General features: G+C 62.6%; 56 protein-coding genes and 1 tRNA gene (1 of these 57 running past the window's edge). 19 read left to right on the top strand and 38 right to left on the bottom strand.

The genetic code is table 11. From position 1 onward, the window contains the following. From AC0V2Y_RS12385 to glnA, 4 genes are all read right to left on the bottom strand, one after another. Positions 1–539: response regulator (locus tag AC0V2Y_RS12385; RefSeq protein WP_475418342.1), on the bottom strand; the 539-nt coding region annotated here is incomplete at its 3' end. 48 nt (positions 540–587) lie between these two features. Beyond that, the gene (gene glnL / locus AC0V2Y_RS12390; RefSeq protein ID WP_099410287.1) at positions 588–1,676 is read right to left on the bottom strand and encodes a nitrogen regulation protein NR(II); all 1,089 of its coding nucleotides are present in this window, start codon (positions 1,674–1,676) and stop codon (positions 588–590) included. Between the two features lie 5 nt (positions 1,677–1,681). Continuing rightward, the gene (locus AC0V2Y_RS12395; RefSeq protein ID WP_128140903.1) at positions 1,682–2,164 is read right to left on the bottom strand and encodes a DUF4124 domain-containing protein; all 483 of its coding nucleotides are present in this window, start codon (positions 2,162–2,164) and stop codon (positions 1,682–1,684) included. Positions 2,165–2,335: 171 nt separating this feature from the next. Next, complete coding sequence (gene glnA / locus AC0V2Y_RS12400) at positions 2,336–3,751, bottom strand: type I glutamate--ammonia ligase (RefSeq protein WP_070219258.1); 1,416 nt, start codon at positions 3,749–3,751, stop codon at positions 2,336–2,338. A 385-nt stretch (positions 3,752–4,136) separates the two neighbouring features. Between glnA and AC0V2Y_RS12405 the strand changes: the two genes are divergently transcribed. The 3 genes from AC0V2Y_RS12405 to AC0V2Y_RS12415 all read left to right on the top strand — a co-directional run bounded on the left by AC0V2Y_RS12405 (position 4,137) and on the right by AC0V2Y_RS12415 (position 5,387). Continuing rightward, on the top strand, positions 4,137–4,598 hold the full coding sequence (locus AC0V2Y_RS12405; RefSeq protein ID WP_099410353.1) for a rhodanese-like domain-containing protein: 462 nt from the start codon (positions 4,137–4,139) through the stop codon (positions 4,596–4,598). A gap of 157 nt (positions 4,599–4,755) precedes the next feature. Next, a complete protein-coding gene (locus AC0V2Y_RS12410) occupies positions 4,756–5,106 on the top strand; it encodes a type II toxin-antitoxin system RelE/ParE family toxin (protein WP_475414383.1) in 351 nt (116 codons plus the stop codon). Continuing rightward, positions 5,103–5,387, top strand: a complete 285-nt coding sequence (locus tag AC0V2Y_RS12415; protein ID WP_475414384.1) for a helix-turn-helix domain-containing protein — start codon at positions 5,103–5,105, stop codon at positions 5,385–5,387. Before AC0V2Y_RS12410 ends, AC0V2Y_RS12415 begins: the two co-directional genes overlap by 4 nt. Before the next feature lie 13 nt (positions 5,388–5,400). Here AC0V2Y_RS12415 and AC0V2Y_RS12420 read toward each other — a convergent pair whose 3' ends face one another. Next, positions 5,401–6,747, bottom strand: coding sequence for a TAXI family TRAP transporter solute-binding subunit (locus AC0V2Y_RS12420; protein WP_475414385.1), 1,347 nt, complete (start codon positions 6,745–6,747; stop codon positions 5,401–5,403). 131 nt (positions 6,748–6,878) lie between these two features. Between AC0V2Y_RS12420 and AC0V2Y_RS12425 the strand changes: the two genes are divergently transcribed. Next, positions 6,879–7,484, top strand: coding sequence for a glutathione S-transferase family protein (locus AC0V2Y_RS12425; protein ID WP_475414386.1), 606 nt, complete (start codon positions 6,879–6,881; stop codon positions 7,482–7,484). Here the strand turns inward: AC0V2Y_RS12425 and AC0V2Y_RS12430 are convergent. The 7 genes from AC0V2Y_RS12430 to AC0V2Y_RS12460 all read right to left on the bottom strand — a co-directional run bounded on the left by AC0V2Y_RS12430 (position 7,481) and on the right by AC0V2Y_RS12460 (position 15,923). Beyond that, positions 7,481–7,861 (bottom strand): hypothetical protein, encoded by a 381-nt coding sequence (locus tag AC0V2Y_RS12430; RefSeq protein WP_475414387.1) that lies wholly within the window; start codon positions 7,859–7,861, stop codon positions 7,481–7,483. The genes AC0V2Y_RS12425 and AC0V2Y_RS12430 overlap by 4 nt on opposite strands. A gap of 63 nt (positions 7,862–7,924) precedes the next feature. Further along, positions 7,925–11,053: a transglycosylase domain-containing protein gene (locus AC0V2Y_RS12435; protein ID WP_475414388.1), complete on the bottom strand. Its 3,129-nt coding sequence runs from the start codon at positions 11,051–11,053 to the stop codon at positions 7,925–7,927. Between the two features lie 363 nt (positions 11,054–11,416). Then, the gene (locus tag AC0V2Y_RS12440; RefSeq protein WP_475414389.1) at positions 11,417–12,202 is read right to left on the bottom strand and encodes a competence/damage-inducible protein A; all 786 of its coding nucleotides are present in this window, start codon (positions 12,200–12,202) and stop codon (positions 11,417–11,419) included. A 31-nt stretch (positions 12,203–12,233) separates the two neighbouring features. Continuing rightward, entirely contained in the window at positions 12,234–13,061 is an 828-nt protein-coding gene (locus tag AC0V2Y_RS12445) for an EI24 domain-containing protein (RefSeq protein WP_475414390.1), read from the bottom strand. Then, complete coding sequence (locus tag AC0V2Y_RS12450; RefSeq protein ID WP_475414391.1) at positions 13,061–14,101, bottom strand: sterol desaturase family protein; 1,041 nt, start codon at positions 14,099–14,101, stop codon at positions 13,061–13,063. Before AC0V2Y_RS12450 ends, AC0V2Y_RS12445 begins: the two co-directional genes overlap by 1 nt. Then, positions 14,098–14,940, bottom strand: a complete 843-nt coding sequence (locus tag AC0V2Y_RS12455) for a polysaccharide deacetylase family protein (RefSeq protein ID WP_475414392.1) — start codon at positions 14,938–14,940, stop codon at positions 14,098–14,100. The genes AC0V2Y_RS12450 and AC0V2Y_RS12455 overlap by 4 nt, the downstream gene beginning before the upstream one ends. An 11-nt stretch (positions 14,941–14,951) precedes the next feature. Then, positions 14,952–15,923, bottom strand: a complete 972-nt coding sequence (locus AC0V2Y_RS12460) for a YVTN family beta-propeller repeat protein (protein ID WP_475414393.1) — start codon at positions 15,921–15,923, stop codon at positions 14,952–14,954. Positions 15,924–16,120: 197 nt separating this feature from the next. Here AC0V2Y_RS12460 and AC0V2Y_RS12465 point away from each other — a divergent pair, with 197 nt between their 5' ends. The 3 genes from AC0V2Y_RS12465 (at position 16,121) to AC0V2Y_RS12475 (ending at position 17,442) form a co-directional block, all read left to right on the top strand. Further along, positions 16,121–16,477 carry an FKBP-type peptidyl-prolyl cis-trans isomerase gene (locus AC0V2Y_RS12465; protein WP_475414394.1) on the top strand — a complete coding sequence of 119 codons (357 nt, stop codon included), beginning with the start codon at positions 16,121–16,123 and terminating at the stop codon, positions 16,475–16,477. A 201-nt stretch (positions 16,478–16,678) separates the two neighbouring features. Then, positions 16,679–16,933 carry an acyl-CoA-binding protein gene (locus tag AC0V2Y_RS12470; protein WP_071325159.1) on the top strand — a complete coding sequence of 85 codons (255 nt, stop codon included), beginning with the start codon at positions 16,679–16,681 and terminating at the stop codon, positions 16,931–16,933. Positions 16,934–16,980: 47 nt separating this feature from the next. Next, positions 16,981–17,442 carry a GNAT family N-acetyltransferase gene (locus tag AC0V2Y_RS12475; protein ID WP_475414395.1) on the top strand — a complete coding sequence of 154 codons (462 nt, stop codon included), beginning with the start codon at positions 16,981–16,983 and terminating at the stop codon, positions 17,440–17,442. 91 nt (positions 17,443–17,533) lie between these two features. On the opposite strand, the gene proX is transcribed toward AC0V2Y_RS12475, so the two are convergent. Genes proX through proV form a run of 3 tightly spaced genes read right to left on the bottom strand, consistent with a single transcriptional unit; the run spans position 17,534 to position 20,931 of the window. After that, a complete protein-coding gene (gene proX / locus AC0V2Y_RS12480; RefSeq protein ID WP_475414396.1) occupies positions 17,534–18,586 on the bottom strand; it encodes a glycine betaine/L-proline ABC transporter substrate-binding protein ProX in 1,053 nt (350 codons plus the stop codon). 12 nt (positions 18,587–18,598) lie between these two features. Then, complete coding sequence (proW, locus tag AC0V2Y_RS12485) at positions 18,599–19,702, bottom strand: glycine betaine/L-proline ABC transporter permease ProW (RefSeq protein ID WP_475414397.1); 1,104 nt, start codon at positions 19,700–19,702, stop codon at positions 18,599–18,601. Continuing rightward, positions 19,699–20,931, bottom strand: a complete 1,233-nt coding sequence (gene proV, locus AC0V2Y_RS12490) for a glycine betaine/L-proline ABC transporter ATP-binding protein ProV (RefSeq protein WP_070219346.1) — start codon at positions 20,929–20,931, stop codon at positions 19,699–19,701. The genes proW and proV overlap by 4 nt, the downstream gene beginning before the upstream one ends. A gap of 244 nt (positions 20,932–21,175) precedes the next feature. On the opposite strand from proV, the gene AC0V2Y_RS12495 reads away from it, so the two are divergent. After that, positions 21,176–21,337, top strand: a complete 162-nt coding sequence (locus AC0V2Y_RS12495; RefSeq protein WP_162995550.1) for a hypothetical protein — start codon at positions 21,176–21,178, stop codon at positions 21,335–21,337. 178 nt (positions 21,338–21,515) lie between these two features. On the opposite strand, the gene AC0V2Y_RS12500 is transcribed toward AC0V2Y_RS12495, so the two are convergent. Continuing rightward, the gene (locus AC0V2Y_RS12500) at positions 21,516–21,800 is read right to left on the bottom strand and encodes a polyhydroxyalkanoic acid system family protein (protein ID WP_475414398.1); all 285 of its coding nucleotides are present in this window, start codon (positions 21,798–21,800) and stop codon (positions 21,516–21,518) included. A 200-nt stretch (positions 21,801–22,000) separates the two neighbouring features. Between AC0V2Y_RS12500 and AC0V2Y_RS12505 the strand changes: the two genes are divergently transcribed. The 4 genes from AC0V2Y_RS12505 to AC0V2Y_RS12520 all read left to right on the top strand — a co-directional run bounded on the left by AC0V2Y_RS12505 (position 22,001) and on the right by AC0V2Y_RS12520 (position 25,944). Continuing rightward, positions 22,001–23,398 carry a gluzincin family metallopeptidase gene (locus AC0V2Y_RS12505; protein WP_099410296.1) on the top strand — a complete coding sequence of 466 codons (1,398 nt, stop codon included), beginning with the start codon at positions 22,001–22,003 and terminating at the stop codon, positions 23,396–23,398. Between the two features lie 103 nt (positions 23,399–23,501). After that, positions 23,502–23,789 carry a protealysin inhibitor emfourin gene (locus tag AC0V2Y_RS12510; RefSeq protein WP_475414399.1) on the top strand — a complete coding sequence of 96 codons (288 nt, stop codon included), beginning with the start codon at positions 23,502–23,504 and terminating at the stop codon, positions 23,787–23,789. Positions 23,790–24,121: 332 nt separating this feature from the next. Then, positions 24,122–24,445, top strand: coding sequence for a ferredoxin FdxA (gene fdxA, locus AC0V2Y_RS12515; RefSeq protein ID WP_010395176.1), 324 nt, complete (start codon positions 24,122–24,124; stop codon positions 24,443–24,445). Positions 24,446–24,723: 278 nt separating this feature from the next. Continuing rightward, positions 24,724–25,944, top strand: coding sequence for a polyhydroxyalkanoate depolymerase (locus AC0V2Y_RS12520; RefSeq protein ID WP_152256545.1), 1,221 nt, complete (start codon positions 24,724–24,726; stop codon positions 25,942–25,944). Between the two features lie 65 nt (positions 25,945–26,009). Here the strand turns inward: AC0V2Y_RS12520 and AC0V2Y_RS12525 are convergent, their stop codons facing one another. The 3 genes from AC0V2Y_RS12525 to AC0V2Y_RS12535 all read right to left on the bottom strand — a co-directional run bounded on the left by AC0V2Y_RS12525 (position 26,010) and on the right by AC0V2Y_RS12535 (position 30,161). After that, positions 26,010–26,687, bottom strand: coding sequence for a DOPA 4,5-dioxygenase family protein (locus tag AC0V2Y_RS12525; protein WP_475414400.1), 678 nt, complete (start codon positions 26,685–26,687; stop codon positions 26,010–26,012). A 42-nt stretch (positions 26,688–26,729) separates the two neighbouring features. Beyond that, on the bottom strand, positions 26,730–29,294 hold the full coding sequence (locus AC0V2Y_RS12530; protein ID WP_475414401.1) for a TonB-dependent receptor plug domain-containing protein: 2,565 nt from the start codon (positions 29,292–29,294) through the stop codon (positions 26,730–26,732). Between the two features lie 126 nt (positions 29,295–29,420). Continuing rightward, positions 29,421–30,161, bottom strand: a complete 741-nt coding sequence (locus tag AC0V2Y_RS12535) for a substrate-binding periplasmic protein (RefSeq protein ID WP_475414402.1) — start codon at positions 30,159–30,161, stop codon at positions 29,421–29,423. A 363-nt stretch (positions 30,162–30,524) separates the two neighbouring features. Here AC0V2Y_RS12535 and rsxB point away from each other — a divergent pair, with 363 nt between their 5' ends. Both rsxB and nth read left to right on the top strand, forming a co-directional pair. Beyond that, positions 30,525–31,253, top strand: coding sequence for an electron transport complex subunit RsxB (rsxB, locus tag AC0V2Y_RS12540; protein ID WP_475414403.1), 729 nt, complete (start codon positions 30,525–30,527; stop codon positions 31,251–31,253). Next, a complete protein-coding gene (gene nth / locus AC0V2Y_RS12545) occupies positions 31,250–31,897 on the top strand; it encodes an endonuclease III (RefSeq protein ID WP_219133028.1) in 648 nt (215 codons plus the stop codon). Before rsxB ends, nth begins: the two co-directional genes overlap by 4 nt. A gap of 65 nt (positions 31,898–31,962) precedes the next feature. Here nth and proB read toward each other — a convergent pair whose 3' ends face one another. The 5 genes from proB to rplU all read right to left on the bottom strand — a co-directional run bounded on the left by proB (position 31,963) and on the right by rplU (position 35,393). After that, complete coding sequence (gene proB / locus AC0V2Y_RS12550; protein WP_475414404.1) at positions 31,963–33,081, bottom strand: glutamate 5-kinase; 1,119 nt, start codon at positions 33,079–33,081, stop codon at positions 31,963–31,965. Between the two features lie 27 nt (positions 33,082–33,108). Continuing rightward, complete coding sequence (locus AC0V2Y_RS12555) at positions 33,109–33,519, bottom strand: hypothetical protein (protein WP_475414405.1); 411 nt, start codon at positions 33,517–33,519, stop codon at positions 33,109–33,111. 13 nt (positions 33,520–33,532) lie between these two features. Further along, the gene (gene obgE / locus AC0V2Y_RS12560) at positions 33,533–34,642 is read right to left on the bottom strand and encodes a GTPase ObgE (RefSeq protein WP_071325171.1); all 1,110 of its coding nucleotides are present in this window, start codon (positions 34,640–34,642) and stop codon (positions 33,533–33,535) included. Positions 34,643–34,755: 113 nt separating this feature from the next. Beyond that, on the bottom strand, positions 34,756–35,028 hold the full coding sequence (gene rpmA / locus AC0V2Y_RS12565) for a 50S ribosomal protein L27 (protein ID WP_070219281.1): 273 nt from the start codon (positions 35,026–35,028) through the stop codon (positions 34,756–34,758). A gap of 53 nt (positions 35,029–35,081) precedes the next feature. Next, positions 35,082–35,393, bottom strand: a complete 312-nt coding sequence (gene rplU / locus AC0V2Y_RS12570) for a 50S ribosomal protein L21 (protein ID WP_034754730.1) — start codon at positions 35,391–35,393, stop codon at positions 35,082–35,084. Between the two features lie 304 nt (positions 35,394–35,697). On the opposite strand from rplU, the gene ispB reads away from it, so the two are divergent. Then, a complete protein-coding gene (gene ispB, locus AC0V2Y_RS12575) occupies positions 35,698–36,687 on the top strand; it encodes an octaprenyl diphosphate synthase (protein WP_475414406.1) in 990 nt (329 codons plus the stop codon). A 61-nt stretch (positions 36,688–36,748) separates the two neighbouring features. On the opposite strand, the gene arsC is transcribed toward ispB, so the two are convergent. Next, on the bottom strand, positions 36,749–37,171 hold the full coding sequence (gene arsC, locus AC0V2Y_RS12580) for an arsenate reductase (glutaredoxin) (RefSeq protein WP_475414407.1): 423 nt from the start codon (positions 37,169–37,171) through the stop codon (positions 36,749–36,751). Continuing rightward, positions 37,168–37,536 carry an ArsR/SmtB family transcription factor gene (locus tag AC0V2Y_RS12585; RefSeq protein ID WP_475414408.1) on the bottom strand — a complete coding sequence of 123 codons (369 nt, stop codon included), beginning with the start codon at positions 37,534–37,536 and terminating at the stop codon, positions 37,168–37,170. The genes arsC and AC0V2Y_RS12585 overlap by 4 nt, the downstream gene beginning before the upstream one ends. A gap of 119 nt (positions 37,537–37,655) precedes the next feature. Here AC0V2Y_RS12585 and AC0V2Y_RS12590 point away from each other — a divergent pair, with 119 nt between their 5' ends. The 3 genes from AC0V2Y_RS12590 (at position 37,656) to AC0V2Y_RS12600 (ending at position 41,403) form a co-directional block, all read left to right on the top strand. Next, entirely contained in the window at positions 37,656–39,749 is a 2,094-nt protein-coding gene (locus tag AC0V2Y_RS12590) for an AsmA family protein (RefSeq protein WP_475414409.1), read from the top strand. A 54-nt stretch (positions 39,750–39,803) separates the two neighbouring features. After that, positions 39,804–39,880: transfer RNA gene (locus AC0V2Y_RS12595), tRNA-Pro, on the top strand. 128 nt (positions 39,881–40,008) lie between these two features. Beyond that, positions 40,009–41,403: a GntP family permease gene (locus AC0V2Y_RS12600; protein ID WP_475414410.1), complete on the top strand. Its 1,395-nt coding sequence runs from the start codon at positions 40,009–40,011 to the stop codon at positions 41,401–41,403. A 1-nt stretch (position 41,404) separates the two neighbouring features. Here AC0V2Y_RS12600 and AC0V2Y_RS12605 read toward each other — a convergent pair whose 3' ends face one another. The 4 genes from AC0V2Y_RS12605 to AC0V2Y_RS12620 form a co-directional block, all read right to left on the bottom strand. Further along, positions 41,405–42,799: a sodium:solute symporter family protein gene (locus AC0V2Y_RS12605; protein ID WP_475414411.1), complete on the bottom strand. Its 1,395-nt coding sequence runs from the start codon at positions 42,797–42,799 to the stop codon at positions 41,405–41,407. 131 nt (positions 42,800–42,930) lie between these two features. Next, the gene (gene pcaD, locus AC0V2Y_RS12610; protein WP_475414412.1) at positions 42,931–43,734 is read right to left on the bottom strand and encodes a 3-oxoadipate enol-lactonase; all 804 of its coding nucleotides are present in this window, start codon (positions 43,732–43,734) and stop codon (positions 42,931–42,933) included. Between the two features lie 11 nt (positions 43,735–43,745). Continuing rightward, positions 43,746–44,036 (bottom strand): muconolactone Delta-isomerase, encoded by a 291-nt coding sequence (gene catC / locus AC0V2Y_RS12615; protein ID WP_475414413.1) that lies wholly within the window; start codon positions 44,034–44,036, stop codon positions 43,746–43,748. A gap of 9 nt (positions 44,037–44,045) precedes the next feature. Further along, positions 44,046–45,155, bottom strand: coding sequence for a muconate/chloromuconate family cycloisomerase (locus tag AC0V2Y_RS12620; protein WP_475414414.1), 1,110 nt, complete (start codon positions 45,153–45,155; stop codon positions 44,046–44,048). Positions 45,156–45,257: 102 nt separating this feature from the next. On the opposite strand from AC0V2Y_RS12620, the gene AC0V2Y_RS12625 reads away from it, so the two are divergent. After that, entirely contained in the window at positions 45,258–46,184 is a 927-nt protein-coding gene (locus AC0V2Y_RS12625; RefSeq protein ID WP_475414415.1) for a LysR family transcriptional regulator, read from the top strand. Here AC0V2Y_RS12625 and AC0V2Y_RS12630 read toward each other — a convergent pair. From AC0V2Y_RS12630 to AC0V2Y_RS12665, 8 genes are all read right to left on the bottom strand, one after another. Further along, complete coding sequence (locus tag AC0V2Y_RS12630) at positions 46,176–46,568, bottom strand: hypothetical protein (RefSeq protein ID WP_475414416.1); 393 nt, start codon at positions 46,566–46,568, stop codon at positions 46,176–46,178. The two genes, AC0V2Y_RS12625 and AC0V2Y_RS12630, sit on opposite strands and share 9 nt — an antisense overlap. Before the next feature lie 56 nt (positions 46,569–46,624). After that, positions 46,625–47,971, bottom strand: coding sequence for a PepSY-associated TM helix domain-containing protein (locus tag AC0V2Y_RS12635; protein WP_475414417.1), 1,347 nt, complete (start codon positions 47,969–47,971; stop codon positions 46,625–46,627). Between the two features lie 2 nt (positions 47,972–47,973). Further along, complete coding sequence (locus AC0V2Y_RS12640) at positions 47,974–50,085, bottom strand: TonB-dependent receptor family protein (protein WP_475414418.1); 2,112 nt, start codon at positions 50,083–50,085, stop codon at positions 47,974–47,976. Between the two features lie 77 nt (positions 50,086–50,162). Next, positions 50,163–50,570, bottom strand: coding sequence for a DUF2946 family protein (locus tag AC0V2Y_RS12645; RefSeq protein ID WP_474294926.1), 408 nt, complete (start codon positions 50,568–50,570; stop codon positions 50,163–50,165). Positions 50,571–50,617: 47 nt separating this feature from the next. Then, entirely contained in the window at positions 50,618–51,214 is a 597-nt protein-coding gene (locus AC0V2Y_RS12650; protein WP_475414419.1) for a PqiC family protein, read from the bottom strand. Beyond that, positions 51,211–52,851, bottom strand: a complete 1,641-nt coding sequence (locus tag AC0V2Y_RS12655) for a PqiB family protein (RefSeq protein ID WP_475414420.1) — start codon at positions 52,849–52,851, stop codon at positions 51,211–51,213. The genes AC0V2Y_RS12650 and AC0V2Y_RS12655 overlap by 4 nt, the downstream gene beginning before the upstream one ends. Beyond that, entirely contained in the window at positions 52,844–54,136 is a 1,293-nt protein-coding gene (locus AC0V2Y_RS12660) for a paraquat-inducible protein A (RefSeq protein ID WP_475414421.1), read from the bottom strand. The genes AC0V2Y_RS12655 and AC0V2Y_RS12660 overlap by 8 nt, the downstream gene beginning before the upstream one ends. 129 nt (positions 54,137–54,265) lie before the next feature. Continuing rightward, on the bottom strand, positions 54,266–55,097 hold the 3' portion of the coding sequence (locus AC0V2Y_RS12665; protein ID WP_475414422.1) for an amidase. The gene runs 530 nt beyond the window's last position; only the last 832 of its 1,362 coding nucleotides appear in the window; its start codon lies beyond the right edge, outside the window; the stop codon is at positions 54,266–54,268.

Genomic DNA, 55,097 nt, shown 5'->3' on the forward strand with positions numbered 1-55,097 from the left:
TGCTTGTGCAGCGCGCGCGCCACGAGTTCCTTGCCGGAACCGGATTCGCCCGTGATGAGCACCGTCACATTCGATTGCGACAAACGGCCGATGGCGCGGAAGACTTCCTGCATGGCCGGCGCCTGGCCGAGGATTTCCGGCGTTTCCGACGGGCCCGATTCGACGCTGGTCTCGCGCAGGCTTTCTTCCAGCGCGCGGCGGATCAGCTCGACGGCCTTGTCGATGTCGAAGGGCTTGGCCAGGTATTCGAAAGCGCCGCCCTGGAAGGCCGCGACGGCCGAATCGAGGTCGGAAAAGGCGGTAATAATAATGACCGGCAAGCCGGGAAAGCGCGACTTGACCGTCTGCAGCAATTCCAGGCCGGACGCGCCCGGCATGCGGATGTCGGACACGAGCACTTGCGGCGTGTCAAATTCCAGCGCGGCGATGGCGTCGCGCGCATTGGCAAAACTCTTGGTGGCGAGATTTTCCCGCGCCAGGGCTTTTTCCAGCACCCAGCGGATTGATTCGTCGTCGTCAACTATCCAGATTGGCTTCATTAGTGTGTGCGTCCCGCAATGGATTTCATGGGTGGGATACTGCCTCGCTTATGGCAAGGGGAGAACGATCCTGAAATCGGTGTATCCAGGCCGGCTTTCGCACTCGATCACGCCCAGGTGCTGTTGCACGAAGGTTTGCGCCAAGGTCAGTCCCAACCCGCTGCCGCCTTCCCTGCCCGACACCAGCGGGTAGAAAATCCGGTCGCGGATCTGGGGTGCGATGCCCGGTCCATTGTCAATGATATGCAAGTCTAATGCCAGGTTGTAGCGCACCTTGGCCAGGGTCACCTGGCGCGCCACGCGCGTCTTGAAAATCAGCTCCGCGTCACCCGCCTCGATGCGCTCGGCCAGCGCCTGCGCCGCGTTATGCGCGATGTTGAGCACGGTCTGTATCAGCTGCTCCTTGTCGCCGCGAAACTCGGGGATCGAGGCGTCGTAATCGCGCGAAATGGTCAGTCCGCTGGGAAACTCGGCCAGGATCAGGCTGCGCACCCTTTCGCACACTTCATGGATATTCACGTCGCCCACGATGTGCGGGCGGCGGTGCGGCGCCAGCAGGCGGTCGACCAGCGTCTGCAGGCGGTCCGCCTCCTTGATGATGACTTGCGTGTATTCGCGCAGCTCGCTCAGATGCAGGGCCGGCAGTTCCAGCTCCAGCAGCTGGGCCGCGCCGCGGATGCCGCCCAGCGGATTCTTGATTTCATGCGCCAGGTTGCGGATCAGCTCCTTGTTGACCTGGCTCTGGTCGAGGATGCGCTCCTCGCGGTCGAGCTTCAGCTGCTGCACGTTTTCGCGCAGCTCGATCAGCACGCCGTCGCTAGGCGCGTCGAGGGCGCTGACGATGCTGTGTACGCGCAGCGGCTCGCGCCCCAGCCGTTCCAGGCTCAGATCCTGGCGCAAATCGGAAAATTTATGTTCGAGCGCCTGCGCGCAGATGCCGGCCAGCTCCTCGGGGTTGAGGAACAGCGCCGTCAGTTTTTGCCGCGACAGCGCCTTTAATGAGCTTTCCAGCAGGTTTTCCGCCGCCGCGTTGGCATAGCTGATGCGGCCGTCGCCGTCGAGCAGGATCACGGCTGAAGCGAGCAGATCAAGGCCTGCCAGGTGGGCGGGACGGCTGGAATGGTTGTCTAGTGTCATGTGCTTTACCGAATATTCGCGATCTCGCGTTTCAGGGCCTCGACGTTCTGCTGTGTCCGGCTGATGTTGTCCTTCAGCTGCGCCACCCGTTCCTGGTATTTCGCATAGTTACGCTCGTTGCCCTGGCGCTCGGGTTGTCCGCCGTTAAATTCCAGGCGCTGCGCCGCCAGTTTCTGCTCTTCGCTGCGCAATTCGTCCTGCAGGATCTGGCGCCGGTCCAGGTCGCGCGCGCGCTGCTCGGCGCCATCGACCTTGGGAAACGCGCCGGCGGCCGGCGCCGCCGTGGCCGCCGCCTGTGTGGCGGGCCGGGCAGGCGCGCCGGCCAGGGGCGCCGTCTTGCGGGGCGGCTCCGTCATGGCGCCCGGTAAATCGAGCAGCTGGCAATGCGCGCCGGCCCGCTTGTCCGTGTACGTCTTGTGTCCCTGCGCATCGGCGCACACATACAACTGCCCGTGCGCCTGTGCCGCCGCGCCCAGCAATCCTGCCATCAGCGCCATTCTGTAATGCTTGGTCAATCTTCACTCCTGTCGGCACATGCCGCATCGTTCCTGGGCCGACTATACAACAAGGCACTGTGGCGCCATAACAAAAACGCGGGCAAGACCATCGCCTCACCCGCGTTTTTTATTCACTACCGGCACGTTGCCGGCGTGGCGCCATTACAGCGAGTAGTACATGTCGAACTCGGCAGGATGCGTGGTCATGCGCATGCGCTGCACGTCCTGCATTTTCAGTTCCAGGTACGCGTCGATCATCGAATCGCTGAACACGCCGCCGCGGGTCAGGAACTCGCGGTCCTTGTCCAGGGCTTCCAGTGCTTCTTCCAACGAAGCGCACACGGTAGGGATCAGTGCGTCTTCTTCCGGCGGCAGATGGTACAGATCTTTCGAGGCGGCTTCGCCCGGATGGATCTTGTTGGCAACGCCGTCCAGGCCGGCCATCAGCAGTGCGGCGAAGCACAGGTACGGGTTCGCCAGTGGATCCGGGAAGCGCGCTTCGACGCGGCGGCCTTTTGGATTGGCCACGTGCGGGATACGGATCGAGGCGGAACGGTTTTTCGCCGAGTACGCCAGTTTCACCGGCGCTTCGTAGCCTGGTACCAGCCGCTTGTACGAGTTGGTGCCCGGGTTGGTGATCGCGTTCAGCGCCTTGGCGTGCTTGATGATGCCGCCGATGTAGTACAGGGCGAAATCGGACAGACCGGCATAGCCGTCGCCAGCGAACAGGTTTTTGCCATCTTTCCATACGGATTGATGCACGTGCATGCCCGAACCGTTGTCGCCAACGATAGGTTTCGGCATGAAGGTGGCGGTCTTGCCATAGCTGTGCGCCACGTTCCACACCACGTATTTCAGGTTTTGCGTCCAGTCGGCGCGCTCGACCAGGGTCGAGAACTTGGTGCCGATTTCATTCTGGCCGGCGCCGGCCACTTCGTGATGATGTACCTCAACCGGGATGCCCAGCGATTCCAGGATCAGGCACATTTCCGAACGCATGTCCTGGAAGCTGTCCACTGGTGGCACGGGGAAATAGCCGCCCTTGACGGTAGGACGGTGGCCGCTGTTGCCGCCTTCGATATCCTTGCCGGTCGACCACGAACCCTCGTCCGAACCGATCTTGACGAAGCAGCCCGACATGTCGATCTTCCAGCGCACGCTGTCGAAGATGAAGAATTCCGGCTCAGGGCCGAAGTAGGCGGTGTCGCCCATGCCCGACGATTTCAGATAGGCTTCGGCGCGTTTCGCGATCGAGCGCGGGTCGCGGTCGTAGCCCTTGCCGTCCGACGGTTCGATCACGTCGCACTGCATGAACAAGGTCGTTTCTTCCATGAACGGGTCGATATTGGCCGTGTTTGGATCCGGCAGCAAGATCATGTCGGACGCTTCGATACCTTTCCAGCCAGCGATCGAAGAACCGTCAAAGGCGTGGCCCGACTCGAATTTGTCCATGTCGAAGTGCGACACGGGAACCGTCACGTGCTGCTCTTTACCACGGGTATCAGCAAAGCGGAAATCAACGAATTTGACTTCGTTTTCTTCTACCATCTTCAAGACTTCTGCGGCTGTCATTGCCATGCGTATCTCCTAAATGAATGTGGGGTGAGCCGACCTTAGTGCGTCTGGGCTGATGAAGCGAAGCAAACATTGCGTGCCACCAAAACTCATAAGGATCATAGCAGATTCCATGCCAGCTCCCGGAGCCGCCTGGCGCCTGCGGCAAAATGGCTGCCATCCCTGTGAAAGTTTTCATGCCCGCGATTTTCCTGCTGAGTTTGCGTCAAATCAAGAATGCACTATGCAAGTGCAAAAAACAAATAACGCACCATTATCGTGCATTTTGTGCGCATTCTTGAAAAATGCCTCGTTGTGGTGCATGCGCCGGGCACCGTGGTTTCCCGTTTGCGGTGCGCGAAGGGCGCACTATAATCGTACACACCATCCCACTTTCATCGAGGACGCCATGACTACCGCCGCCGACATCCTGACCACCGCCCGCAGCCGGGCCAATGAAGGTACGCCGTATGCCGGCGCCGTGACGCCGCAGGAAGCGTACGAGCTGCTGCAGCTGGACGCAGCCGCCAAGCTCATCGACGTGCGCACGAATGCCGAGCGCGACTGGGTCGGCCGGGTCGACATCGCCGATACCCAGCATGGTGCGGTGCAGTGGGCCACCTACCCGGGCGGCGTGCCGAATCCCGATTTCCTCGCGCAACTGGCGGCCCAGGCCGGCAAGGACGAGGTGCTGCTGTTCCTGTGCCGCTCGGGCGTGCGCTCGCGCCATGCCGCCAAGCTGGCCACCGAGCACGGCTATATCAACTGCTTCGATATCCTTGAAGGGTTTGAAGGCGACAAGGATGCGGACGGCCACCGCAAACAGATCGGCGGCTGGTGCAAGGCCGGGCTGCCGTGGCTGGGCGCCTGACGCTGGCCGCCTGACTATCTGAACAGTGTTTGATCTGGCGGGCCACGCGATGGCCCGTCATCGGCTACAACCATCCATGCGCGCCCGTTTTCCTCCATTGCGGCGCAAATTCTCCTTGCGAATATGTACCTTATATAGTACAACGTAGAGGTGCGTCATGGATGCTTCCGGCCTGCGGCAGATTACCCTGCTGTTCTACGCGAACGGCAATGGCGGCGAACCCGTGCGCAACTGGCTCAAGTCGCTCCCCATCGAGGAACGCCATGTGATCGGGCAAGACTTGATGCATGCGCAATGGCGCTGGCCCGTGGGCATGCCCCTGTGCCGGCATCTCGGGCACGGCCTGTCGGAAGTGCGCAGCAGCTTGCCCGGCAACCGCATCGCGCGCGTGCTGATCTGCCATCACGGCGATTGCCTGGTGGCGCTGCACGGCTTTATCAAGAAAACCCGGACGACGCCGGAAGACGATCTGGCGCTGGCCCGCAAACGCCACAAGGAACTGACATGAACGCCACCGCTCCCCATCTCGGCAGCAGCCTCGACGACTTTTTAAAAGAGGAAGGCATCTTCGAGCAAACGCAAACCCGCGCCATCAAGGAAGTGATCGCCTGGCAACTGACGCAGGCGATGCAGGCGCAATCGCTGTCGAAAACGCGCATGGCGGCCCTGCTGCAGACGAGCCGCTCGCAGCTCGACCGCCTGCTCGACCCCGGCAGCGACGTGACGCTCTCCACCCTGGAGCGGGCCGCCGCGCTGCTTGGGCGCAAGCTGTCGGTCACCCTCGTTTAAGCGAGTTAAGCGTTCAGGCCGCTTCGCCTGCCTCTGGATGCTCGCCCATCAGGGTCAAGATGCGCTTGCGCACGAAATTGATATGGCTGCGCAAGCCATACAGGCCATCGGCAAACGACAGGGGAATCGAGATCTGGTTGACCATGTCCTCGATCTGGTCCAGCCGCTTCAATTGCTCCGCATACACTTGCGCGCGCTGCTCCTGCGGCACGTCTTCCAGCGCCTGCTCCACCGTGCGCAACTGGCCATACCAGCGGTACACGCGCGAGCGGATGCGCCACACGTACAGGGGCGGCACCACGCGCGACAGGGGCAATATCAAGGCGCCGAGCGCCACCACCAGCACCCACATGCGGTCGAAGAAATTAGCCAGCCAGAAACTCATATAGCGCTGCAGCACGGGCGCGCCATCCTTGTAGAATTTCAGCGCTTCGGGCGCGACGGGAATTTCCGTGTAGCGCGCGGACGGGAATTGCCCCTGCTGCTGGAACCAGCCCGTGCCGCCATGGATGCCGGCCGCCGCCTGCACGAACAGATCTACCAGGGCCGGATGCAAGTCTTCGCGCGCGACCAGGGTGGCGGTCGGCGCGATCAAATGATAATCCTGCGCGGGAATGTTCTGCCCCAGGTCGACGATACCGCGCGGCAAGACGACATGCGTGAGGAAAGGCAATCGCCGCGTGTACGCCTCCGCTTGCGAAAAATCAAACAGCTTGATGCCCGGCGTTTGCAGCAGCATCTGGATCAGCGGCGCTTCCGGCGCCGAGCTGAACACCAGGCCGTCGATGCGCCCTTCCAGCAGCTCCACCGTGGCGGGCGTATTTTGCAAGTCGCTCACCGTCAGCTCCTTCGCTTCCACGCCATTCACGGACAGCAACTGCCGGAACAGGCTGGGCACGCCCGTGCCTTCCGGCCCCAGGTTGATCTTCATGCCCTTCAATTGCGTCAGTTCCGTCACCGCCTTGTCTTCGCGCAAGAACAGCCAGACGGGTTCCGTAAACAGGCTGCCCAGGGAGATGAGACCATGCCGTTCGGCATCGGCGTGCTCGGTCGAGCCGCTTTGCACGAAGGCGATATCGGTCTTGCCCGCGTTCAGGCGCTGCAGGTTATCCTGCGAACCCAGCGACGGCTGCAAGGTCACCTTGATGCCGTGCTTGGCCAGGGTGGCCGCGTATTTCTTGCCGAACTCTTCGTACGCGCTATTGTCCTGTCCCGTCGACAAACTCACCTGGCGCGGCGGCGCCGGGTCGACCAGCCAGTAGGCAAGCGCGCAGAATGCGCCGACGAGCAGCAAGGTGGGACCGGCGGTGGCGAGGAAATCGCGCACGGAAAAGCGGCTGAACGCGAGGATTTTGGACATGTGGTGGCGCATAGGTTTCATGGGTGGCTACGATGCCAAGAAAAGCCCAACTATGCAAGGCACTTTCACATGCGCGGCGTGGCCATTTCCGCTACAGTGGCAGATCGATCACCTGCCCTGTGGAGCCCCGCATGCTAAAAATTCTTGGAAAAGCCGCTTCGATCAATGTCCGCAAAGTCCTGTGGACGTGCGAGGAACTCGACCTGCCCTACGAACGCGAAGACTGGGGCAGCGGCTTTCGCAGTACCGACGACCCGGCCTTCCTGGCACTGAACCCGAACGCCATGGTGCCCGTGCTGCTCGATGGCGACCTGGTGCTGTGGGAATCGAACACGATCTGCCGCTACCTGTGCGCCCAGGCGGGCCGCGACGACTTGCTTCCAAGCACGCCACGCGCCCGCGCGGAAGTGGAAAAATGGATGGATTGGCAAATGGGCGATTTGAACAACAGCTGGCGCTACGCCTTCATGTCGCTGGTGCGCCACAGCCCCGCGCACCAGGATGCGGCGCAGCTGGCGGCCGGTATTGCCGGGTGGAACAAAATGATGGGCGTGCTGGAGCAGCAGCTGCAGCGCACGGGCGCCTTCGTCTGCGGCGAACAGTTCACCCTAGCGGATATCGTGCTGGGCCTGTCCGTCAAGCGCTGGCTGATGGCGCCCATGCAGCGCCCAACATATCCGGCCATTGCCGCGTATCACGCGCGCCTGGAAGATAAAACGGCCGTGTTTGCCGGCTAATCGAGTTCGATGGCCTCGACCGTGCCGCCGATGACATAACAGTCGCCATCGCGGCGCACCTCGTCCAGGGTCGCCGGATCGTCGCGCGTATAGGTGCCGTCGACGTCGACGCACCAGGCGTCGCCGAAACGCAGCAGCTTCACGCCGCAGCAGATGCGGTTGATGAAGTTGCCCGGCGTCCTGAGCAGCACTTCCCGTACCTCGCCCACCGTGATGGCGACGTTGCGCCAGACATTGCCATCGAGCGCATGATTTCTTGCGTACAAGACGATGCGCACGGCCTGCACGCCCCCGGGCTGATACCGCTGTTCGATGGACACGAGCGCGCCATCGTCAAAGCGGTGATATTGCTGAAAAATCTGCTGCGTCTTGTCCAATTGCACTCCCTCAAAAAAAAACCGGCCCGTGAAGGCCGGCTTTCAGCTAGCTGCAAAAAGACCTTAATTCGTGCACTGCTTCGCCACGCCCTCGGCCGGCGCGGGCGGCTCGATCAGCGGCATCAAGCTCGGGGCCAGCGACACCAGCAGTTGCACGGGCAAGGCGCTGGTGAAATCATAGTTTTTCGATTCCGGTCCGCGCACATACGCCGTCATGCTGCCGTAGAAGCGCTCGCCGATATTGAACACGAACGTGGCCGAGCGGTTCACATAGCGCGACTCGATCAGGCGGCCGCCGGCGCCATACACGTCGAAGCGCTGGTCGCCCGTGCCCGTCTTGCCGCCCATCGGGATCGGCACGCCGTCGGCGCCGACAAACGCCGTCTTCGCCCGCTTTGCCGTACCGTCGGACACGACTTCGCGGATGGCCTTGGCGACGGCCTTGGCCACGTCCGGCGACAACACTTGCTCCGCCTCCACCTTGCTGCCCCGCTTGACCATGGTGTCATACGGCGTGTTGGCGGCGAAATGCATGGAATCGATGCGCACGCTCGGTTTGCGCACGCCATCGTTGATGATGATGCCCATCAACTCGGCCAGCGCGGCGGGACGGTCGGCGGACGCGCCCAGGGTGGTCGCATACGACGGCACCAGCGAATCGAAGGGGTAGCCCATCTTCTTCCACTGGCGGTGGATTTCCAGGAAGCCTTCCACTTCCAGCAAGTTGGCGATGCGGCGGTCCTGCGCATGCTTGCGGTGCGTGTTGAACAGCCATTTATACACTTCCTGGCGTTCCTTTTCGCTGGCCGCCACCATCTGCGTCAGGGTGGAACCTTCATGCTGGCGCAGATACGCCACCATCCACAGTTCCAGCGGATGCACATTGGCCAGATAACCGCGGTCGGCCAAGGACCAGTTTTCCATCGCGTACTGCTGGTACATCTTGGCGACCCGCTCGGGCGGCACTTCGTTTTGCGACGGCAGGTTGGCGTTGAGGAAATCGCCGAATTCCGCCACCGTGCCCTTCGGATTGACGGTGCGGAAGATATTCGCCAGGCGTACGGGCGTCGGACGGATGCTGGCCAATAAAATCTTTTCCTGCTCGTCAACGCTCTTGCCGCGGTACTTCTGATAGAAACGGTGCAGGAATTCGCGCCCTTCCTTGTCGGCAAAGCGGCTCAGGTACTGCGCACGGCGCGGATCGTCCGCGTCCGCCAGCAGCGAGGCCGAAGAATCGGGGCGCGAGAACATGTAGTAGCGGGCCACGTCGCGCATCAGGCGCACGAAGACCAGGTTGGTCGACTGGCGCAGCGCCTGCTGCACCGTCATGATGCGGCTGTCGTCGAGCTTGGAGAAGTTGCCGAAATGGTGCAAGCCGCCGCCCGTGAAGAAGCCTTCGCCGGGATTCCCCGAATATTTGCGTTCCATGGCGGCCGCCAGCATGGCCGGCAAGTTGCGCGCCTCGCCGAGCGGCAATGGTTTCAGATAGGCAATCGCCCACTGCGACAGCATGTCCTTCGGATCGACGGCGATCTTGCCCAGCTCGGCGGCGCCCATTCCGCTGTAGCGCTGGTGCAGCTGGTCGATGATGTCCAGATACGTCACCAGGGTGCGCAGCTTGGCCGTGGAACCGAGATCCAGCTTGGCGCCTTCATTGATGTCGAGCGGCTGGTCAAAGTTATCCGTTTGCACGCGCAGCAAGTTGGCCTGCTCTCCCTTTTGCAGCAAGGTAAAACTGTAGACCACGTTGGCGGGGTCGCCATTGCCCAGCATGCCCTTGCCCGTCAGGCCGGCCGCTTTCGCCACTTCCGGGTCGCGCAGCTCGCGCAAGACCTTGGTGACGGCGTTTTGCGCCTGCGCGTCGAGCGTGCTGACCACTTTCAGGTCGAGGCGGTCGAGGTTGTACAAGCGCGGATCGCCCAGCATGCTGGCCAGGTGGTTGCGCACGGCATTCGACGCCTTGCGCGTAACGAACGAGGTCGACGCTTCCGATTGCACGCCGGACGCCGTCGACGGACGCAGCTTCTCGGCGATGGCCGTATCGCGCAGCTGCGGCGAAATCACGCCCGCCTGCGCCAGCAGGCGCAGATGGCTGTTGGTCAATTCTTCCAGGTCGGCGCCGCCGGCCACCAGATAATGCGAAGGACGGCGCTGCGCGATCAGCAGGCTCAGCGCCTGCTTGTAGGCCAGCGCGCTGCCCGGCTGGTCCATTTTTCCGCTAAGCAATGTCTTCACTTCGGCAAACGGACGGCCATACCAGACCCACATGCCGTCGCCGATGCCGTTGACTTCGCCAAAGCCGCTCTTTGCCGACAGCGGCACGGTATTGAGGTAGTTGACGACGATCTTGCGCCGCGCCTCCATGGTGTTTTCGCCATCCTGGTACGAGCGCAGGCTGGCCGAAATCATCTGCAGCAGCTTGTCCTGCATGGAACTGGTGCGCCCGTCTTCCGAATGGCGGTATTTCTCGATCTGCGTAGCCAGGGTGCTGCCGCCGCCGCCGCGGTGGCCGCCGAACAGGTTCAGCGCCTTGTCGAGGATGGCCTTGCTCAGGCGGTCCCATTCCACGGCGGGATTGCGCTCGGGCGTGCCCGGGTCGAGCAATTCGCGGTTTTCGATGAACAGCAGGCTTTGCACGAGCGCGGGCGGCGCTTCGGCAAAGCCGTCGAACATGCGCTCGGGATAGCTGGCCGCGAACAGCGGCGCGGCGCGGCAATCGAGGATTGTCAGCCCCGCGCGGTTTTTCTCGTGATACGTGGCAAAGATGCCCCGGTCGACCAGTTGCACCATTTTCGGCGACATGCGCGCCTGCGCCGTGACGGCATAGTCGCGCGCATTCAGCTTGGTGATGAAGTCGGGCAGGCTGGCATAGCCGAGCCGCTCGTCATACGGGCCGTGCTGCGGATAGCGGATGGCGCCCGCCGGTGCCGGGCCTGGCTCGACCTTGAACGCCAGCTGGCGGTCCAGGCGTGTGAAAAACTCGGCCTGCAGGGCCGAGGTGCGCACTTCGCGCATGACGAACCACGCCACGCCGGCGATCAGCGCCAGCACGATGATGGCAAAGATCGGCCAGATGCGCGAACGGCGCCTCTTCGGCGGGCTCGCCGGCGGCGGCGCCTCGGCGCCCGTGTCGGAGAGTGGATCAGAGGGGGGCCGCTCTTGCGCGGCCAGGTTGACGCCTGTGTCTTTCATGGGATGCTGGGGTAAGGTTGGGTTTGGACGGCGCGGAAAAGGCGGCAGCGATACCGCTCCGCGCAGGATAAGACGAGGGCCGGCAAGAGCCGGTCACAACAAAGCTTGCTTAACATGATGTCCATACCAGTGAATCAAAAAACGCGCTACTGCACAGGCAGGCGGCCCCGCGTTCGACACGCAAGGCCCCTGTTCACCATTCCACCACATCGGCATGAGAACGACTGACGAGCGCGCACAAAAATCTTGCTTCATTGAAGATTTTCGCAAAAAAACAACGTCTTGGAATGTACGCTTGCGTACATAGATGCAAGGCGGGCTGGACGCCAGCGAAAAAGCCGCCGGCGCCGGGCTGGCGGCATGTCAGATGCTGGTGTATTCCGCCTGCAAGGTATCGAGCGCGGCGCGCATCTCGGCAAAGGCGGCCGCCGCCTGCGCGGGCTCGCCCTTGACGCCCAGTTCGATATGCCGGCGCGTCTGCGCATCGCCCACGCTGGGCAGGCTGAATACCTTGATCAGCGGAAACTCCGCTTCCAGACGCACCATCAGCGGCGTCAGCAGGGATTCGGCCGTTTCGTACACGAGCAAGGCATGTTCCGCATGCGGGACCTGGTTGAACAAATGGCTGTAATGCGTGTCGAGCACCCATTCGATCATGGGCCAGGACATGACAGGAAAGCCCGGCACGAAATAATGTTCGCGCACGGCAAAGCCGGCAATCTTGTTGTACGGATTCGGAATCAGCTCGGCGCCTTCGACAAATTCCGCCATTTTCAGGCGGTGCAGGTTTTCCGGCGAGTTCAAATCGGCCGGCACGCCCGCCTCCTCGCCCATTTCCGTGATCCGTTGCTGGATATTGAGCTTGCCCTGCGGATGCAGCACCAGCGGCAAGCCCAGCGCATCGGCGGCCGCCTGGCGCGTATGGTCGTCCGGCGTGGCGCCGATGCCGCCAAAGCTGAAGACGATGTCGCCGCTGGCAAAGCTGCGCTGGAGCAAGGCGACCAGACGGGCCGGTTCGTCGCCCACGTATTCCGCCCAGCTCAGTTGCAAGCCGCGTGCCTTGAGCATGCTCACGACTTTCGGGAAATGCTGGTCCGTGCGCTTGCCCGACAGGATTTCGTCGCCGATGATGATCAATCCGATAGCCATGAAGCTTCCTCGTAGAATGCAATAAAAATGGTCAGGCGTCCGCCGGCGCCACGTCGGTCATGCCGCGTACGCCCCGCAAACGCGCCAATGCTTCCAGGCAGTAATACTGGAACCACAGACCCGTGAAGATAAAGATCAGCACATACAGCCAGATGGCGAACGCCGCCAGGAAGGGGAAGAACACCACCGACATCACGCCGCCCATCCACAGCATGCCCGGCACGGCGCCGGCCGCGCCGGACGCCATGCCGATGGCCAGCAGGGGCCAGCGCTGCGTGCGCATGATGGCGTGGCGCTCTTCCGCGCTGGCGTAATCGGCCATGGCGTCATACGCCATCACGCGGTAGGTCAGCCAGCCCCACAGCACGGCTTGCCCGACCAAAGCGGCGGGCGGAAACGCGTACAGGGGCAGCATGAGCACCCAGACGATGATGAACAGCAAGAACGTGACCAGCGAAGTGGCGACGCTGCCCAGCAGACTGCCGCCATGCTTCTTTTCCAGTTGCGGAAAATGCCGCCCGCCGATGTGGCGGCCGATGGCCGGCATGGCGAACAGGCCCATGAAGATCAGCGCCGTCAAGATCATCAGCGGCAGCAGCATGAACATGGCGATCAGGGGCACGATCACCGCTTTCAGCATGCCCAGGCCGAAGGCGGCCAGCACCTGGCCGCTGGTGCGGAAGAAGTCATACTGCGTGAACAGCGCATGCAGGCTGTCGATCAGCGGCTGCAGCCCCACATACAGCAGGGCGCCCCACAGGATCAGTGACAGGATGAACGGTGCTATGCTCAACAGCAATATCCTGCCGTGCAATTGCGACAGGAAGGCACGGCCATACGAATTCAGCACATTACGCATCAACGGCGTCCTTTTCGTTTCAATCTTGCAAATTCGACCATGCGGCGCAAGCCCAGCCATTGCTGCTGCCAGAAGCCGCAGCCATAGTTGCGCCCCGGCCGGCCCACGCCCTGGCTGTCGATGCGGGCCAGCTGGTCGCGCACGCCCGTGCGCGCATAGCCCGCCGAGAAATTCGCGGTGCCCAGCAGCATATCCCAAATCGGCAAGACCACGCCGAAGTTGCAACCACCCAGGCTGCCCTTGCCTTTCGACTCGTGCCCCACGCCAATGGCGTGGTGCGTGCGGTGGAAACGGGGCGAGATCAGCAGCCGCTCGCCGATGCGGCCGAAGTGTATCCTCACATTCGCATGCTGCAAGCTTTGCAAAATACGCGAAATCGAGACCAGCAGCACGTACTGGCCCGGCGGCACGCCGATACCGAGCGCCACCAGCGCCATCACCACGTCGCGCAAAAAGTCGTCGAGCAGGTGGTTGCGGTCATCGCTCCACAAGTTCATGTTTTGCTGGCTGTGATGCAGGCTGTGCAAGCCCCACCACCAGCCGAAATGATGCGAGGCCCGATGGTAGCAATAGTCGACGAAGTCCAGTATCACAAAATAAATGATAAAACTGAGTAAGGGACTGATGTCGGGCAACAGCGATTCCAGGTTCAATGGATGGATATTGTCGAAACGCAAGGCGCCCGCCAAGGCATCCATCAACGGATCGAGCGTGAAGAAGACCAGCACGGAAAACAGGCCGATGCGGTGCAGCACCGTGTAAATGAAGTCGTTCCAGCGGGCGCGCGGGTCCGTGATCTTTTGCGCGGGAATCAGGGCTTCGAGCGGGCGCAGCACGAGAAACAGCAGCACCAGTTCGCACAGGCCGATCAGCAGCCATTCCGTGCCCTCGAACGCCTCTTCCGTGAATTCGCCAAAGCCCAGGTGATACACAAGGGGATTCACCACAGTCTGGAACAGCCAGCCTTGCGCTACGCCAAACGCATCGACCACGGCGTCGATCGCCGGGGTGACGAAACTGAGGATGTCGGCGGCCATCATGGCTGGCCCTTCTTCTGCGCGTAGGCAGGATGCTCGCGCAGGGTGGCGAAACAGAAACCCTTGTCTTGCAGGCCGGAAATCAAGGCATCGAGGTTGGCGGGCGCCCACGGCTCCTTGCGCGACCAGATGCCCATGTGCGCAATGAAGATGTCGCCGCTGCGCAAGTTCGCCAGCGCCTTTTTCAGCAGCATGGCGTTTGGATACTTGTCGCTGGGCAGTTCATCGCCGGAATACCCCGCCGGCGCCCAGCCCGCATGCTGGTAGCCGCAGGCGCTGCCGGCCGCCAGGGTGCGCGGCGACGTATAGCCGCCCGGCGCACGCCAGAACGGGTCGAGCTTGTGTCCCGTCAGTTCCTGGAAGCGCGTATCGACGCGGCGCAATTCCTCGCAGAACTGCTGATCCGTCACCGACGCCAGCTTGCCGCCATCCTTGCCGAACTGGGGCTTGACCTGGATCAAGCCGTTGGCCAGATCCTTCTTCCAGTACACATGGTCGAACGTATGCGTGCCGAACGCATGGCCTTCGGCGACCCGGGCTTTCCAGTACGGCGCCCACGAGGGATCGAGCGAATAGTCGCCGCGCGTGGTCTTTTCATTGGCCAGGAAGAACGTGGCTTTGATATGGCGCTTGTTCAGCACGTCGGCGATCAGTTGCGCTTGCGACTGGCTGCCCGTGTCGAACGTCATGTAGATCGTGCCCTTGCAGGCGGCAGGGGCCGAAGATGCGGCTGGGACCGGTGCGGCTGGGGCCGGTACGGCGGCATGCGCGGACGTCAGCATGGCGTCGGCGCACAGCAGCATGGCAGGCACATGGCCCGCGGAAATCAGGCGTTTCATCATCACACCCGTCATCACATGCGCGGCGAGTGCGTGGCGAAATACACGCCATGGGGCGAGCGGCCCACGGGGATCGTCTTGATCACCTTGCGCGTGGTCAAATCGATCACGGCCACTTTCTTGATCCAGCGCAATGTCACCCACATGGTCTTGCCATCGGGCGTGATTTCCATGCAGTCCGGGCCACCGGGCACGTTGATGGTGCCCACGTTTTCCAGGGTTTGCTGGTCGATGATGTTGATCGTGTTCGACACGCGGTTCGACACGAACGTCATGCGATTGTCACCCAGCGCGCGGAAATTATGCGTGCCGGCGCCCGCCTTGATGCGCTTGACGGTCTTTTGCGTGCGCCAGTCGATCACTTCCACGTAATCGCTGCCCATGATGCCGACCAGTAAATGCTTGCCGTCCGGCGTCATCGTGATGCCGGCCGGCGCCGGGCCGACGGGCATGGTCCATTTCACCGTCTGCGTGGCCAGGTCGATGGCGCTGACCTGGTTGCTGCCTTGCTGCGTAATGAACGCCATGCTGCTGTCGGCCGTGAAGGCCATGTGACTGGGCAGCTTCGGCAGCGGGATGCGCTTGGCCAGGGTCAGGTTCTTGCCGTCGTAGCGGTACAGGTCGATGCGGTCCAGGCGCAGCGAGTTCGAGATGAACCACTTCTGATCCGGCGAAAAGCCGATCTGGTAGGGGTCGAGGATGTTGCTGATGCGGCGCTGGATCTGGCCCGACACGGGGTCGAGGAAGATCAGCTCGTTGCCGACGGAACTGGCGACGATCAGCGACTTGCCGTCCGGCGTCTCCATCAGATGGTGCGGTTCCTTGCCGACGGCAAAGGTGGACAGGGGGGCGTAGGTTTTCTGGTCCAGCAGTTGCACCGTAGCATCACGGGAATTGAGCACCACCACCACTTCGGCTTGCGCCGTCGATATTGCGGAAACCAGGCACAGCGAGGAAAAAACAAGGCGGCGTAGACTGCGGAACATGGAAGAAATCACTGTTAAATACAAAACATGCATTTTACGTGGAACACTGTATTTATTGTGTGAATTCCCCCCTTAAATGCAAGCGGCAGCCACACTCGCCGTCATTTCCCCATTTTCCCCTGCGCCGGGCTTGGAATGGCGCTTTGCAACTCATTGCTCTACAATCTGTAGCTTTCATCGCCTACACAAGGATTATCATGACCACCACCACTACCGCTTCCGGCCTGCAATACACCGATACCGTCGTCGGCGAAGGCGCTGAAGCGCAAGCCGGCAACAATGTTGTCGTGCATTACACGGGCTGGCTGCAAAACGACGACGGCAGCGCCGGTTCGAAATTTGACTCGAGCAAGGACCGCAACGACCCATTCGAATTCCCGCTGGGCGCAGGCCGCGTCATCCAGGGCTGGGACGAAGGCGTGCAAGGCATGAAAGTGGGCGGCAAGCGCCAGCTGATCATCCCTGCGGCACTGGGCTATGGCGCACGCGGCGCCGGCGGCGTGATTCCACCGAACGCCACCCTGATTTTCGACGTCGAACTGCTGGGCGTATAAGAACCGAGCAGGCCGCGATCCATCGATTGCGCTTGGCGCCGCCCCTGTTCACGCAGCGGCGGCGCTTTTTGTTTTGAGTGTGTCCTCTAATGCACGGCGCGCTTTTTTCACTATGATGTCAGGCACTGCAGCACGCACGGTGGCCACTCCGCCGCACCTGCCGCACTTTTCCAGCGATTCCATCAGCACACAGGAGCCATCATGAGTTTACAAGAGCAATTCGACCAAGCGCAGCTCGATTCCAAGACCCTGTCCGAGCGTCCGGACAATATGACCTTGCTGAAAATCTATGCCTTGTTCAAGCAAGCATCGAGCGGCGACGCCACGGGCGAACGTCCCGGCATGACCGACTTCGTCAACCGCGCCAAGTTCGACGCCTGGGCGGCCCTGGCCGGCACCTCGAAGGAAGAGGCGCAACAGCAATACATCGACCTGATCGAAGATTTGAAGGACTGATCATCCCCCTGCCCCGGCACAGCCCGGGGCAATGTTATTATTTCCGCATGACACCATCACCGATTTCCCTGGCCCATGCCGCCGACCTGCCCCGTTTGTTCGACGTCTGGCACCTGTCCGTACGCGCCACCCACGATTTCCTCGCCGACAGCGATATCGCTTTCCTCATGCCCTATGTTCGCGATGAGCTGGCCAGAGTGACGGCGGACCATCTGCTTCACGTGCTACGCGATGCCAACAGTGTCCCGTACGCCTTCCTGTGCGTCGAGCACGCCAAGATCGAGATGCTGTTCGTACATCCCGATCAACGCGGCAGCGGCGCCGGCCGCACGCTGGTCCGGTACGCCATCACGGCCTTGGGCGCCACGGCCGTCGACGTCAACGAGCACAACACGCAAGCGCACGGCTTTTACCACCACCTGGGTTTTATCGGGGAAAGCCGCTCGGAATGCGACCCCTTTGGCAAGCCTTTCCCCATTTTGCACCTGAAACTGGCCGAAAACGGCTAAAAACTCACCAAAAACCACCAAAACAGGCCGTTAACGCAAAAGTGGCTACCAAACCGGTAGCCACTTTTTTTACGCCTGTATCGGCCGTAATTTACTTTTTTGCCGCCGCCAGCGCTTGCGCGATCCAGCCGTCAAACTTTTGCTGGTGATACTTGATCCAGCCGGCCGTATGGCGGGCGATATCGGCCTGCGTGTTTTCGCCGCGGCGCATGCGCTCGTTCTGCGCATTGATGTCCGCCACGGGCAATTGCATCACTTCGAACAGCTTGGCCGCGGCCGGATTCTTCTCCGCCCAGGCCTTGTTCGATACGATGCGCGCCGTGTTGACGGCAAAACCGTAATCGCTGCCATCGTCGAGGCGGGTGTTCACCTTGTCCGGATTGGCCGAGAACGGCACTTTCAGCCAGACCACGTCCTTGCCCGGCACCAGCACGCCGCTGACCCAGTACGGCGTCCACGTGTAGTACAGGATCGGTTCGCCACGCTTGTAGCGGCCCAGGGTGTCGGCGATCAGGGCCGCATAGCTGCCCTGCACGTGCGTCACCGTCTCGCGCAGTTTGTACGCATCCATGTGGTTCTCGATCAGCGCTTCGCAGCCCCAGCCCGGGTTGCAACCCGTCAAGTCGGCCTTGCCGTCGCCATCGTGGTCGAACAGCTTGGCCAGGGTGGGATCGCGCAACTGGTCGATATTCGTGATGTTGTACTTTTCCGCCGTTGCCTTATCGATCAGATAACCTTGCGCGGCAGGCCCCGCATACTGGCCCGTGCGCAACAGCTTGGCGTCGCCGCCCGCATTGTTATAGAAATCCTTGTGCATCGGGTCCCAGTGCACGGCCATGAAGGTGGCGTCGCCGTTGGCGATGGCGATATGCGCGGTCGGATATTCCACTTCCTTGATCGGCTGCACTTCGTAGCCCAGCTTTTCCAGGGCCTTGTCGACCAGCATGGTCTGGAAGGTTTCTTCCGCGATCGAGCTTTGCAGCGGCTGCACCTTGACGCCCTTGCCGGGCAGCGCATCGGCGGCCGGCGCCTGCGCCATGGCCAGGCTGGTGGTCAGGGCCATGGCGGCGATCGCCAGGGCGGAAAACAGCTGGAACTTGCGCTGCGATTTTTGCGTCTCTTTAAAATGTGCGATTTGATGCATGTAAATCCTTTCTTATTGTGCGTTGGCCAGCGTTGCTTGCTGTTCAACATTATTTTTCTCCGTATTGCCGCGCACCAGGCGCAGCACGAAACCGGCGGGACCCGTCTGGTACCAGTGACGCACGCCGCGGCGTGGCTGGCCCATCGCTTGCGTCAAGCGGTCCAGGGTGATGGCCAGCAGCACGATGCCCAGGCCGCCCACGGTTGCCAGGCCCATGTCCAGGCGGCCGATGCCGCGCAATACCATCTGGCCCAAGCCACCCACGGCGATCATCGAGGCGATCACGACCATCGACAGCGACAGCATCAGCGACTGGTTGATACCGGCCATGATGGACGGCATGGCCAGCGGGAATTGCACGCGGGTCAGCAGCTGCCACGGCGAGGCGCCATACGCGCGGGCCGCTTCGATCAGGTCCGGACGCACCTGGCGGATGCCGAGGTTGGTCAGGCGCACCAGCGGCGGCAGGGCAAAGATGATCGTCACGATCACGCCCGGCGCATTACCGATACCAAACAGCATCACCACCGGCACCAGGTAGACGAAGGCGGGCGTCGTCTGCATGGCGTCGAGCAAGGGGCGCAGGATATTCTGCGCGCGATCGCTGCTGGCAAGGAAAATACCGAGCGGCAAACCGATGGCCAGGCAGAAGGCCAGCGACGTCAACACCAGCGACAGGGTGGTCATGGCTTCCGGCCAGATGCCCAGCATCGACACGAGCAGCAGCGCCAGCACGGTGCCGATGGCCAGGGTGCGGCTCGTGAATTGCCACGCCAGCAAGCCGATGATGGCGATCACCGTCAGCGACGGAGCGGCCAGCAGCACACCTTCCACGCCGGACAGCACGCTGTCGATCGGCGCGCGCACGGCCTGGAAGAAGGGGCGGAAATGCGCCACGACCCAGCCCAGGCCCTGGTTGATCCAGCTTTCCAGCGGCAGCGAGCCGTCGAAAATCTGCGTCAGGTGAAAGCCGGTCGCGTGTTCCGGCTGCACGGCAGGCGCGGCGGCGTCCAGCCAGGCGGTGCTGGCGTCGGTGGGCGGCGTCAGCGCCCAGGGATTGATCTGGACGGCCTGTTCAACAACAGGTTCTACTGTGGAAACGGTACTTGGGTTCATGCTTGTCCTTTCTGTTGTTGTTCGGCAATGGCTGGCGTGTCGCGGTCGAGGAACTTCAGCAAGGTCGTCTTGCTGATGGCGCCGCGGAAGCTGCCGTCATTGGCCACCACAGGGACGGCGTAAGGCAGTTGCGCCACCTGGCCGAACAGGCCGGCGACGGGCTCGTCTGCATCGATGGTCTGCACGTCGGGCAGATAGGCATGGGCCAGGCCCAGCGGACCCACATGGCCGTCGAGCGCACTGCGCAGCGAATCGGCCGAGACGACGCCGAGGAACTTGCGCTGCGGATTGACGACATACGCAAACGCGCGATCCTGCTCTTCCAGCATCGACAGCGCGGCGCGCGAACCGCGGCTCGGCGACTCGGACACGACGATCTGGCTCTTGCGGGCGATGTCGCTGGCCTTGAAGACGGCCGCCGCATCGACGCCGCGCACGAAGTTGCGCACGTAATCGTTGGCCGGCTTGCGCAGGATTTCTTCCGGCGTACCCACCTGCACCACGTGACCATCTTTCATGATGGCGACGCGGTCGCCGATGCGCATGGCTTCGTCGAGGTCATGCGAAATGAAGACGATGGTGCGGCGCTTGATTTGCTGCAAACGCAGCAGTTCCGATTGCATTTCCGTACGGATAATCGGATCGAGCGCGGAAAATGCTTCATCCATCAGCAGAATCGATGGATCGCACGCCAGCGCACGGGCCAGGCCCACGCGCTGCTGCATGCCGCCCGACAATTCGTCGGGATAGCTGGCGCCGTAGCCGTCCAGGCCCACCTGCTCCAGCGCTTGCTGGGCCAGCGCATGGCGCTCGGCTTTCGGCATGCCGGCCAGTTCCATGCCGAAGGCAGTGTTGTCGAGCACAGTAATTTGCGGCAGCAGCGCGAACGACTGGAACACCATGCTGATGTCCTTGCGGCGCAGGGCCCGCAGCTGGGCGTCCGGCAGGGTGTTGATGTCGTTGCCGTCGATCAGGATGCGGCCGGCGGTGGGCTCGATCAGGCGGTTCAGCATGCGCACCAGGGTCGACTTGCCCGAACCGGACAGGCCCATGATGACGAAGATCTCGCCCGCTTCAATGGTAAAGGTGGCGTCGAAGACGCCGATGGTGCAGTCGGTCTTGGCCAGGATGTCCTGCTTGCTGGCGCCCTGACGGACGAGTTCAAGTGCTTCTTCTGGCTTGTCGCCGAACACTTTGAACACATGGTCGATAATGATTTGTTTTGCCACGATGTGGTTCTCCCTCGATTTGACGAATGGATTGAAACCCAGCAAGCTGCCAGCTTGCGGCGGGAATCAGCAAACCCTGTTGCGTCGGCTACGCCACGGCGCGCAATGCGCACGGGAGCGACAGGAAACAGGGGGTGACACGCGTGTGACCAGCGGATGGCCAAAGCCGGTGCCGGGGTGCCGTGTGCGTGCTAAAAGAGGCTGTGGTTCAGGACTTTTAACAACGCTAGCGCCATGCAAATACATGGCACCAAATGTATTTGACCGAAAAAAAATCGACCAAGCTACTTTTAAACTGGATGCGGGTGTAAAACCCGAAGAATTATTCACCACTCAGCGAGCGGAGAGTACTGCGAAGCAGAAGGTGAAACGCGGTGTAGCTGTTGTAAATATGACTCAAGTATAACGCAAAAAGCCATCAAAGTCCAATGGCTTTCCAAATAGAAATGTGCTAGCAATGTTCGCCAGCGTACAGTCAGACGTAAAAAAGGCGAAAAGAGACGTGTTGTCATCGTCTTTTCGCCCATCGCCGCGACACGCTCCCTAGCATCAAACAGGGCGCCAGACAAGCGGGTGAAACGCCGTCAAGCTGACTCGGTAAACACCTTGCGCATCTTCTCGGCGATCTTGCCTTCAATCGTGGAGGCGAAGGCGCTGAGCATGAAGCCCAGCTTGATTTGCAGTTGCGCCTGCTCTTTTTCCAGGGTCAGCGAACCATCGACGCCACTGCGCTCGAAGCGCAGCACATCACCATCCCAGGCGCACGCCAGGTCATATTCCTGGGCCAGCTTGTCGGCCACTTGCTGCGCCGCTTCGCGCGCCTTTGCTGCTGTCAGCTTATGTTGCTGAACTATATTTATATCCGCCATCAAACGATCCTTTTATTATAAAAACGGGGGCAATACGGCCAGCATCATACCAGCCGCCATGCGGCGGGCACGACCGCAGCCGGCGCCGGGCGGCTAAAAAAGCCCGTCCTTCCCGCATGTCGTTTGCGCGCGATCAAACCGGACGCGCCGAAGCGGGATGACTATTCCAATTCCAGTTGCGCGTGTCTTGGAGAGCTACCATGGACCAGAAAGTCATCGTGCCGGTCGAAGCCGTACTGACCAAATGCGTGTCCCTGCCCGTCGGCTATGTCCCTACCCCCTCGGCGCCCTACCGCCAGCACCGCAAGAATGCGCAACTGACCCTGCAGCCGGGCCCGCCACGCCTGACGGAGGCAACGGTGCGCAACCTGGCCGCCGTGCCCGTCGGTTCACGCGTGCTGATCTGGAAGCAAGATCCGTCCGTCAGCGACCTGGGCACCCGTAAAGCCTTTTTGCCCGGTCTGATCCTGCAAGGCCCGCGCGACGCGCGCATCACGTTTGGCGAACCGGGCATCGCGCAGGTCAGCCCGAATGCCTTCGGCGACTTCATCGTCTCCCCCAACACCGACCAGTTCGACGCCGTGCACACGTTTGCCATCGTGCGCATGACGCTCACCATGTACCAGCGCGCGCTGGCCAGCAACGACACGGCGCCGCCCCTGCCCTGGCAATGGAACAGCGCCAGCAATACGGCACCGCTGCGCGTGTTCCCGCATGGCTTGCCCAACGTCATGAATGCGTATTACAGCCGCAGCGACAAGGCGCTCAAGTTCGGCGACTTCATCCCCAGCGGCGCCACCGAGCGCGTCTACACCTGCCGCTCGCTCGACATCGTCTCGCATGAAACGGGGCACGCCGTGCTCGATGGGCTCAAGCCGAATTGGCTGCTCAGCAACAATCCGCCGCAAACGGGCGGCTTGCACGAATCGTTCGGCGACCTGACGGCCATCTTCCTGGCCCTGTCGCAGCTGGACCAGGTGGAAGCGGTGATCGCGCAAACGAAATCCGACCTGCACGACAAGACCTTCCTGGCCGACCTGGCGGAACAGTTCGGTCTGGCGCTGGGCCGGCCGAACGGCTTGCGCAATGCCGACAATGACATCAAATTGTCCGAAGCGGGCACGGAAGTGCACGCCATCTCGCAAGTATTTACGGGCGCCATCTACGACATCCTGGCCGACATCTTTGCCCACGAACGCCAGCCCCAGCTGGAAGACGACGCGGCCGTGCTGCACCGCTGCGGCGATTACCTGCGCAGCCTGGTCCTGCGCGCCCTGGTGGCATCGCCCGACCAGGCCGCCACCTATGCCGATGTGGCCGGCCACATGCTGACGATCGCCCAGGCCGATGGCAATGGCGCCTACCTCGATTTCATCCGCAACAGCTTTACCGTGCGCGAAGTGCTCAAGGCCAATGCCATGACGGAGGATGGGCAAATGACGTTTGCCCCCGATATCGTCGACGAAGACGGCGCCGTGCAAGACCGGCGCGCCTGCTGCGGTACCATGAACCATGCGGAATACAGCGAATCGGACCAGTTGCTCGAAGCGGAACGCGAAGCGCTGGCGGCCTGGTGCCGCAGTTACGGTCCCCGGTAAACAGCCCCATATAAGGCAGCGCACCGGCGCGTCCGCTTCAGGCCAGCCGCACCAGCGGCAGGCCATGGCGCGGCCCACACCACCCACAACAGCAAGGAGCAGCATGAAAATTTCAGCCCGCAGCAGCGGCGGCTTTGCCGGCCTGAGCGAACAGTACGAGATCGATACGCAAGCCCATCCGGCTGGCCCCCACCTGGAAGCGGCGCTGGCCAGCAGCGGCTTTTTCACGCATCCGCAGGCCACGGATGAACAGGTGGGCGCCGATATTCCCCACTGGCAGATCACCGTCGATGCGCCCACCGCGCGCCGCACCATCACATTTGCCGAGGATGGCAGTGCTGAAAATGCACGGTGGCAGCAATTGCTGACGCAAATACGCGCCAGCGCCTGATTGTTGCGGCACTTATTTGTGCCGATCTTGACTTGAGTAAAACAAAAACACCACACGGCAAGCCAGCACGTCACCCGCCCTGCCCTCTGCAGTATCGGGCGACTGTCGCGTTCTTGCCGCGTTCTTCATGGCAACGTCACGGATAGTCGCTGAACTGCCCGCTCTGCGCGGCAATGCGACTACCAAAAAATGAATTTGCTTATATGTATTGTATATAAGCGGGATTTGTGAGAAATAGCGAATTGCCTTAAAATACAATGCTTTGCTTTAGTATGCGCCGCCGAGGTTCCTGCAGGCGCTACAGCACCTCCCCCCAAATTGATAGGACTGTTATGACCCACGTTGTCACCGAATCCTGCATCGCCTGTCGCTATACCGACTGCGTCGATGTCTGCCCGGTAGATTGTTTCCGGGAAGGCCCGAACTTCCTGGCAATCGATCCGGACGAATGTATTGACTGCGCCGTCTGCGTGGCAGAGTGCCCGGTGAACGCGATTTTCGCGGAAGAGGACGTGCCGGGCGACCAGCAAGCCTTCATCAAGATCAACGTCGATCTGGCCCGTAACTGGCCTTCGATCACCAAGACGAAGGCTGCCTTGCCGGAAGCCGAGCAATACAAGGACGTCAAGGACAAGCTCGACATGCTGGTGCGCTAAACGCACGGCAGCTGCGGCGGCAATTCCGGCGGGGATGGATACTCTTCCCCGCAGGGGCGTGGCGACAAAGAACAGACAAAAAGCAGCGGAAACGCTGCTTTTTTTGCTTTTAAAGCATCGTTGCAGGTCTATCCACGTTACTGTGGCGCGCTGTCACAAGTATGCGCAAACTGTGGACCTATGCGCGGTAAAGCACATTTTGTCCTCAACAAATATCGTAAAATTGGATTATGATATTTGAGCCGATATTGGCGCTTGGAATCAAACAAGGACTCTATATGCTTTACCAACTGCACGAACTGCAACGCTCTTTCCTCACTCCGGTGATGCAATGGGCAGACATGTCCTCCAAGTTATTTACCAACCCGGTTTCTCCACTGGCCCACACCCCGTTTTCGCAACGCATCGCAGCCGGCTACGAGCTGATGTACCGCCTTGGCAAAGACTACGAAAAACCACAATTCGATATCAAATCCGTTCTCGTCAAAGGCGAGAGCGTCGACATCCGCGAACACGTTGTCGTGACAAAACCGTTTTGCCGCCTGATTCACTTCAAAAAAGAAGCCACTGGCTTGCAACAGCCCAAAGTTTTGCTGGTTGCCCCCCTGTCCGGTCACCACTCGACCCTGCTGCGCGACACCGTGCGCGGCTTGCTGGCCGAGCACGATGTCTACATCACCGACTGGACGGACGCGCGCATGGTACCGCTGACGGAAGGCCCGTTCCACCTCGATGACTACATTTATTATGTGCAGGAATTCATCCGCCTGCTCGCGCCTGATTTGCACGTGATTTCCGTCTGTCAACCGACCGTGCCCGTGCTGGCGGCCATCTCGCTGATGGCGACGGCAAAAGATCCGCACATGCCGAAAACCATGACGATGATGGGCGGCCCGATCGACCCGCGCCGCTCGCCTACGCAAGTGAACAACCTGGCGACGGAAAAGAAATTCTCGTGGTTTGAAAACACCGTGATCTACGCGGTGCCGCCGAACTACCCGGGCTTTGGCCGCAAGGTGTATCCGGGCTTCCTGCAGCACGCCGGCTTCATCGCCATGAACCCGGGCCGCCACGCGCAAAGCCACCGCGAGTTCTACATGCACCTGGTGACGGGCGATGACGAGCCGGCGGAAGGCCACCGCCAGTTCTACAACGAGTACAACGCCGTCCTGGACATGCCGGCCGAGTACTACCTGGAAACCATTAAAACGGTTTTCCAGGAATTCAGCCTGCCGAAGGGTACGTGGAAAGTGGGCGGCCAGCTGGTGCGTCCGCAAGACATCACGAACGTGGCGCTGTTCACCGTGGAAGGCGAGCTGGACGATATTTCCGGCGCCGGCCAGACGCAGGCGGCGCATGATCTGTGTTCCGGCATCCCTGCCGACATGCAGCAAGATTTCGTGGCGCCAAAATGTGGCCATTACGGCATCTTCTCGGGCCGCCGCTGGCGCGAGATCATTTGCCCGAAGATCGGTGAATTCATCCAGAAGCATTCCTGATCCGGAGTGTTTCCAGCAAAACGCCACGCCAGCTTCAACTGGCGTGGCGTTTTTTTATGTCCCGCTCACGCGCGCTCGATTTTCACCGTCGGGCGCGTATTGACAAAGATTTGCTCGACCCTTGGCTCGCCCGGCCCCGGCTTCTTCATCGCATAGCCATTCACGGGCTGCGAACGGTTCACCCACAGCGCGTAATACAGGTGGTCGGCGCGCGGATCTTCCGTATTCGGGTGGATCAATATCGTCAGTCCCAGGCTGTTGAGCTGCAGCCATGGCACGATCACCGATATCAGGTCATTGCTAAAGCCAAAGTAAAACGACGGCGTCACGTGCGGGCCGCGCGGCTCCAGGTTCCAGTCGCCCAGCTCGATCCGAAAGCGCTCGGCCGCCCACTTGCGTATCAGCGCCGCCTTCTGGTAATTGTCTTCGTCAAAATAGATATGCGCGTGATAGCTCTCGATATCCGTATAGGCACGTGGTGCCGACGGCAAGGTTTCCTCGCCGGGCCGCACGCTGACGGGACGCGGCGTGGGCGCCGTATCCGTATGCTCGCCCCATGGACTTTTGCCGGGCGCCGGTTTCGCGCGCTTGACGGCGCCCTCCTGTGCCAGGGACGTCCCCGCCAGGCCGGAGGCGGCCAGCGCCGCCACCAGACCGCCGCCGCGTAAGACCGTGCGGCGTTGCGGAGAAAGGAGATTCGCCCATTCCAGATCGATGGCGGCGTGTTGTTTTTTGTCAGACATAGGATTTCCTGTTCTTGATGATCGGTAGAGGGATGCGGTAAATCAGAACGAGACGGTGGCGCGGGCGTAGTAATAGCCGCCCAGCACACCCAGCGGTCCCGAGTTGTCATACGCGCCCGTGTACTGCGCCAGATTCGCGGCGCTGCGCGCCTCGCGTGGCACCTGGCTCGGTTTCTGGTCGAAGACATTGTTGGCGCCCACCGTCACGTTGATGCGCTTGCTGACGTCGTAGCCGACGCTGACATCCGTCACGAAGGCCGCCTTCAGCTGGTAATCGCCGCCCATGATGGCGTTCAGGCGCTTGAGCTTGCCGTAGCGCGTTTCGCGTACATTGAATGTCCAGCCGGCTTTTTCATACGCCAGCGTGAGGATTTCCTTGTCGCGCGGGGCCCGGTACAGCAAGTCGTACTCGGCCGACTTGCTCAGGGTGCCGATGTTCGGCAAGCCTTGCAGCACGGCGGGAAGTTCCGCCTTGCCCACCAGGCTCGTATGGTTGAAATTCGCGGCCGCCGTCCAGCGCAGCTTGCCATCGGCCACGCGCAAGACATCCTCGGCCGTCAAGTCGACGCCGCGCGTGCGCGTGTCGCCCACGTTGGCAAAATAATGCGCGACGAGGCCATTGCCCACCGTCAGTCCCGCCGAACGCAGCAGGTTTTCAATGACGCCCGCTTGCGCCGCGGTCAGCGGCCGGCCGCTGCCATCGAGCGCCACGCCCGAGCTGCGATCGATGCCGATGTTCGACGATACGCCCAGGCGGTCGCTGACCCTGATTTGATACGCGTCAACGGCCAGGCGCAGGGTCGGCGTGGGATTGAAGGTCAGCCCGGCCGACAGATTCGTCGATTTTTCCGGTTTTAATGCTTGCGCACCCAGGGCCCGCGCGGCAGCGGAATTGGGCTGCGCCAGGGTGTAGGGCACGCCAGCATGGTCGGACGTGTTCGAATACGATTGCGTCACCAGGCTAGGCGCATGGAAACCGTTGCTGACGGTGCCGCGCACGGCGACCGTGGGCGTGAGGTCATAGCGGGCCGATAAACGACCCGTCGTCTTGTTGCCGAAATCGGAATACTTTTCGGCACGCAAGGCCGTGTCGAGCAGCCATTGCGGCGTCAGTTTGGCGCCCAGGCCGATATACGCCGCATAGCTGTGGCGCGCCGTGTCGGACGCATCGACGGGCAGGTAGCCTGCCAGCGCCGACGAACCGCTGCCCTGCCAGGAAGCGGGTTCACCCGGGCTGCGCTGCTGCGTTTCATGCGAGTACTCGAGACCGACGCTGAGGTCGGCCGGTTCGCTTAAGCCCAGCTGCACGGGGCGGCGCGCGTCCGCATTCGTCGTCGAGCGGCTGTAGCGCTGATTGCCGATGTCAAAATCCGTCTTGCCGCCCGGATAAGTCAGCGAGTAGTTGGCCGAGTGCTCCACGCCCACGTCGATATCGTCGCGTCCGTAGGTGCTGCTGATATCCCAGCTCCAGCCGGCCGTCTCGCCTTTGATGCCGCCCGTCAAGGAAAAGTCGTTTTCGCTCGTCGTTTCATATGGCGTGAAGCCGTCGGGATACACGGCCAGCAAGCCTTTGTTGTTATTGAAAATAGTATTGGGCAAGCGGAAATTCTGCGCCGAGCGGGCATTGCGGTGCGCGTAGGTGCCGAAACCGTACAGTTGCACCTCGTTCGACAGGTCATAGCCGAGATTGGCGCTGAGCGAGGCGGTCGTACTTTGCGGCACACCCGTATTGCGCCACGGATTGCTGTTGCGCGTCGCGTCGGCCGGGTTCGGCGACGCGCCGGCCGGCAAGCTGTTGTTCGGCCCCAGTTTGACCAGCTGGCCATCGCTGTTGCGCACGGCCGGATACGACAGATAGGCGGGATTCAAGCCGAAATTGCGCACGGCGATACCCTGGCGCTGGACTTCGGCGTCGAAGTGGGCAAAGCCGTGTTCGCCCAGGCGCGTGCCGCCATCGATGCGCGCGGAACCGTTCGTGCCGTCGCCCGCGTAGGTCGAGCCGAGTTGCGTGCTCAAGCTGCCCTTGTCATCCGCTTTCAGGATGATGTTGATGACGCCGGCGATGGCGTCGGAACCGTAGATGGCCGAGGCGCCGTCGCGCAGGATTTCCACGCGGGCGATGGCGCCTGTGGGGATCAGGGCCAGGTCGGTGGCGACGGAACCGGGAAAGCCATCTTCATTGACGATGGCCGTCGTATGCCGGCGCTTGCCGTTGACCAGCACCAAGGTATGCGACGGGTCGAGGTTGCGCAGCTGGCCGGCGCGCACGATGCTGCCCAGGTCGGGCTGCACGCGGGCAGGCAAGTTAAACGATGGCAAGGCCGTATCGAGCGCGTCGAGCAAGTTCAGTTTACCGGTCGCCTGCAATTGCTGCGCGCTGATCACGTCGATCGGCGCGGCACTGTTGGCTACCGTGCGGCCCGTGCCGCGCGCGCCCGTGACGATGACGGCATCCAGCGGCCCGCCAGCCAGCGCGCCAGCGCCGTCCGGCGTGGCTTGCGCACGGGCCGCGCCAGGCGCAGCCAGCACGAGCACGGCCAGCGAGACGGCGTGCGCCAATTGCCGCAAACGGGGGACGGGTTCTTGCTTGTGAATCAATTCCGGCATACGAAAACATCCTTTCAAAGTCGTCAACACAGTGGCTGCAGACTAAAGGATGGACAAACAAACAAGAACGAATGGTTTCGTATTTAGATATTTCGTTTTGGCAACTAACAACAGTGCCGCGGCGCGTCAGGGGGAGGATGGGGCCGTCGCCAGGCTCTGGTCGAGCCGCTTCCAGTAATCGCGTTCGAGGCGGGCCGTATCGATATCGCGCGCCGCCTCGTTGAAGCGCTTTTGCCGCGCCGCCCCCTCGGCATCACGCTGGAAGCACACGTGCACAGGGCGCTCCTTGAAGACGGTATCGATGACGGCGATGCGTTCCCGTTCGGCCTTGCTGAAATTGCGTCCCATCAGCAAGTGCTGCAGGACATGGCGTTCGATGACGATCACGCGGTAGCGCTTGATCAACAGTTTCTTCAGGTTCGTCGCATCGTTCAAACCCTCTTCCGTCTTCAGCTCGCCGCGCGCCACCATGCCATCGAATTGCTCCCCATTCGAATAGCCGGCCACGGTACCGATGCGCAGCTGGCCCAGATCGGCCAGAGTGGCACCGGGCACGCCATCCTCCTTCAGGTAGGCCAGCACACCTTGCGTGTTGCCAACCGGAACAGAAAAATGGCAGAGTTTTTCCCGTTCGGGCGTGCGCCAGACGGCCAGGAAACCGGCGTAGCGGGGACTGGCCAGGCCAAACTGCATGGCGCGCTTCCATGGAAAATACTCATATTTGACGACGTAGCCCATGCGTTCGAAGATGGCGCTGACCATGGCGCCCGACATGCCGTCGGCAGGCAGGCTACGGGAAATGAAGGGCGGCCAGTCTTCCGCCGCGAAACGGACGATGCGCGAGCCGGCAGAGCCCGGCACCGCCATGGGGGAACCAGCCTGCCCGTGTGCAAGGGCAAGTGTAGAGGACATGAAGAAACAGAAGGGCAAACCAACTGTCCGGAGGAAACGCATGTTTTGCTCCTATGGCCTGGCGCGCATTGCAATGCAGGCGCGGCAACAGGACTGGCGGTCGGCTTTTTTTGATCACTACCTTGATAAAAATCATGCTCCCACAAAAAAAAGAAATTGCAAAGTTGTTTATTTGCACTTTGACATTCCCAGGGGAAATAAAATACGATTGCGGCGCGCCTGCAACAGCCGGCCCTGGCACCCGCTATCCCCTCCTACAAAACAGGTTTTTACTTGTGCGCGCGCCGGATGGCCGATAATGGCGTTTTACCGTGGAAGATGACCGTGCCGCACCCTGCCCCTCCCTCACTTGCCGACCAGATCGAAGACTTGCTGCCGCAAACGCAATGCACCAAATGCGGCTACAACGGCTGCCGCCCGTATGCGGAAGCGATTGCCGCAGGCAATGCCGACATCAACCAGTGCCCGCCGGGCGGCGCGCAGGGCATCGTGCGCCTGGCCGGCTTGCTGGGCAAAAAAGTCATTCCGCTCAATCCCGTCAACGGCCTCGAACGTCCGCGATCTGTCGCCTATATCGACGAATCGCTGTGTATCGGCTGTACCCTGTGCATCCAGGCCTGTCCCGTGGACGCCATCGTCGGCGCCGCCAAGCAGATGCATACGGTGGTCACCAGCCTGTGCACGGGCTGCGACCTGTGCGTGGCACCGTGCCCCGTCGACTGCATCGTCATGTACCCCGTCAGCGGCGACGCCACGGGCTGGGATGCCTGGAGCCAGATGGATGCCGACGACGCGCGCGCGCGCCACGATTTCCGCACGCAGCGGCTGCGCCGCGAAGCCGAGGCCAACGACGCGCGCCTGGCCGCCAAGGCCGTCGCCAAGATGCAGGAAGTGACGCAGGAAGTGCCCGTCACGCCAGATGAACTGGCGGAGAAGGAGCGCAAGCGCGCCATCATCGCCGCCGCCATGGAGCGCGCGCGCGCCAAGGCCGCCGCCAGCACGGACACCGCCCCGCCCGCCCCCACGACACCGAAAAAAGACGCATGAACGCCGCCAAACGCCTGGAAATCTTTACGCGCTTCCGCGCCGCCAACCCTTCCCCGAAAACGGAACTCGAATACACGACGCCGTTCGAGCTGCTGATCGCCGTGCTGCTGTCGGCGCAGGCAACCGACGTGTCCGTCAACAAGGCCACGCGCCTGCTGTATCCGGTCGCCAATACGCCGGCCAAGATACTGGCGCTGGGCGTCGACGAGCTGGCCAGCTACATCCGCACCATCGGCCTGTTCCGCACCAAGGCGAAGAACGTCATCGCCACCTGCCAGATCCTGCTGGAACAGCACGGCGGCGAAGTGCCGCGCGACCGCGCTTCGCTGGAAGCCTTGCCCGGCGTGGGCCGCAAGACGGCCAACGTGGTCATGAACACGGCGTTTGGCGAACCGACCATGGCCGTCGACACGCATATCTTCCGCGTCTCGAACCGCACGGGCATTGCACCGGGCAAGAATGTCGATATCGTCGAACAGAAACTGCTGAAATTCATACCCAAGGAATTCCTGCACGACGCCCACCACTGGCTCATCCTGCACGGCCGCTACACCTGCACGGCGCGCAAGCCGCAATGCTGGAACTGCATGATCGCCGACCTGTGCGATTACAAGGACAAGTCGCCGATGCCGGCCGTGGTGTAAAGCAATGGCCCGAATAGGGCCGATGGAGTGGTGGCGTCGGATTACGCGCGACGCGCTAATCCGACCTACAGCAAGACCATATTGTCGCGGTGGATCAGCTCATGGCCTTCCATGTAGCCGAGGATGGACTCGATCTCGGTGGACGGCTTGCGCATGATGCGGCGCGCTTCGCCGCTCGTGTAGTTCGACAGGCCGCGCGCCACGGGCACGCCATCCGCATCGACGCAGGTGATGACGGCGCCGCGGCCAAATTCGCCGTTCACGCCCGTCACGCCGATCGGCAGCAAGGATTTGCCTTCCTGGCGCAGCTTTTGCACGGCGCCCGCGTCCAGCACGACGGCGCCGGCCGTATGCAGATGATCGGCCATCCACTGCTTACGTGCCGTCAATTGGCCCGTTTGTGCACGCAACTCCGTGCCGATCGCTTCACCCTGGGCGAGGCGGCTGAGCACGTCGCTGTCGCGCCCCCAGGCGATGATGGTGTGGGCGCCGGACTTCGCGGCGCGCTTGGCGGCGAGGATTTTCGTCAGCATGCCGCCGCGCCCCAGGCTGGAGCCCGCGCCGCCCGCCATCGCTTCCAGGGCCGGATCGCCGGCGATGCCTTGCGTGATCAGGTAGGCACTCGGGTCCTTGCGCGGGTCGGCCGAGAACAGGCCGTGCTGGTCCGTCAGGATGACAAGCGCATCGGCCTCGATCAGGTTGGCCACCAGGGCGCCCAGGGTATCGTTGTCACCGAACTTGATTTCATCGGTGACGACCGTGTCGTTTTCATTGATGATGGGCACGACGCCCAGGCGCAGCAGGGTCGTCAGAGTCGAGCGGGCGTTCAGGTAGCGTTCGCGGTCGGCCAGGTCGGCATGCGTGAGCAGCACTTGCGCCGTGCCGAGGCTGTGGGCGCGGAAGCTGCTTTCATAGATTTGCGCCAGGCCCATCTGGCCCACGGCGGCGCAAGCCTGCAATTCGTGGATATCGGTGGGGCGCTGCTCGAAACCGAGGCGCAGCATGCCTTCGGCGATGGCGCCGGAACTCACCAGCACGACTTCCTTGCCGAGGGCGCGCAAGCCGGAAATCTGCGCGGCCCAGCGGGCGATGGCGGCATGGTCGAGTCCGCGGCCATCGTTGGTGACCAGCGAGGAGCCGACTTTGATGATGATGCGGGTAGCTTTTTGAATCACGGAATCCATGGGGCGGCGCTCTTCACTTAATAGACGTCAGCGCGCAGGACGCAGCAGCAGCAAGGCCAGCCCCGCCGTCAGCTCCATTGCGCACATGAACAACACAAAACCCTGGGGCAAGCCGAAGCTGATGGCCGCAAACAAACGGCCGGCGGGCTGCGCCAGGACCAACATTGCAGTGATATCGCCGAGGACAGGCGGTTCGCCCTGCCGTGCCGCGAACAGCGCCAGGAGCGCGGTAGCGCCCCAGACACCGACATGGGAAGCGTAGAACTGGCTGTAGCCATCGACGCCATTGAGGAAGATGCCCATGCCGGCCGCCATTTCATCGGCGAACAACAGACAGGCGACCGCGCTCAGCCCGTAAGCATACGCGATCAGATGCAATACCCGGCGCTGCCACGCTTGCTTGCGTGCGGACGCGGCAGCGACCGTCTGTACCGACATCAGGGTAAGGCGCTTAGTCGAGGATCTTGAAACGCGGATCATCCGGGTCGATCGACGAGATACCGCGTGCTTCTTCGGTCATCTGCGTTTCTTCGGCACGGCTTTCGCTGTGTTTCTTCTCTTCCAGATGCTGGTAGATGGCATTGACCAGTTCCGGGCAACCCTGATGGTTCAGCGCGGAAATCTCGAAGACGGGACCTTTCCAGGCGAAACGCTTGAGGAAGTCCTTGACGATCTTCTTGCGCTCTTCTTCCGGCACCATGTCAAGCTTGTTCAACACCAGCCAGCGCGGCTTGTCGACCAGCGACTCGTCGTACTTTTTCAGCTCCTTGACCAGCGCCTTGGCTTCCTTGACAGGATCGACGTTGGTTTCGAACGGCGCCAGGTCGACGATGTGCAACAGCAGACCCGTGCGCTGCAAGTGGCGCAGGAATTGATGGCCCAGGCCCGCACCTTCGGAAGCGCCTTCGATCAAGCCGGGAATATCGGCGATCACAAAGCTCTTCTCGTGCGACACGCGCACCACGCCCAAGTTCGGGTGCAGGGTGGTAAACGGATAATCGGCGATCTTCGGACGCGCGTTCGAGACGGCCGAAATGAAGGTCGACTTGCCGGCGTTCGGCATGCCCAGCAGGCCCACGTCAGCCAGCACCTTCAGTTCCAGGCGCAGTTCGCGGCGTTCGCCTTCCTTGCCCTCGCCTTTTTGGCGCGGTGCGCGGTTGGTCGAGGACTTGAAGTGGATATTGCCCCAGCCGCCTTCGCCGCCCTTGGCCAGCAGTTCGATCTGGCCGTGTTCGGTCAAATCGGCCAGGATTTCGCCGCTCGCGTTGTCGATGATCAAGGTGCCGACCGGCATGCGCAGGTGGATGTCATCGGCGCCCTTGCCATAGCAATCCGCGCCACGGCCAGGCTCGCCATTGCGAGCCTTGTGCATTTTGGAGAAACGGAAATCGACGAGCGTGTTGATATTGCGGTCGGCAACGGCCCAGATGGACCCGCCCTTGCCGCCATCGCCGCCATCGGGACCGCCGAAAGGCCGGAATTTTTCACGGCAGAAAGATGCGCAGCCGTTGCCGCCATCGCCCGCGATGACTTCGATTTTTGCTTCGTCGATAAACTTCATAATTTTGCCGCCATAAAACTAAAAAGGCTCTACCTTGGGCAGAGCCTTTCGATTGAAGGCTTGCGCCTTACATCATGCGATCATTGCGGAGCGAACTGGCGCTCCGCGATGAATTACGCTGGTACTGCTTCGTTTGGTACAACGGTCACGAATTGCTTCGAGCCGGCACCTTTGACAACGAACTTCACTTTGCCCGCGATCAGCGCGAACAACGTGTGGTCCTTGCCCATGCCTACGCCTTCGCCGGCGCGCACTGGGGTGCCGCGTTGACGAATGATGATGCCGCCAGCATTGATAGCTTGGCCGCCGTAGACTTTAACGCCCAGACGTTTTGATTCTGAATCACGGCCGTTTCGCGTTGTGCCGCCGCCTTTTTTATGTGCCATTTAAGACTCCTTGATAGCTGATTATGTAGACAAACTGCGTCAAACAGCGGCGATTAGCCGTTGATCGAAACGATTTGGATTTCGGTAAAATTCTGGCGATGGCCTTGATGCTTTTGGTAGTGCTTACGACGACGCATCTTGAAAATTTTGACCTTATCATGGCGACCATGCGCCACAACCGTAACCAGTACCGTTGCACCTTCGACCAATGGAGCACCAAACTTGATGCTGTCGCCCGCGCCTACTGCGAGAACTTGATCGATGGTGATTTCGGAACCAATGTCTGCCGGTATCTGTTCTACTTTAAGTTTTTCGCCAGCGACAACTTTGTATTGTTTGCCACCGGTTTTTATGACCGCGTACATGATTTGAAACCTCATCAAATGTTGAAAGAATTTGTCCCACTGTCACGCAAAGCAAGCCGTACACAACAGGGGGAACCAGCGATTATACACGGACTGAGAAATTGCGTCAAAAACTATTCACAAAGCTTGACGATCGTGGTATGTCGACAACCTGGCCATCATGTCAGGCTTGCGCCAGGCGGACAGGAAAACGCGCGCCAGTGCCAACAAGATCAATCAATTGCTCTACAGCCATAGGCAAACGTCACGCACGCGCAAGCCTTGTCGTATAATCGCGGCACCCACAATCTAATGCAGGTTCGCCTTGTCTGACGCTAACAAACACGTTAACCAAAACACCATCGTGCAAACGATTGCCGCCGATATGGACGCAGTCAATACGGTGATCCGCCAAAAGTTGCACTCCGATGTGATTCTGATCAACCAGATCGCGGAATACATCATCAGCGCAGGCGGCAAACGCATCCGTCCCGTGCTGATTTTGCTGGTGGCCAATACCCATGCCTATCACGGCACGGCGCACCATGAACTGGCCGCCGTGGTCGAATTCATCCATACCGCCACCCTGCTGCACGATGATGTCGTCGATGAATCGTCGATGCGCCGCGGACGCCAGACGGCCAACGCCCTGTTCGGCAATGCCGCTTCGGTGCTGGTGGGCGACTTCCTGCACTCGCGCTCGTTCCAGCTGATGGTGTCGCTGAATAATATGCGCGTCATGCAAATCCTCTCCGACGCCACCAACGTGATCGCCGAAGGCGAAGTGCTGCAATTGCTGAACATGCACGATCCGGACGTGACGCAGGAAAGCTATTTGAACGTCATTCGCTCGAAGACGGCCAAGCTGTTCGAAGCGTCGGCGCAACTGGGCGCCCTGATCGCCGGCGCCAGCGAAGACGATATCGAAGCGGCTGCCGAATACGGTCGCTCGCTGGGCACGGCTTTCCAGCTGATCGACGACGTGCTCGACTATGCAGGCGACGCCGCCGAAATCGGCAAGAACGTGGGCGACGACTTGCGCGAAGGCAAACCAACCATGCCGCTGATCTGGCTGATGGAAAACGGCACCCCGGAGCAACGTGAACTGGTGCGCAGCTGCATCGAGCAAGGCGACGAACAGCATTTCGATGCCATCCTGGCCGCCATCACCAATAGTGGCGCCCTCGACTACACGCGCAAGCAGGCGGAAATCGCCGGCCAGCGCGCCGCCGATGCCATCGCCGGCTGGCCCGACAGCGTCTACAAGCAATCCATGCTGCAACTGTGCTCGTTTGCCGTGGACCGCAATCACTGATCGCGTTGTACTTATATGCAATACAAAACGGCGCTACTGGCGCCGTTTTTTTATGTCCCGCTCATTTCACCGGCTTGCCGTCGGCGCCGACCACGGCCTGACCATCTTCCTTGGCAAATGCTCCTTGCTGCGGCAGCGGCAAAATCTCCAGCACCTTTTCCGACGGCCGGCACAGACGCACGCCCAGTTCCGTGACGACGATGGGGCGGTTGATCAGAATAGGATGGGCTTGCATGGCGTCCAGCAGGGCCGCGTCTGGCAAGTCAGGATTGGCCAGGCCCAACTCGTCGTACAGGGCGCCCTTGTCGCGCATGACGGCGCGCACGGACAGGCCCGCGCGGGTGATCAGGTCGACCAGCTCCTCACGCGTCGGCGGATGCTTGACGTAATCGATGATGACGGGCTCCACGCCCGTGTTGCGGATCAGGGCCAGGGTATTGCGCGAGGTGCCGCACGCCGTGTTGTGATAGATCGTGATCGTCATGTCGTGATGTCCTTTACATTGGGTTCGCTGACGCAGCAAGGGGCGCCGGCGCAGCAGTTCTCGGTCAGGAAGGCCAGCAAGCCGTTCATGCCCGCATAATTGGCCGCGTAGATGATGGAACGGCCCGTCTTGCTCGCCGTCACCAGATTGGCGTGCGCCAGTTCCTTCAGGTGAAACGACAGGGACGAGGGCGCGATCGCCAGCGCGTCGGCGATTTTCGTCGCGGCCATGCCTTGCGGCCCCGCTTGCACCAGCAGGCGGAACACGGCCAGCCGCGATTCCTGCGCCAGCGCGGCCAGTGCCACGATGGCGGAGGCACTCGTCAGCGGTGTCGCCCCGTTCGCTATTGTCTTTTCATTTTCCATACTTCAATAATAGTCGAATTATTGAATAATCTCAAGCGCGATGTCTTACGTAACCCAGCGCACCGACCGTCGTGGCCTATCGGTCTACCTTGATGAAAAATCATTGCGATTGGCTTACCATGACACGCTCAACCCCGCTCAACATCCTCGGCTGGAGCCTGGCCGCCCTGCTCGCCCTGGTCGCCATCGTGGCCATCTTCGTGCTGACCTTCGACTGGAACCGCGCCCGTCCCTACATCAACGAGAAGGTATCGGAAAGCACGGGCCGCAGCTTCGTCATCGGCGGCGACCTGCAGGTGACATGGAAGCAGGGCCTCAAAACGGAACCGGGCTGGCGCCGCTACGTGCCGCGGCCTGTCATCAGCGCCCACGACGTGCGCATGAGCAACCCGGACTGGGCCACGGCCGGCCCGCAACTGGCCAGCGCCAGACGCATCGACATGGCCATCCACCCGTTGCCCCTCTTGCAGCACCGCGTGGTGCTGACAGACCTGGCGCTCGACACACCCAATATCGCCCTGCAGCGGCGCGCCGACGGCAGCAACAACTGGACCTTGAAGGATAACGGTCCTTCGGCATGGGACGTGGAAATCCAGCGCATGGCCTTCGCCGACGGCGCCATCCGCTACCTGGACGAAGGCATCGCCCTGGACGTGCACGCCAAGGTCAGCTCGACGGCACCGGACGCCACGCCGAGCGATGCGTCAGGCAACGCGCCCGTACAGAAATACGGCATCGAATTTACCCTCGGCGGCAGCTACCGCAAGGCGCCCGTGACGGGTGGCGGCAAGGCGGGTGCCGTGCTGTCCCTGACCGACAACAACACCGTCTATCCCGTGCAGGCGCATGCCGTGCTGGGCAAGAACAAGACCAGCATCGATGGCACCCTGACCGACCCGCGCTCGCTGTCCGGCATCGATTTACAGCTGAGCCTGGCCGGCGCCAGCATGGCCGATCTGTACCCGCTGACGGGCCTGCTGCTGCCGGAAACGCCGGACTACGCGACCAAAGGTCGCCTGCTGGGCAAGAAGGATGGCGCCAGCTGGAACTGGACCTATCAGAACTTCAAGGGCACGGTGGGCCGGAGCGACCTGGCCGGCACCCTGCAGTATTTGCCGCGCCAGCCCCGCCCCCTGCTGCGCGGCGAAGTGACGTCGCAGCAGCTACGCCTGGAAGACCTGGGCCCCACCATCGGCGCCGACAGCAATGCCAAGAAACAGGCGCGCGGCAAGGCGCCCGTGCAGCCCGATAATAAAGCCTTGCCTGTGGAACAGTTCAACACGGCGAAATGGGATGCGCTCGACGCCGACGTGAAATTCACGGGCAAGAAACTCGTACGCACGCACGATATCCCGCTCAACGACATCGTCGCCAACATCCACATGAAAGACAAGGTGCTGAGTCTGACGCCGCTCAACTTCGGCATGGCCGGCGGCGACATCACCTCGAATATCACGCTCGACGGCCGTCAAAAGACCATCGCTGCGCAAGCCAAGGTGGCGGCGCGCCACCTCAAGATACGCGAACTGTTTCCCAAGCTGCAATCGATGCAGGCGAGCTTCGGCGAAGTGTATGGCGATGCGGCGCTGACGGGCCACGGCAATTCCGTTTCCGCCATGCTGGCCAGCGCGAATGGCGAGCTGGCGGCCACCGTCAGCGAAGGCTCCGTCAGCCAGTTCATGCTGGAACTGGCTGGCCTGAACCTGGCCAACGCCGTCTTCGTGAAAATCTTTGGCGACAAGCAAGTCCACCTGAACTGCCTGGCCAGCGATTTCGCCGTCACGAATGGCCAGGCCGACGTGCGCCGCTTCGTGCTCGACACGGACACGGCCGTGGTGAACATCACGGGCAACGTCAACCTGGCAAACGAAACCCTGAACCTCGACGTGCGCCCCCGCACCAAGGGCGCCCGCATCATCACCCTGCGCACGCCGCTGTATGCGAAAGGCACGTTCAAGAACCCGGACGTGGGCCCGCAAAAAGGCCCGCTGGCATTAAAGGCCGGCGCCGCCGTGGCCCTGGCCACCGTCGTCACGCCGCTGGCCGCCCTGCTGCCGCTGGTCAACGTCGACAAGGCCCCCGACACGGATTGCGCCGCTGTCATGGCGCAAGCGAACGCCACGCGCAAGGCCCCCACTTCGCCGGCCACGAATGCACCGGCGAAAAAGGTCAGCGAAGCGGACATCAACAAGGCGCAGCAGGAAAAGAAATAGACCTTGATGCAGCCGCTTGAAACCCGCCCCGCCATCTGCTGTAATAACAGTAAGCGGGGTGTGGCTCAGCCTGGTAGAGCGCTGCGTTCGGGACGCAGAGGCCGGAGGTTCGAATCCTCTCACCCCGACCAGTCCTTTTTCCTCACCGCGCCGGCCTGAACTGCTTGCACCTTGACCCACGCGTTGGCGTGTTGCCGGGAAGTATGATATTAATTGCATCATTAATATCCTGATCACTTCTCGCGCAAGGGCCTGACCGATGTCTTTCCTGATAGTTCTGGCCGCACTGGCCTTCCTGATGCTGGCCGCCTACCGCGGCTACAGCGTGATCCTGTTTGCGCCTGTGGCCGCGCTCGGCGCCGTGCTGCTGACCGATCCGTCCGCCGTGCCGGCCGTCTTCAGCGGTATCTTCATGGAAAAGATGGTGGGCTTCATCAAGCTGTATTTCCCCGTCTTTTTGCTCGGTGCCGTATTCGGCAAGCTGATTGAACTGTCCGGCTTTTCCCAGTCCATCGTCATGGCGGCCATCCGCTACATCGGCAGCGCGCGCGCGAATGCCGTCATCGTCGCCGTGTGCGCCGCACTCACTTATGGCGGCGTGTCGCTGTTCGTGGTGGTGTTTGCCGTGTATCCGTTCGCGGCCGAACTGTATCGCCAGAGCAATATCCCCAAGCGACTGATGCCGGGCGCCATCGCCCTGGGCGCGTTCTCGTTCACCATGGACACCTTACCTGGCACGCCGCAAATCCAGAACATCATCCCCACCACTTTTTTCAACACGACCGGCTGGGCCGCGCCGTGGCTGGGCACCATCGGCGCCGTGCTGACGGTGATCATGGGCCTGGCCTTCCTGGAATGGCGCCGCCGCTCCGTCATGGCGACGGGGGAAGGTTACGGAGTGGAAGCGGAACAGGCCAAGACCGATGGCGGCGACTTGCCCCATCCTTTGCTGTCGGTGGCGCCGCTGGTGCTGGTGGGCGTGGCCAACTTTGCGCTGACCAAGCTGATTCCGCACTGGTATGGCGCCAGCTACGTGCTCACCGCCGACGCCCTGCCGGGCTTGCATGCGCCCGTGTCCACCTCGATCGCTTCCGTGACCGGCATCTGGGCCGTGGAAGGCGCCTTGCTACTGGGAATTTTACTCGTGTGCGCGACGGCCTTCGGGCGCATCCGCGCCGCCTTTGCCGAAGGCACCAAGGCGGCCGTGGGCGGCGCCCTGCTGGCGGCCATGAATACGGCGTCCGAATACGGTTTCGGCGGCGTCATCGCCGCCCTGCCCGGTTTCCTTGCCGTCAGCAACACCTTGCGCAGCGTGCCCGATCCCCTCGTCAACGCGGCCGTGTCCGTGACGACCCTGGCCGGCATCACGGGCTCGGCCTCGGGCGGCATGAGCATCGCGCTGGCCGCCATGTCGGACAGTTTTATCCAGGCCGCGCAACAGGCCCATATTCCGCTCGAAGTCATGCACCGCGTGGTGGCGATGGCCAGCGGCGGCATGGATACCTTGCCGCACAATGGCGCCGTGATCACACTGCTGGCCGTCACGGGCCTCACGCACCGCCAGTCCTACCGCGATATCTTCGGCATCACCGTCATCAAGACGGTGGCAGTGTTCCTCGTCATTGCCATCTATTACATGACGGGGCTGGTCTGAATCAAGGCAGCGAGACGGACGATTTCGCCAACGCCGGCTTGAACAAGTGGCTGATGCCCATCGTCAGCAGCGGGCCGGCCAGCGCCAGGTAGGAGCTGTCCACGCCATACGGATTGCCTGCCAGGAACCAGCCGATGGTGGCGATCACGGAAACGATCACGCCGACGAAGGCGCCGCGCGGCGTGCCGAATTTCGGCGCGTAGAAGGCCATCAGCACCAGCACGGCCAGGGTGGCGCGCAGGGCCTTGCCGAGGAAGGCAATCATCAGCAGTTTTTCCGCATACAGCGCCAGCACCAGCGGCAGCAGGCCGGCCACGACGATGGCGATGCGCAGGAACATCAGCGATTTCGCATCGTTCTTCGCCTTGTTGTACCAGGGATCATAAAAGTCTTTCATCGCCAGCGTGGCCGATGCCAGGGTGGTGGCGGAAATGCCGCCGAACAAGGCGCCGGCCAGGCCGACGATCATGATGCTGGCGGAAAACGCGGGCATGTGCGCGATCAATGTCGGAAAGGCGTCGATCGACTTCATGCCCGGATACAGCACGGCACTGCACATGCCGATCAGGGCCGCCATCAGGCCGAACGGGATCATCAGCGAGGACACGTAATAGCAGGCGCGCTTGGCCACGGCCGGGTTGTCTGTGCTGACCAGGGCCTGGATCACGTACTGCGTGGCGAAGATGGAACCGATGCCGCCGATCATCCAGGCGACGATCTGGCCCCAGCCGATCTCGACCCAGTTGAACATCTTGGCCGGCAATTGCGCCTGCAGCGCGCCGATGCCGCCGGAGGCTTCCAGCGCATACGCCAGCGCCAGGATCACGCCCAGGTATTTGACGATGGAGTGGGCGAAATTCGTGTACACGACCGAGCGCATGCCGCCCAGGCTGACGTAGATCACGGTAATGGCGCCCACCAGCAAGATGGCCACCGTCTTGTTGATGTGCAGCACTGCCGCCAGCACGGCGCCGCCGCTCGCATACAGGGCCACGGCAACGATGCTCAGCGCGACGATGGTGAGGATGGACGCCGCATAACGCACGGGCTCGCCATACGTTTGCGCCAGGATGCCGGAAATCGTCGACTGCCCGCTTTCCTTGTATTTCTTGACCAGCACGATGGCCAGCAGCAAGAAGCCCAGCGACAGCGCCACCAGATTCCAGGCGGCGGAAATGCCCAGTTCATAACCCTTCTGGGCCGTGCCGATGCTGACGGAACTGCCGATGAATTCCGACAATAACAACGCGCCGATCAGGTAGGCGGGATAGTTGCGTCCGCCCGCCGTCATGCCCTCGGCGCTGTTGGCATGCTTGCGCACGCTATAGGTAATGTACGACATGAGGGCGAAATAGCCCACCGTGATCGCCGCGATGATGATCAATCTGTTTTCCATCCGTCTACTCCAAGTCTGCTTTTCTTATTATTATTTTTCAAGAAAGCTTCCCCTGCCGCATGCCGGATGAGCCGGTGGCGGTGCTCAGGGGAAAGTCAAATTCCTGCCATACCGATACGGTACAGCAAGCCTCACAACAAAAAGGTCCGCAGCTGCGCCGTAAACAAGTCCGCCGCCTCGACGTTCGAGATATGCGAGGCGGGCAGGCTTGCCAGGCGGGCGCCCGCGATCTGCCGCTGCAGCCAGCGGCCGTCGTCGAGGGTGGTCACGGGATCGTGCTCGCCCGCGATGATCAGGGTCGGCACGCTGATCGTGCCGACGCAGGCGTGCAAGTCCGCCTGGGCCAGCACGTCGCAGCAGGCCGCGTAACCGCCGGCATCCTGGCCGCGCAAGGTGGCTACCATGCGCGCCACCGTGTCCGGCTCGCGCGCGATAAACTGCGGCGTGAACCAGCGCGCGGCGGCACCATCGGCCACCGCGGCCATGCCATCGCGGCGCACCTGTTCCGCCCGCAGCTGCCAAGGCGCGGCGCCGCCGATGCGCGCCGCCGTATTCGCCAGCACGAGCTGCGTCAGGCGCCGCGGCTGGTGTATGCCCAGCCACTGGCCAATCAAGCCACCCATGGAAATGCCGCAGAAGGCGGCGCGCGCGATATCAAGGTGGTCGAGCAGCGCCACCACGTCCAGGCCCAGGCGCCCGATGCCGAACGGCGCGCCGGCGCTGGCGGACTGGCCATGGCCGCGCGTGTCGTAGCGCACGACAAAAAAGTCGCCGGCCAGCGCGGCCGCCTGCGCATCCCACATGGACAGGTCCGTGCCGAGGGAATTCGACAGGACCAGGCAGGGATTAGCGCGCTCGCCATCCGTGCGGTAATGCAGGCCGATACCGTCCACCTCGCACGTTTTCCCGGCAGTGTCGTTGCCTGTCTGCGTCATCGCCTGTCTCCTCAGGAATCGTCGCCGCGCACCGACGAAGGATGGCGGCACAGCGGCATCACGTCGATCTGCATGTAAGGGAACAGCGGCAGCGAGGTCAGCAAATTATGCAGCTCGTCCACGCTGTCCAGGTCGAAGACGCTGATGTTGGCGTACTGGCCGGCGATGCGCCACAGGTGGCGCCATTTGCCCTCGTGCTGCAGGCGCTGCGCCAGTTCCTTTTCCGTTTGCTTGAGCTGCGCCGCCTGCTCGGCGGGCATGTTCAACGGCAGGTTCACGTTCATGCGTACATGGAATAACATGGTTTCTCCTTATTGACGCTGCATCGCCTGCAGCTTGTCCATATCGATCTCGACGCCCAGGCCCGGGCCAGTCGGCACCTGCAGCATGAAGTCGCGGTACACGAGCGGCTCGCGCAAGACTTCCTGCGTCAGCAGCAAGGGGCCGAACAATTCCGTGCCCCAGGCCAGTTCGGCAAACGTGGAGCAGACATGGGCCGTGGCGGCCGTGCCGACGCCGCCTTCGAGCATGGTGCCCCCGTACAGGCCGACGCCGGCCAGGCGCGCCACGGTCGCCACTTCCAGCGCGGGCAGCAAGCCGCCCGACTGGGTGATTTTCACGGCAAACACGTCGGCCGCGTCGGCCTGGGCCAGCGCCAGCGCATCGGCGGGGCCGTGCAAGGCTTCATCGGCCATGATGGCCACGTCGAAGCGCTGTTTCAGGCGCGCCAGCGCGGCGCGGTTGCCCGCCTTCACCGGTTGCTCGATCAGGTCGATGCCGCCCGCTTCCAGCGCGGCGATGCCGCGCACGGCGTCCGTCTCGCTCCAGGCCTGGTTGACGTCGACCCGCACGCTGGCCCGCTCGCCCAGCGCCCGCTTGATTTCCAGCACGTGTGCCACGTCGTCCATCACGTCGCGCAGGCCGATCTTCAGCTTGAAGATGCGGTGTCGGCGCAGGTCCAGCATCTTTTCCCCTTCGGCGATATCGCGCGCCGTGTCGCCGCTGGCCAGCACCCAGGCCACGGGCAGCGCATCGCGCACGCGGCCGCCCAGCAATTCAGACAGCGGCACGTTCAGGCGGCGCGCCTGGGCGTCCAGCAGGGCCGTCTCGATCGCGCACTTGGCGAAGCGGTTGCCCTGGATGGCCTTGCGCACCCTGGCCATGGCCTTGGCCACTTCGCTCGCTTCCATGCCGACCAGCAGCGGCGCGATATAGGTATCGATATTCGTCTTGATGCTTTCCGGGCTTTCGCCGCCGTAGCCCAAGCCGCCGATGGTGGTCGCCTCGCCCCAGCCCGTGATGCCGTCGGCGCAGCGCAGCCGCACCAGCACCAGGGTCTGCGTATGCATGGTGGCGACGGACATCCGGTGCGGGCGAATGGTTGGCACATCGACCAGGTAGGTCTCGATATTTTGAATCATATTTATTCCGTATAATTCTGTGGAGTGGTGACACGATATTCCCCGAATGTCCCCACGTCCAACACCGAGTTGGTATCAAACCTATACCTGAAAGGTATGAAGATGGAATTACGGCACTTGCGCTACTTCGTTGCGGTCGCAGAGGAAAGGAACTTCACGCGGGCCGCCGCGCGCCTGCACATCGCGCAGCCGCCGCTGAGCCGGCAGATGCAGCAGCTGGAAGAAACGCTGGGCGTGGCGCTGATCGAAAAAGGCTCGCGGCCCTTGCGGCTGACGGAAGCGGGCGAGTTCTTCCTCGCCCACGCGCGGCCCTTGCTCGACCAGGTGCGCGACCTGCAGGCGATGACGCAGCGCGTGGGCAAGCTGGAACGCACCCTGTCGATCGGCTTCGTCGCCTCGACCCTGTATGGTGAATTGCCCGACATCGTGCACCGCTTTTGCGAGCGCCATCCCGAGGTCGACGTGACCCTGCATGAAATGACGACGGTGCAGCAGCTGAAGGCCCTGAAGGAAGGCCGCATCGACGTGGGTTTCGGACGCTTGAAAAGCGAGGACCCCAGCATCCGCCGCATCCTGCTGCGCGAGGAGCGGCTGGTGGTGGCCCTGCCGCCCGGCCACCGGCTGGCAAAAGGCGAAGGCGGATTGCGCCTGACGGAGCTGGTACACGAGACCCTGCTCGTGTATCCGAAAGCACCCCGCCCCAGCTTTGCCGACCAGGTGCTGGCCATGTTCAGCGAAGGCAATGTCACGCCCGGTCCCGTCACGGAAGTGCGGGAGCTGCAGATTTCCATGGGACTGGTGGCGGCCGGCCAGGGCATTTCCATCGTGCCGGAAAGCGTACAAGCCATGCATCACCGGAACGTCGTGTACCGCAAGCTGGACGACAAGCATGCGTTCTCGCCCATTTTATTCAGCATGCGGCATATGGACCGCTCGCCGGAACTGGAAAATCTCCTCGCCGCCGTGTATTCGATCTACGATGAACACGGCATCGCGCACGTCAAGGAAAGCCTGTCGCCCTCACGCTGACAGCGGCGCGTCGGCCAGCAATGCCGGGCGCAGCGCGCGGATGCGCAGCTCCGTGAAATAGCCGCCCGCCTCGTTATAGCGCAGGTAGTGGCGGCCGCAGTCCAGGCAGCGGGCCACCTGGCTCAGGTTCGCGGGATAATAGCGCGGCGCGATGGGCGCGTCGGCGCTGTCGTAGCGCGTGCCGTGCGGGTGGAATTCGGCAAACGTCGGTTCCTCGTACGGGTCTTCGCGCAGGGTGCCGATTTCTTCAAAGCGGTCCAGCTCCAGCGAGGTGGGAAGACGCTGCCAGGCATCGAGCGGGACGGCGCAGCAGCTGCATTTTTGCGTGACGCCTGCCGACGCGGCGGCCAGCGTGGACAGGGCGGGGAAGTCGATGAATATCATGTTCAGCCAAGGCAAAGGGGCGGCCCTTGGCAACGAGCCTGGCCGCACCCCTTATTCTAGCGCAGCCACATCCGGCCGACACGCGGCCCACATTTTGCCAGCCCCAGTTCCAGCAGCATCAGCATGCAGCCCGACACGAGCAGCAGCGGCATCAGGGCGCACATGCCGGCCGCCACCAGCCAGGCCAGCGCGGACGGCGAGGTCCAGGCGCCCGGCAGCAGCTTGGGCAAGCCCAGCGAGCCTGGCAAGCGGCGCTTGAAGAACATCAGCCAGCCCGATACCAGCGAGAACAGCACGCTGGCGCCGAACAGCAGCAGCAAGGCCTGGTTCCACCAGCCGAATTCGCCGCGGTGGAACGGGATGCCGATGGCGGTGGCCTTGCCGAACGCCGTCTGCGCGTCCCAGCCCGCATAGTACAAAGGCTTGCCGCTGTAGGCGTCGAATTGCAGGTCGAAGCGCAGGGTGGGCTGGCTGCGGTCGGCCATGGTGGCGCGCCACACATCGTCCTGGCTGGCCGGCGCCGTCAGCTGCACGGCGATGGCCGGCGCATGGCTGCGCGCCACTTGCCACGCATCCTGCCAGTCGAGCGGAGCACCCTCCTCGCGCGAATGCAGGCCCCGCGGCACGGGTGGCGGCGCCTGGCCGCTGACGTCGCGCAGCGTGCGGATACGCGCGCCCGCCTGCTGGCTCCACGTCAGGCCCGTCGTCAGGATCACGAAGCTGACGATGCCGAGCGCGACGCCGAGAAAAGCATGCCACTGGCGCCAGCCGTTGCGCCCCCGCGCCCCCCGCTTCGGCAAACCCGCTTGCGCGCCGCGCGGCCACCATAGCACCACGCCCGTCACCAGCATCACCATCAGCCAGCTGGCGGCCAGCTCGATCATCCAGCGCCAGCCATCGTTTTGCAGCAGGCGCGAATGCAGCTTCTTGGCCCAGTTGCCGAAACGTTCGCCGCTGGCCAGGCGGCCCAAGACGCGCGCATCGTAAGGGTTCACGTAGACGATGACGGCTTGCGCAGGCAGGCCGAATTTTGGTTTGACCGGCGCGGCATGTCCGCCATGGCCCGCATGTTCATCGGGCGCGCCGCCAGGCGGCGCGAACGCCACCTGCACCGCGTCGTCCTGCTGGAATGGCGGCACCACGTGCTGCACCGTCCAGCCACGCGGGGCCGCCCGCTCCGCTGCCGCCACGGCGGCGTCCAGCGGCAGCATGGACGCCTGCGGCGCCACATGGTCGAGGTGCTGGTACAGCCTTGCCTCGATCTGCGGCGTGAAGACGTACAAAATACCCGTCAGGGTGGCCAGCAAGGCAAACGGCGAGGCGATCAGCGCGGCCCAGAAGTGGATGCGCCAGTACAGGCTCTTGCGCCGTGCGACAAGAAAAGTTGCGTCGTCCAGGGCCATCCTCACAGTCCGCCATAGGTATAGGCGAGGCCCAGCATCACGCTGCGCGGCGCGCCGGGCGTGTACTGGTTCTGGCTGTTCGGCGCATAGCTGCCCGTGCCCGCATAGCTGCTGCTGGCCGAATCGGCATAGCGTTTATCGGCCAGGTTGCGCACCTGTGCCCACGCTTCCAGGCCGCGCGCGAGCTGATAGCTGGCGCGCAGGTTCAGCAGCGCGTGGCCGCCATACTCCACCGTGTTGGCATTGTTCATCCAGTAGCGGCCCTGGTGCACGGCTTCGAGTGCGATACGCGCGCCGGCCACGGGCTTGTAGCCGATCTCGAACGAGGTGATGTCGCGCGGCGCCTGCGGCATGGTCCGGCCGCTGTAATCGAGGGTACTGGAGACCTGATAGCGTAGGTAGCGGTGGCGCGCGATGGCCGTGGCGAAGCGCGCGTCGAAGGGGCCGCTGTCGTAGTTCAGGCCAAGCTCCAGCCCTTCGCTGCGCGTGCGTCCCGCATTGCGGTTTTCGCTGTTGCCCGGCGAGAGCGTGTAGCTGACGATGGTGTCGCGCCCGTCGAGCCGGTACAGGGCCGTGTCGAGTTTCAAGCGGCCCTGCAAAAAGGCCCAGCGCAGGCCCAGTTCATAGTTGTTGTAGACGGACGGCTGCAGGTCGGCGATGCCCGTCTTGCCATACAGCTGGCTCACTTCGGGCGGCGTGAAGCCCTGGCTGACGTTCGCATACGCGCTGCCCGCATGGCCGATGGCGTAGGTGGCGCCCAGCTTCGGGCTCGCGTGCGAAAAACTGCGCGACTCGTCGGGGGCGCCGTAATTGACGCTGCCGCCGGGCGCCAGATTGTTGCGGTAATCGTAGCGGATGGCGTCCGAGCGTCCGCCCAGCACCACGCGCGTGCCCGCCAGCGGAGAAAATTCCCACTGCGCGAAGACGGCCGTGTTCAAAATGTCCGTCTGGTAGTCGCGCACGCCCTGCGGATTGCTGGCATTGGCCAGCGTGTATCGCAGATAGCGGCCCGTGGCCGCGTCGCGCACGATGGAGAGATTGTCGCTGACGAAGGGATTGTCGCTCCTGTCCACGTACACGCCGGCGACCAGGCGCGAACGCAGCCACGCGAATTCCTGCTGGTGTTTCACGTCCAGCCCCAGCGAATCGACGTGGTTGTTGTTGATGACACCCTTGCACAGCAGCCCCGCGCAGCTGCCGATGGAATAGGCGGGAAGCTGCCCATGGTCGTTCTTGCGCGTAAACACGGTGATGGTGCTCGTGCCATTGGCCGTCGTCGCGCCCTCCCACGCCAGGTTCATGCGCGTGGTCTTGTCCTTGCGGTAGGTGAAGGTATTGAGGCTCTTGCCGGGGGCATGGCGGTAATCGTCCTCGAACAGGCTGCCCGTCATGGCCGCATCGAGATCCGTGTGGACGATGGTGGCGCGCAGCTGCGAGGCAGGACCGAGCGCATAGTCGGCGCGCAGCGAGAACGAATCCTTGTCGCCATAGCTGTACTCTTGCCAGTTGTCGCGCGAGCGGCGCGAGCTGTAATGGGAAAAACGCAGTCCCAGCGGCCCCCAGGTATCGCTGGCGGACGTATCGTAGCGGGTGAATCCGCCCACGTTGTCGCGCCGCACGCCCACCTTGGCCGTCGGCGTGGCGCTGGCGCCGGCCGTGAGGAAATTCACGGCGCCGCCGACGGCATTGCTGCCGTACAGCGACGAGGCGGCGCCCTTTACCACTTCCACGCCGCTGGCGCCCGCCATGTTCATCTCGTTGAGCGAGTTGTGGTTGAAGACGCCCAGCGGGCGGATGGGTATGCCGTCTTCCAGGTACTGGTAGACGGCATTCGTGCCGATGGGCTGGCGGATGCTCATGCTGTGCTGCTCGTTGCCCAGGTCGTTCCAGTACACGCCGGCGATGCGGTTGAGGATATCGCCCATGGTCCTGGGCTTGTCGCGTTCCAGGGTCTTGGCGTTGACGACACCGATGGCCTGCGGCGTCTCGGACAGCCACGATTGCGCGCGCGAGCCGGAAACGACGACGGTGTCGATGGCGTGATCGGATTGCGCCCGCGCGCAGGGGTAAGCCACGGTGCCGGCCAAGGCCAGCACCAATAATGTCTTGTTCATGTGATTCTCGTTTAAGTGTGCGGATGCGGCGCGTCACACCGCAAGGTGGACAGCGCCAGCATTGAAAATGCAAAAACTTAAATGAGACCGGGCGGCGCGCGCGACTGCGCGGTGGACCAGATGAACAGCGGGGATGGGGACTGGTAGTACAGGGCCGGGAAGATGGCCGTGCCGCTGGCCACTAGCAGCGGCAGCACGGGACTGGCCGGCGGCAGGCCAACGGAACCCGCATGCGTGGAACAGAAGGCGCAATGCTCCATCTGCATGGCCTTGCCGCCGGATTTGCCATCGGCGGCGCCGTCATCGGCTGGATCAAGCTGCACAAAACGGATGCCGGCCACCGAGCAGATTTCCGCCCAGCCGGAGCCGGACTCCTGCTTGGCGCTGGCGACGGCCTGGGAAATCGATGGCGCGAGCGCCGCCAGCAGGATCGCGAAACAGGCGATCCAGGCGGCAAAGCGGCGCGTGAACAAGGTCATTCCCATGGCCGCATTTTACCAGCGGCCGCCGGGACTGGGTAGCGGAAAGCGGCTCAGGCGGCCGGACAGGCGGCGCTGCCGTTGTCAAAAGCGCGCACGACGCTGGCCGCATCGGCGGCGATGCGGTTCACGGCGCGGCGGTGACCGAGCACCAGTTCATCGTAGCCGGCGCCCACCTTTTCATTGGCTATCGTGCGGCAAGTGACCACCTTGCCGCTGGCCAGCTGGCGCACGCTCCACACGGCATCGATCAGCGCATACTGGCCCATCACGGACTCGAAACGCTGCACATTGGTGCTGATGCGGTACACGGGCAGATTGTCCGGATGCGGCGTGCGGAACACATCGATGGCGCCCAGGTCGTTCGTCACGGCCGTCGACAGCGCCTGGCCGATCTCGCCGGCCAGCGGCCCCGCCCAGCGCTGCTGCTCCAGCAATTCGATTCGGCCCGACGGCGCCGTCACGACGAACTGGTTGCGGCTCACCTGCTGCGGCACGCTGACGGCCAGCACCTCGACATAGTATTTCACGGGCTTGACCGGCTGCGCGTCGGCGCCGCCGCTGAGCGTATAGAAATGCTCGGGCTGGGGCGTGGAGCAGGCACCCAGCAGGCTGGCCGCCAGCAGCGCGGCAAACATCGGCTTCATCATTTTTTTTCATCTCCTTTTTTACCGCGGATCAGGGACTCGGGGTGGCGTTCCAGGTAATCCGACAGGGCATTGAGCGATTGCAGGGTTTGCGTCAGCTGCTGCAAGGCCTGGCGCACGTCCGACTGCAGCGGCGAGTCCTTCTGCAGCACCTGTTCGGCCGTGCCGAAGGTCTGCTTCGCCGCCGTCAGGGTGTCGCGCATTTCCGGCACCACCTGGCCGTCGAGCTGCTTGAACAGCACATTGGCCTGCTTGATCGTGGCGTTGAGGTTATTGCCGATCTCCGCATACGGTACCTGATCGAGCTTGCGGGCGATGCTGGCGATCTGCGTCTGCAATTCATCGAGGGTGTTCGGCACGGTCGGCACTTCCAGCGGATACCTGTTCGGATCGAGCGCCACCTTCGGCGCTTTCGGGAAGAAGTCCAGCGCAATGTACAGCTGGCTGGTCAGCAGGTTGCCCGTGCGTAGCTGGGCGCGCAAGCCGCGGCTGACCATGCGTTCGAGCAGCTGGTGGCCGGCCGAGCCTTCCTCATCGTCGACGGCCGCCTTGAAGCGCATGCCCAGGCGGGCCGGGTACAGATTGACGGTGACGGGCATGCGGAAGTTCTTCTTCACGGGGTCGAACTCGATGCCGACCGAGCGCACCTCGCCCAGCACGATGCCGCGGAAATCCACCGTGGCGCCGGGCTGCAAGCCGCGCAGGGACTGGTCGAAATAGAATACGGTGGTGATGGCCTCGCCATCGGGCTCGCGCATGGCGCTCGCCTCGTCGGCCGCCAGGCGGTAATTGGTGCCGGCCGGCGCCGGTTCGACGGGCTTGCGGCCGTTTTCCGCCTCGAAGGCGATGCCGCCCACCAGCATGGCGGCCAGCGATTGCGTATTCAATTTGAAGCCGTTGGAATCGAGGCGCACGTCGACGCCGCTGGCATGCCACCAGCGCGCATCCTTGCCGACGAACTGGTCGTACGGCGCATTCACGAAGACCGACATGGTGATGCCGTTGCCATCCTTGTCCAGCGCGAAGCTGACCACCTTGCCCACCCTCAGGCGGTGGAAGAACAGGGGCGAGCCCACGTCGACGGAGCCGAGGCTGTCCGCATGCAGCGTGTACAGCTTGCCCTTCTGGTCCCCTGCCACGGCGGGCGGACTCTCCATGCCGATGAAGTTCTCCTTCTTCTGTTCCGACTTGCCCGTGTCGACGCCGATGTAGGCGCCCGACAGCAAGGTGCCCAGGCCCGTCACACCGCTGGCGCCGATCTGCGGGCGCACCACCCAGAAGCGCGAATCGGCGGTGGCGAAGCGGCGCGCTTCCTTGCTCATGTCGATCGTCACGAGTACCTTGCTCAAGTCGTCGCCCAGGGTGATGGCGCGCACCTGGCCGATGTCGACATCCTTGTACTTGACCTTGGTCTTGCCCGGCTCCAGGCCTTCGGCGCTCTTGAAACTGACCGTCACCGTGGGTCCCTGGTCGAGGATGGACTTGGCGGCCAGGCCGGCGCCGATCAGCGCTGCCAGCAGCGGAATGAGCCACACCAGCGACGGCAGCCAGCGGCTGCCCTGTTCCACATCGGGTTCCGGCAACGGGGGGACGCCCTGGCCGCCCGTTTCGGCAAGACCGCCCGCTTCTTTGTCAGACATGCTGTTCTCCAATCACTGTATTGTTTCCGGTATTTGCCACCACCACGGGTTCTTCCTCGCCAGGCACCTGCCCGTCGACGGGATCCCAGATCAGGCGCGGGTCGAACTGCATCGCCGCCAGCATGGTCAGCACCACCACGGCGCCAAAGGCCAGCGCGCCCGGTCCCGCCGTGATCACGGCCAGCGACTTGAAGCGCACCAGCGCCACCGTCAGGGTGACGACAAAGATGTCGAGCATGGACCAGCGGCCGATGAATTCGACCATGCGGTACAAAATGGTGCGCTGGCGCGGCCGCCAGCGCGAACGCCGCTGCGCCGTGAACGCCAGCAGCGCCAGCACGCCCAGCTTGAGCATCGGCACGACCACGCTGGCGATGAAAATGATGATGGCCAGGCCCTTCGAGCCGCTGGTCCAGAACAGCACCACGCCGCTCATGATGGTGTCGTCCTGCGCGCCGAACAGCGATTGCGTGACCATCACGGGCAGCAGGTTGGCGGGAATGTAGAGGATCATGGCGGCGATCAGCAAGGCCCAGGTGCGGTTGATGCTGTCCGGTTTGCGCACGTGCAGGGCCGTGCCGCAGCGCACGCACGCCAGATGCCTGCCCTTGCCCAAGGGCGGCGCCACCAGGCCGCAGGCATGGCAGGGCACCACCTTTTCACCGGGCGCGAAGGCCTTGTAACGGATGCCGGGCAGCGCTTGCCGGGTCAGGTCGTCGCCCAGGTTCCACAGGGCCTTCGGGTCGAACGAGACGACGATGGCCAGCAGCACGGTGAGCGCGCCAAATGCGAACAGGCCAGGTTGCGGCAGCACCGTGGCCAGGCTGGTCATCTTGACGACGGTGATCAGGATGCCGATCATCAGCACCTCCGTCATGCCCCACTCGCGCGCCGTCTGCACGGCGCGCAGCACGCGGTTGAATCCCGGCACCTTGACGCCGCCGCGCAAGCCCAGCGCCACATACAGCAGCGAACCGAGTTCGATGGCGGGAAAGAGGATGGTAAACAGGAAGACCATCGTGGCCACGATGTGCATCTGCTCGTACCACAGCACGCGGATGGAACCGAGCAAGGTGGCGCTGGAAGTGAGGCCATTGACGTCGAGTTCGACGATGGGGAAAAACTGGGCGATCAGGAAGACAAAGGCGGCGCCCAGGGTGAGCGCCACCACCTTGCTCAATTCGGCCGATGCGCCGCGCGCGTGGGCGCCCCGGTACAGCACCGAGCGGCAACGGATGCAGCGCGCCTTTTCGCGGGGACGCAGCGGACGTTTGCGGTACAGCACGCCGCAGTCATGACAGCTAATCAGGTCGTATCGGTGCACAGTGTGAAGTTTGCCGGCGCGGGGAAGCGCGACTATCCCATGTCAATGCCAGCCATCATGACAGAATTGGCATCTTCCTGCACTACAGCACTATTCATTTGCACTCCTCCGTAGCAGCGCCTCCACGGCGCGGCCGATTTGCAGCACCGTATCGTCGGCGCCGGCCAGGCCGCAGATGCCCAGGCCCACGGGCAGCTCGCCGTCGGCATGACAAGGCAGCGACAGCGCGCAGCCGTCGAGGAAGTTGATCACGCTGGCATTGCGCAGCACCAGGCCGTTCGTGGCAAAAAAAGTGGCGTCGTCCGCTTCCAGCGGCGCGAGCTGCGGCGCAAGGATAGCCACGCTGGGCATCAGCCAGGCGTCGAACGGCGCCAGACGCTGCCCGGCGACGGCGATCAGGCGCGCACGCGCGTCGAGCAAGTCGATGTAGTCAAACGCGCCCTGCTGCTGGCCGCGGCGGATGCGCGCCGCCACGCGCTGGTCGTACTGCGCGCCCTTCTCTTCCAGTAACGCCCTGTGCCAGTGCCAGGCTTCCGCCGCCACCAGGCCACCGCCGCCATTGATTGTTGGCAGTTCCAGCAATTCGGGAAAATCGAACCGTTCCACCAGGGCGCCGGCTTGCCGCAGTTTGTCCAGCGCGGCATCGAACGCCCGCTGCACCTGCGGCGCCACGTGCGTACCGACATAGTCAAGGGTAAAGCCGAAGCGCAAGCCTTTCAGTGCCCGCGCCTGCGCGCGGATGTCTTGGCCCGACAGCGCTGCGTACAAAATGGCGCAGCAATCGACGCTGTGCGCGATGGGGCCGGCCGAATCGAGGGAGCGCGACAGGGGCACGGTGCCGGCCAGCGACACGGAAGCGGCCGTCGGCTTGAAGCCCGTCAGGCCGCAAAAGGCGGAGGGAATGCGGATCGAGCCGCCCGTA

This window comes from Janthinobacterium sp. BHSEK, assembly GCF_056174685.1.

Excerpts from the sequence above, each read along its gene's own strand:
- glnL (WP_099410287.1), bottom strand. The coding sequence starts at position 1,676 with ATGACACTAGACAACCATTCCAGCCGTCCCGCCCACCTGGCAGGCCTT.
- AC0V2Y_RS12395 (WP_128140903.1), bottom strand. The coding sequence starts at position 2,164 with ATGGCAGGATTGCTGGGCGCGGCGGCACAGGCGCACGGGCAGTTGTAT.
- glnA (WP_070219258.1), bottom strand. The coding sequence starts at position 3,751 with ATGGCAATGACAGCCGCAGAAGTCTTGAAGATGGTAGAAGAAAACGAA.
- AC0V2Y_RS12405 (WP_099410353.1), top strand. The coding sequence starts at position 4,137 with ATGACTACCGCCGCCGACATCCTGACCACCGCCCGCAGCCGGGCCAAT.
- AC0V2Y_RS12410 (WP_475414383.1), top strand. The coding sequence starts at position 4,756 with ATGGATGCTTCCGGCCTGCGGCAGATTACCCTGCTGTTCTACGCGAAC.
- AC0V2Y_RS12415 (WP_475414384.1), top strand. The coding sequence starts at position 5,103 with ATGAACGCCACCGCTCCCCATCTCGGCAGCAGCCTCGACGACTTTTTA.
- AC0V2Y_RS12420 (WP_475414385.1), bottom strand. The coding sequence starts at position 6,747 with ATGTCCAAAATCCTCGCGTTCAGCCGCTTTTCCGTGCGCGATTTCCTC.
- AC0V2Y_RS12425 (WP_475414386.1), top strand. The coding sequence starts at position 6,879 with ATGCTAAAAATTCTTGGAAAAGCCGCTTCGATCAATGTCCGCAAAGTC.
- AC0V2Y_RS12435 (WP_475414388.1), bottom strand. The coding sequence starts at position 11,053 with ATGAAAGACACAGGCGTCAACCTGGCCGCGCAAGAGCGGCCCCCCTCT.
- AC0V2Y_RS12440 (WP_475414389.1), bottom strand. The coding sequence starts at position 12,202 with ATGGCTATCGGATTGATCATCATCGGCGACGAAATCCTGTCGGGCAAG.
- AC0V2Y_RS12445 (WP_475414390.1), bottom strand. The coding sequence starts at position 13,061 with ATGCGTAATGTGCTGAATTCGTATGGCCGTGCCTTCCTGTCGCAATTG.
- AC0V2Y_RS12450 (WP_475414391.1), bottom strand. The coding sequence starts at position 14,101 with ATGATGGCCGCCGACATCCTCAGTTTCGTCACCCCGGCGATCGACGCC.
- AC0V2Y_RS12455 (WP_475414392.1), bottom strand. The coding sequence starts at position 14,940 with ATGATGAAACGCCTGATTTCCGCGGGCCATGTGCCTGCCATGCTGCTG.
- AC0V2Y_RS12460 (WP_475414393.1), bottom strand. The coding sequence starts at position 15,923 with ATGTTCCGCAGTCTACGCCGCCTTGTTTTTTCCTCGCTGTGCCTGGTT.
- AC0V2Y_RS12465 (WP_475414394.1), top strand. The coding sequence starts at position 16,121 with ATGACCACCACCACTACCGCTTCCGGCCTGCAATACACCGATACCGTC.
- AC0V2Y_RS12470 (WP_071325159.1), top strand. The coding sequence starts at position 16,679 with ATGAGTTTACAAGAGCAATTCGACCAAGCGCAGCTCGATTCCAAGACC.
- AC0V2Y_RS12475 (WP_475414395.1), top strand. The coding sequence starts at position 16,981 with ATGACACCATCACCGATTTCCCTGGCCCATGCCGCCGACCTGCCCCGT.
- proX (WP_475414396.1), bottom strand. The coding sequence starts at position 18,586 with ATGCATCAAATCGCACATTTTAAAGAGACGCAAAAATCGCAGCGCAAG.
- proW (WP_475414397.1), bottom strand. The coding sequence starts at position 19,702 with ATGAACCCAAGTACCGTTTCCACAGTAGAACCTGTTGTTGAACAGGCC.
- AC0V2Y_RS12495 (WP_162995550.1), top strand. The coding sequence starts at position 21,176 with ATGGCACCAAATGTATTTGACCGAAAAAAAATCGACCAAGCTACTTTT.
- AC0V2Y_RS12500 (WP_475414398.1), bottom strand. The coding sequence starts at position 21,800 with ATGGCGGATATAAATATAGTTCAGCAACATAAGCTGACAGCAGCAAAG.
- AC0V2Y_RS12505 (WP_099410296.1), top strand. The coding sequence starts at position 22,001 with ATGGACCAGAAAGTCATCGTGCCGGTCGAAGCCGTACTGACCAAATGC.
- AC0V2Y_RS12510 (WP_475414399.1), top strand. The coding sequence starts at position 23,502 with ATGAAAATTTCAGCCCGCAGCAGCGGCGGCTTTGCCGGCCTGAGCGAA.
- fdxA (WP_010395176.1), top strand. The coding sequence starts at position 24,122 with ATGACCCACGTTGTCACCGAATCCTGCATCGCCTGTCGCTATACCGAC.
- AC0V2Y_RS12520 (WP_152256545.1), top strand. The coding sequence starts at position 24,724 with ATGCTTTACCAACTGCACGAACTGCAACGCTCTTTCCTCACTCCGGTG.
- AC0V2Y_RS12525 (WP_475414400.1), bottom strand. The coding sequence starts at position 26,687 with ATGTCTGACAAAAAACAACACGCCGCCATCGATCTGGAATGGGCGAAT.
- AC0V2Y_RS12530 (WP_475414401.1), bottom strand. The coding sequence starts at position 29,294 with ATGCCGGAATTGATTCACAAGCAAGAACCCGTCCCCCGTTTGCGGCAA.
- AC0V2Y_RS12535 (WP_475414402.1), bottom strand. The coding sequence starts at position 30,161 with ATGGCGGTGCCGGGCTCTGCCGGCTCGCGCATCGTCCGTTTCGCGGCG.
- rsxB (WP_475414403.1), top strand. The coding sequence starts at position 30,525 with ATGACCGTGCCGCACCCTGCCCCTCCCTCACTTGCCGACCAGATCGAA.
- nth (WP_219133028.1), top strand. The coding sequence starts at position 31,250 with ATGAACGCCGCCAAACGCCTGGAAATCTTTACGCGCTTCCGCGCCGCC.
- proB (WP_475414404.1), bottom strand. The coding sequence starts at position 33,081 with ATGGATTCCGTGATTCAAAAAGCTACCCGCATCATCATCAAAGTCGGC.
- AC0V2Y_RS12555 (WP_475414405.1), bottom strand. The coding sequence starts at position 33,519 with ATGTCGGTACAGACGGTCGCTGCCGCGTCCGCACGCAAGCAAGCGTGG.
- obgE (WP_071325171.1), bottom strand. The coding sequence starts at position 34,642 with ATGAAGTTTATCGACGAAGCAAAAATCGAAGTCATCGCGGGCGATGGC.
- rpmA (WP_070219281.1), bottom strand. The coding sequence starts at position 35,028 with ATGGCACATAAAAAAGGCGGCGGCACAACGCGAAACGGCCGTGATTCA.
- rplU (WP_034754730.1), bottom strand. The coding sequence starts at position 35,393 with ATGTACGCGGTCATAAAAACCGGTGGCAAACAATACAAAGTTGTCGCT.
- arsC (WP_475414407.1), bottom strand. The coding sequence starts at position 37,171 with ATGACGATCACGATCTATCACAACACGGCGTGCGGCACCTCGCGCAAT.
- AC0V2Y_RS12585 (WP_475414408.1), bottom strand. The coding sequence starts at position 37,536 with ATGGAAAATGAAAAGACAATAGCGAACGGGGCGACACCGCTGACGAGT.
- AC0V2Y_RS12590 (WP_475414409.1), top strand. The coding sequence starts at position 37,656 with ATGACACGCTCAACCCCGCTCAACATCCTCGGCTGGAGCCTGGCCGCC.
- AC0V2Y_RS12600 (WP_475414410.1), top strand. The coding sequence starts at position 40,009 with ATGTCTTTCCTGATAGTTCTGGCCGCACTGGCCTTCCTGATGCTGGCC.
- AC0V2Y_RS12605 (WP_475414411.1), bottom strand. The coding sequence starts at position 42,799 with ATGGAAAACAGATTGATCATCATCGCGGCGATCACGGTGGGCTATTTC.
- pcaD (WP_475414412.1), bottom strand. The coding sequence starts at position 43,734 with ATGACGCAGACAGGCAACGACACTGCCGGGAAAACGTGCGAGGTGGAC.
- catC (WP_475414413.1), bottom strand. The coding sequence starts at position 44,036 with ATGTTATTCCATGTACGCATGAACGTGAACCTGCCGTTGAACATGCCC.
- AC0V2Y_RS12620 (WP_475414414.1), bottom strand. The coding sequence starts at position 45,155 with ATGATTCAAAATATCGAGACCTACCTGGTCGATGTGCCAACCATTCGC.
- AC0V2Y_RS12625 (WP_475414415.1), top strand. The coding sequence starts at position 45,258 with ATGGAATTACGGCACTTGCGCTACTTCGTTGCGGTCGCAGAGGAAAGG.
- AC0V2Y_RS12630 (WP_475414416.1), bottom strand. The coding sequence starts at position 46,568 with ATGATATTCATCGACTTCCCCGCCCTGTCCACGCTGGCCGCCGCGTCG.
- AC0V2Y_RS12635 (WP_475414417.1), bottom strand. The coding sequence starts at position 47,971 with ATGGCCCTGGACGACGCAACTTTTCTTGTCGCACGGCGCAAGAGCCTG.
- AC0V2Y_RS12640 (WP_475414418.1), bottom strand. The coding sequence starts at position 50,085 with ATGAACAAGACATTATTGGTGCTGGCCTTGGCCGGCACCGTGGCTTAC.
- AC0V2Y_RS12645 (WP_474294926.1), bottom strand. The coding sequence starts at position 50,570 with ATGGGAATGACCTTGTTCACGCGCCGCTTTGCCGCCTGGATCGCCTGT.
- AC0V2Y_RS12650 (WP_475414419.1), bottom strand. The coding sequence starts at position 51,214 with ATGATGAAGCCGATGTTTGCCGCGCTGCTGGCGGCCAGCCTGCTGGGT.
- AC0V2Y_RS12655 (WP_475414420.1), bottom strand. The coding sequence starts at position 52,851 with ATGTCTGACAAAGAAGCGGGCGGTCTTGCCGAAACGGGCGGCCAGGGC.